The organism is Mycolicibacterium sp. XJ1819 (genome assembly GCF_053483675.1).
The window spans coordinates 171,570-228,647 of the sequence record NZ_JBEFST010000008.1; the positions used below are offsets into that span (position 1 = coordinate 171,570).

Below are 57,078 nucleotides of genomic sequence, written 5' to 3' on the forward strand. Positions count from 1 at the left end.
GCTGGCCCGCGTAGTCGGGCACGGTTTCGTCGAACCGGCCCCTCGGATCGACCGGGGTGACGGCCTCGATGCCCGCCGCCTGCGCAGTGGCCATGTCGTCCTCGCCGTAGGCCGGCGACATGTGCACGATCCCCGTGCCGTCCTCGGTGCTGACGAAGTCGGCGGGCAGCACCCGAAACGAGTTCGGCGCGTCGGCGAAGTATCCAAACGGCGGCAGGTAACGGGTGTCGAGCAGCTCCCGGCCGGTCAGCGTCGCCAGGATCGTCGGCTCATCACCGAGTTCGCGGGCGTAGGCGGCCAGTCGGGCCTGCGCCAGCACGTAGCGATGCTCGTCGGGGCCCTGCACCAGCACATAGTCGACGTCGGGATGGACCGCCACGGCCTGGTTGGACGGCAGTGTCCACGGCGTCGTGGTCCAGATCAGCAGGTAGGCGCCGGCGAGATCCCCCCCGGCTTCCCCGTTGACGCGGAAGCCGACCGTGATCGCCGGGTCCTGGCGGTTCTGGTAGACGTCGTCGTCCATCCGCAACTCGTGGCTGGACAGCGGGGTCTCGTCGTTCCAGCAGTACGGCAGCACCCGGTTGCCCTCGTAGGCCAGACCCTTGTCCCACAGCTGCTTGAACGCCCAGATCACCGACTCCATGAAGGTCGGATCGAGGGTCTTGTAGTCGTTGTCGAAGTCGACCCAGCGCGCCTGGCGGGTGACGTAGGCGCGCCATTCGTCGGTGTACTTGAGTACCGAAGCCCGGCACGCCTCGTTGAACTTCTCGATGCCCATCGCCTCGATCTGGGCCTTGTCGGTGATGCCGAGTTGGCGCTGCACTTCGAGTTCGGCGGGCAGACCGTGGGTGTCCCAGCCGAATCGGCGCTCCACCTTGTAGCCGCGCATCGTGCGGTACCGCGGCACGATGTCCTTGACATACCCGGTGAGCAGATGCCCGTAGTGCGGCAGCCCGTTGGCGAACGGCGGTCCGTCGTAGAACACGTACTCGGGTGCGTCATCGCGGCGGGCCACGCTCGCGCGGAAGGTGTCGTCGTCCTCCCAGTACCGCAGGACCTCGGTCTCCATCGCAGGGAAGTTCGGCGCGCCTGCCGCCGGCTTCGGATAAGCGGTCACGTGTCTCCTGTGCCTGATGTCGGCCTCCGGCCTCCGGAAGCCTGAGGTTCGTTCTAGGCACGGGGACGACGTCGCGCGGTGCGCGAGCGCCGCGGTACCACCCCGCTTGCGCACGCGTGTGCGCCGCTCACTTTCGGGCGATGACGGGCCCACCCGTTCGGGTCTACTGAGCTGTCTACTGAACTGAGGACAGCCGTTCTTCCGAAGGCTCCCCGGTGATGGCCGGATCGACGCCGCAGGCCACCCAGTCTATCGTCGCGCGTTACAGCGGCGGCAGCGCGTCCGATGTCATCTCGAAGAGCGCGAGCGGGAACTGCTCCACGAGCTCTTCGACGGTGTAGGCCTCGAAGCGGCCGGTGTCGTACCACCAGTCCAGGTGCACCATGCCGTCGGTGCGGTACACCCGCACCTCCAGCGCGTGACCCATGCCGGGCGGCGTCTGCTGCACCGAGTTCGCCCCGTCGGCCACCTCGCCGATGTAGTTGAAGTAGACCTCGGCGGGGCCGTCGACGACGGTGTCAGACGCGACCACCAGTGCCCGGTGGACCTCACGCAAGATCTCCGTCGCGCCGGCCTGGCGCCCGGTGGCACACAACAGCGGCACCGCGTCGAGCAAACAGCGGCCCTCGCTGGCGACGTCGACGGGCACCAGACCCTCACCCAGCGTGCGCCCGATTGTGCGGGCGAGCGCGGCCAGCAGGATCTCGTCGGGCGCCACACCCAGCCATTCCGAGGCTCCGTCGAGTTCAGCGGTCAGTTCTGCGGTGTCGCGTGTCGACAACCGGAACATACCCGCCGGATGCGTCGCGTCGGCGGTGTCGTAATCCACCACGCGGACCGTTGCTGTCGCAAATTCACCTAGAGGTCCGAGGACCTCGGCCGCCATGGGGGCCATGTAAGGAGCAACCATGGGGAAACGATAACTCAAGCGTCCCAGAATTGGGAGACCACTCCCAAAAGTGTGACGCTAGGGTAAATTTTGGCAACGATTTCCAGTTTGCGGCCGCGACTGCCCAAAGCCGGGAGATTGGTCTATGGTGGTTGGGTGCCACGGACTGACGAGAACGGCAGGCAACTGAAAGCCCTGCTCGACTACCTGCTCGACGGGGATGTCGAGGCGAAGGACATCTACGACGCGCTCGACATCTCCAGCAGTACCTATTACCGGCGCATCAAGGAGTCCGACTATCCCGACGCCGAGGAACTGCGTCGCGTCGCCGACAGGTTCGGCCTCAGCTACCCCGATCTGCAGGTGCGGTTCGGTCTGATGAGCCGCCAGGAGGTGTGGAGCTACGTCGAGTCCACCCCGTTCACGGTGACCGCTGTGCAGGAAGCCACCAGGACGAAGACCCATCCGCCCAAGCTCTCGGAGCTCAAGCCACGCAGTGACGCTCCACCCCTTTAGCCCTATACTTTGCTGAGGACACGGCAGCAAGAAGGTTAGATCCATGGGGCTCGCAGCACTGATCGTGATCACCCTGTGCTGCATCGCATGGAGTCTATGGATCCGGCGGGTCACCTGGACATCCCGCTGGGAGGTCGCCGCCACCCTCAACATCGCGTTGCAGGGCCTCGCGGTCATGCTGATGTCACCGTGGGCCTCCGAGACGGTCGGGGTGGCCCTGCACGCGCTGACCGGAAAGTGGAACCTCGAGGATTTCATCGGCCACGACGCCTATATCGTCGCCGCGTCGGCCGTCGTCTACAACTCGCTCGGCAGGCTGCAGGAAGACCACGATCTGCAGCGGTCGTTTCGGCAGTGGGTCGAGTTCCCGGCCACTATCTGCATTCCGCTGCTGCTCGTGACGTTCTGGCTCGGCAACGGGTCGAGCATCTACCATCGGGACTTCTTCCAGGTCCCCACCGACTTCTGGCTGAACATGTACTGGCTGCTGCTGTGCGGCCTGCTGATCTACCTGCTGGCCTACGGGGCCCGCGCGCTACTGATCTTGCGTAAGGATCCACGTTCGCGCACGGTCGCCAACGTCTACCTGGTGGCGTCGGCGTCGGGCGTGGCCGCATGTGTGGCCCGGTTGGCCACCGCCTTCATCCCGCCGCTGCAGAGCTGGGACAACGGTTCGGCGCTGGTTTGGGTGTTCGCGTGCGGTTGCGGCGCCGGCTTCGCGCTGATGTCCGCGGAGTCGTGGCGGCGAAAGACGCGGTGGTTCAGCGGCGCCAACCGCTAGATCGCGCTCGAACTAGCCGGCGACCGGACGGGGCACCTGGTAGGGCGCGCCGAAGCCGGGCACTGTGTCGTAGCCGCGCTTGCGCGCCGTGGCGGCGTCCTTTCGGATCAGGGCGCCCAGTCCGGCGAACGTGACCTGGTCGAGCACCATCCGCGTCAACAGCCGGTTGTGGACGAACCCGAACGACAGCCCGCTGCTGGGATCGGCCCATCCCACCGAACCGGCCAGCCCCGCGTGGCCGAAGCCGGGCAGGAAACCGGGCGGGAACGGCACGCTGTGGTAACCGAGGTGAAATGACAGCGGCACGAAGATGTTTCGGTCTGGAACCAGGCTCGGCTTGCCGGTCAGCTCGGCGGTCCGCTCCGGCGAGAGGAACTGCTCGCCGTCGATGCGGCCGCCGTTGGCGATCGCTCCGTACATCTTGGCCAGGCTGCGCGCGGTGGTGACGCCGTTGGCCGCCGGGATCTCCGAGTCCAGAAACGGGGTGTCGCCCTGCACCACCGATTTCATACCGGGGAAGTACATCGAACCGAACGCGCCGGAGAACCTCAGCCCGGCCACCCGCGGCGCCACGAAATTGAACACCGGGTTGGCGAGTGTGCCCTGCGGCGCGAGGATCTGCGCGGCCCGGGTCGGCGCACCGGCCGGGGGCCGGCCCAGGTACAGCCCGTCGGTGTTGAGCGGTTCGGCCAGTTCTTCGCGGATCAGATCGCGCATGCCCTTGCCGGTCACCGCGCGACCCAGTCCCGACATCAGCCACCCGTAGGTCAGCGCGTGATAGGCGGGCCGACCGTAGAGCACCCGGTTGACCGGTGCGGCGGCGATCCGCTTCTCCATCGCCTGGTGGTCGAGCAGCTCGGCCTTGCGCACGCCGTTGAGCTGGGACAGCCCGGCGCGGTGGCGCATCACGTCACGGACGGTGATGTGGGCCTTGCCGTTGGCGCCGAATTCCGGCCAGAACTCGGCGACCGGTGCGTCGTAGGTGATCAGGCCGCGGTCGGCCAGCCGGTGGATGACCGTGGAGGCCAGGCCCTTGGTGACCGAGAAGACCATGGCGCCGGTGTCGGCGGTCCAGTACTCGGTGCCGCGCCGGTCGGCGTACCCGGTCCAGATGTCGACGACGGGTTCGCCGTGCAGGTAGACGGCCAGTGCTCCCCCGCCGAACCGGCGGCCCGGAAACAGCCGCTTGAACGCGCCCACGGTGCACCCGAAGTTCGAGTCCGCAGCGCCCTGGATACCGTGCGGGAGCGCCGCGCTGCGCTCCCGGGTCTTGACACCCGTCACAATGTATTTAATTTACCTGGCCCCCCGGCAAATAAACCGGGTGTTATCCATTCGTTAGATCAGCGCACGTCAGCGGCGTCGAGGATGCGCTGCGCAGCAAGCGTCGGGGTGAGTTCGCCGTCGCGCACCTGCCGTTCCAGCTCGGCGCGCATCTTCTTGACGTCGGGGTGCGACATCACCCGGTCCAGCACCGTGTCGCGGACCAGCGACCAGGTCCAGTTCACCTGCTGCGCCCGGCGCCGGGCCTCGAACTCACCGGCCTCGGTGAGCACCCTGCGGTGTTTGAGCACGGCCTCCCACAGTTCGGCGAGACCGATGCCGTGCAGGGCACTCATCGTGAGAACCGGTGGGCGCCAGAGGGTTTCGCGGGGGTAGATCAGCCGGATCGCGCCGGTGAGTTCACGTGCCGCGGCCTTGGCCTCCACCGCGTGCTCACCGTCGGCCTTGTTGACCACCACGATGTCGGCGAGTTCGAGCACCCCCTTCTTGATGCCCTGCAACTGGTCACCGGTGCGCGCCAGCGTCAGGAACACGAAGGTGTCCACCATGTCGGCCACGGTGACCTCGGACTGTCCGACACCCACCGTCTCGACGAGGATCACGTCGAAGCCGGCGGCCTCGAGCAACACGATGGTTTCGCGGGTGGCCTTCGCGACGCCGCCCAGGGTGCCCGAGGTGGGTGACGGGCGGACGTAGGCGTCGGGATGCACCGCCAGCCTCGCCATCCGGGTCTTGTCGCCCAGGATGGACCCGCCGGTGCGTGTCGAGGAGGGGTCCACGGCCAGCACCGCGACGCGATGGCCCTGTTCGATCAAATACATCCCCAGCGCCTCGATGGTGGTGGACTTGCCCACCCCCGGCACGCCGGTGATGCCGACGTGCATCGCGTTACCGGCCTCCGGCATCAGCTCCAACAGCAGTTGCTGGGCCTGTTCGCGGTGATCGGCCCTGGTCGATTCGACCAGCGTGATGGCCCGCGGGAGCGCCGCACGATCGCCGCTGCGCACGGCCGCCGCAAGTTCAGAGACCGACTTTCCCATCTAACTCAGGTCGTAACCCAGTCGCTCGGCCAGCTTGCGGAGCAGGCCGATGGCGGCTTCGGAGATGACGGTGCCGGGCGGGAAGATCGCGGTGGCGCCCGCGGCGTACAACTCCTCGAAGTCGCCGGGCGGGATGACCCCGCCGACCACGATCATGATGTCGGGCCGGCCCACCTCGGCGAGCGCCTCGCGCAGCGCCGGCACCAGCGTCAGGTGCCCGGCCGCCAGCGACGACACGCCGATCACGTGCACGTCGTTGTCGGCCGCCTGCTGCGCGACCTCGTCCGGGGTGGAGAACAACGAGCCGACGTCGACGTCGAACCCGATGTCGGCGAACGCGGTGGCGATGACCTTCTGGCCGCGGTCGTGGCCGTCCTGGCCCATCTTGGCGATCAGGATGCGCGGTCGCCGACCGTCGGCCTCGGCGAACTTCTCGACCAGCTCGGTAGCTTGAGACAGCGGAGTGATTTTTCCTCCTCCGAACCCGGCTTCGTCGCGGTAGACGCCGGAGATCGTGCGGATCTCGGCGACGTGGCGGCCGAAGACCTTCTCCAGCGCGTCGGAGATCTCCCCGACAGTCGCCTTGGCACGCGCCGCGTCGATCGCCAGCGCCATCAGATTGTTGCCCAAGCCGTCCTCGCCCGCCCGGCCCTGTTCGCCTGCGGCCCGGGTCAACGCGTCCAGCGCGGCGCGGGTGGCGTCCTCGTCGCGGTCCTCGCGCAGCTGTGCCAGCTTGGCCAGCTGCTCGGCACGCACCCGGCTGTTCTCGACCTTGAGCACCTCGATGTCCTGGTCCTCGTCCACCTGGTACTTGTTGACACCGATGACGGGCTGCTGGCCGGAGTCGATGCGGGCCTGCGTGCGGGCGGCCGCCTCCTCGATCCGCAGCTTGGGGATGCCGTCGCTGATGGCCTGCGCCATACCGCCGCGCTCGGCCACCTCGCCGATGTGCATTCGCGCCGCGGTCGCCAACTGGTGGGTCAGCCACTCGACGTAGTACGAACCGCCCCACGGGTCGATGGGCCGGGTGGTGCCCGACTCCTGGGCCAGCAACAGCTGGGTGTTGCGGGCGATGCGGGCGGAGAAGTCGGTGGGCAGCGCCAGCGCCTCGTCGAGCGCGTTGGTGTGCAGCGACTGGGTGTGGCCCTGGGTGGCCGCCATCGCCTCGATACACGTGCGCGCGACGTTGTTGAACGGATCCTGCGCGGTCAGCGACCAGCCCGAGGTCTGCGAGTGGGTGCGCAGTGACAGCGACTTCTCGTTCTTCGGGTTGAATTCGGAGACCAGTTCGCTCCACAGCAGCCGGCCGGCCCGCAGCTTGGCGACCTCCATGAAGAAGTTCATCCCGATGCCCCAGAAGAACGACAACCGCGGTGCGAACTTGTCGATGTCCAGGCCGGCGTCCAATCCGGCCCTGATGTACTCCACACCGTCGGCCAGCGTGTAGGCCAGCTCGAGATCGGCTGTGGCCCCGGCCTCTTGGATGTGATAGCCGGAGATCGAGATGGAGTTGAACTTCGGCATCTTGGCGCTGGTGTAGGCGAAGATGTCGGAGATGATCCGCATCGAGGGCTTGGGCGGGTAGATGTAGGTATTGCGGACCATGAACTCTTTGAGGATGTCGTTCTGGATGGTGCCCGCCAGCTTCTCCGGCGGCACCCCCTGCTCCTCGGCGGTCACCACGTACAGCGCCAGGATCGGCAACACCGCGCCGTTCATCGTCATCGACACCGACACCGACGACAGGTCGATGCCGTCGAACAACTGGCGCATGTCCAGGATCGAATCGATTGCCACCCCGGCCATTCCGACGTCACCCTGCACACGCGGGTGGTCGGAGTCATAGCCGCGGTGAGTCGCCAGGTCGAACGCCACCGAGAGGCCCTTCTGCCCCGCGGCCAGGTTGCGCCGGTAGAACGCGTTCGACTCCGCGGCGGTGGAGAACCCCGCGTACTGGCGGATGGTCCACGGCTGGTTGACGTACATCGTCGGATACGGGCCGCGTACGTACGGCGGCGCACCCGGGAAGCTGTCGAGCGGATATCCGGCCTCGACGACGTCATCGCGGTCCGCGCCGATGTAGACCGGCTTGACGTCGATGCCCTCGGGAGTGCTCCAGTCCAACTGCTCGGGGGTGTAGCCATGGGCGGCCGCGGCCTCGGCGACGTGGGAGGCGACGTCCTCGGGGGTCGGCGGCGTGCCGCCCTCGGCGTCCAGTGGCACGTCGGCGAAGCTACCGATACCGGTGGTGGCCGAAGCCGCCCCGCCTGCGACGTCGTTGACAGTCACGTCAGGCCCCCAATCTGGTCAGCAGGTCCGACAGTGCGCCGACCGCGTCGATCTTCGCGGTCAGATAGCCGTCGGGTTTCGAATCCGCCTCGGCGACGGCCTTTTCCGGGCCGGCGAGAAGTACGTGCGACACCCCGGACGCCCTGGCCGCCTCGACCGCCGAGGAGGCTTCGGTCGCGTAGCGGGCGTCGGTGCCGCAGATCACCGCGACGGCCGACGACTCGGCACCGTCGGTGACCGCCTCGATGCCACCGGAGGCGAGCAGGTTCGTGGCGAACGTGGTGCGGACGTTGTGTTCGGCCAGCGGCCCCAGCGGCAGCAGCCGCACCCGCGGCCGCGATCCCGTCTTCGCCAGGAACGCATCCGAACGGTCCCGCAGCGCCTCGAAGTCGGCGGCGTAGCGCACCACCCCCGGCAACGAATCCCCCTGCGGTAGCGGTTCTTCGGAGAGATTCGGAAACTCGTTGACCCCGGTGATCGCGGTGCGCCGATGCGCGATGTCGCTGCGCCGACGCTCGGCCACCTCGGCGATCTGGCGGGTGACGAAGTCGTGGGCGGCCTGAAAGCCGCCGCGGGACTCGATGTCCTGGAAGTGTTTCCACGCCAACTCGGCGAGCTGATCGGTGAGGCCTTCGACGTGCCAGGAGCCGCCCGCGGGGTCGAGCACCCGCCCGACGTGGGACTCCTCGAGCAGCAGCAGCTGGGTGTTTCGGGCCATCCGACGCGCGAAACTCGGTGACGTGCCCGGAAAACCGCCGGGGATCGCGATGTCGAACGGATGCACCTGCACGGTGTCGGCTCCACCGACACCGGCCCCGAACGCGGCCACCGTGGTGCGCAGCATGTTCACCCATGGGTCGCGCTTGGTCATCATCGGAAGCGACGTCACGGCGTGGAGCTTGGCCGCACCCGACGTCGGCGCCCCCACCACGTCGGCGACCCGGGCCCAAAGTCGACGCGCCGCACGCATCTTGGCCACCGTCATGAACTGGTCGTCATCGGCGGCGAGGCGAAAGCTGATCTGCCGCAGGGCCTCCGCGGGCGCAATGCCGTGCTCGCCAAGCAGCCGCAGATAACCGACCCCGGCCGCGACGCTGCCTGCCAGCTCCCACGCGGCGCTGGCGCCCAGATTGTGAAAGGCCGGGCCGTCGACGGTGACGGCCCGCACGTGGCCGTCGAATTCGCGCAGTTGCGCGGCGACTTCGGTCACCTCCGCGACACCGGGAGTCGCGCGACCGCTGACCGCCGCGGTCAACGGATCGGCGCCCAGATCCAGCGACAGCCGTCGGCGTTGGTCGTCGTCCAGATCGCCCAGCAGCCCGGGCAGCACCTCGGCGACCGCGCGGTATTGCGAACCGTCACCGGCGATCTCGAGTATCACCGGCACCAGATCCAGGAACACCCCGTCGAGCAGTTGACCGAGTTCAGCGGCCCCCACACCGTCGGCTTCGCCGATCCGCAGCACCACCGCGCCCACTCCCTCGGTGAGGGCGAGCAGCAACGCACCATTGGTCTGGTTCGCCGTGCCCGAACCGTCGGCGGGAAACGCCTCGGCCACCTTCCAGCCGGACTTGACGTCGCGGTGCGCGTCGGCGCCGCGCACGAACGGCCATTGACCGGGCAGCGCCGGTTCGGGCAACGCGTCGAGGCTCGTGTAGAGGGGATGTATCGGAAAACCGTCATAGGTCGGCGAGTCCAGCAGAACTTCCGGTTCGGCAGGCAGGTCGGCGGGATCCCGCCGGCTGCTCTTCGCCAGCACCCCGGCGACTGCCGAACGCCAACGCTCGTGATCCGCCTCGATCACACTGGGTTTCTGCACGCCATCAGGCTAATTGATCACCGATTCGGCCTTGCCCGCCGGTCCGGGTGGTTTGGCCGTGATCGTCGCGTGCGCGGCCGCGCCGACAGGTGGTCCCCACCGCGGCACCGTACTCTTGGAAGACGTGAACACCGTCGTCAGCACGTTGCGTGCGCTGCGCGTCACGGTCGTGGCGACGGCGGCCGCGGTGCCACCGCGACGGCTGCTCGCGATCGGGGCCGGGATTGTGATTCTCATCGCAGTTGCCCTGCTGGTTCCGCTGCCCACCGCCATCCAGCTGCGGGACTGGGCGACGTCGGTCGGGCCGTGGTTCCCGCTGGCGTTTCTCGGCGCGCACACCGTGGTGACGGTTTTTCCGTTCCCGCGCACGGCGTTCACGCTCGCCGCCGGGCTGCTGTTCGGGCCGGTGCTCGGCATCGGGCTGGCCGTCACCGCGGCCACGGTCAGCGCCGTCATCGCGCTGCTGCTCGTGCGCGCCGCCGGCTGGCAACTCAACCGCCTGGTGCGGCACCCTCGTCTCGCATCACTGGACTCCCGGCTGCGCGAACGCAGCTGGCTGACGATCCTGTCGATGCGGCTGATCCCCGCCGTGCCGTTCTCGGTGCTCAACTACGCCGCAGGGGCGTCGGCGGTGCGGGTGCTGCCGTACTCGCTGTCGACACTGGTCGGGCTGGTACCCGGCACCGCCGCGGTGGTGATTCTCGGCGACGCGTTGACCGGCAATGTCAGCCCGCTGCTGGTGCTGGTGTCGTTGTGCACTGCGAGCATCGGCGTGACCGGGCTGATCTACGAGATCCGGGTGCACCGCCGGCAGCACCGCAAGACGCCGGCTACCGCGTGCCGGTGAGGTAGCGCTTGCTCTCCGGGCGCAGGAGCAGATATACCAGCGCGCCGTAGATGAGCAGGAAGAGCAACTGACCCGGCAGCTCACCGCCGGCGATGTTGATGACGGCCGCGATCGCGATCGCGATGGAGGCTGCCGCGGCGGTGAACAACAGAAGCCGACTGCCGGTGCCGCCGCGTAGTGCCGCGAGCCCGCCCCAGACCAACAGGGCACCGAACGCGACGTGCAGAATGCCCACCGCGGCATACAGGATCGCCATCCCGGCCGACGTGTCCGAGACGAACGCCGCGCCGACCAACAGCAGCCCCGAAATGATCTCGTAGGCGGCCAGGATGAAGGCCAAAACCGCCGCGGCGGCCACCGGGCCCGGCCGCTGCGCCGCTTCGCTGGCCGTGGTCTCGACGGCCGCCGGTGTCGCGGATTCCGACGTCGGCTCGTCCTGCGGAGCCTCCTGCGCTGCGTCCTGATCCGGATCCGGTTGCGACATCTTGGCCTCCCTCTCACCACCGTGGCCGCAAGTTAACACGGCACCGGCGCCACAGCGGGTGATTTCGGCCACCTACAGCGAGTGCGCGCCGCCTCCGCCGTCACCCTGCGCGGGGGCCTGCCGCGACGTCAGCGGCGGGGGGCTGTAACCGGGCCCCTCCACCGGAGTGCGGGCCTCGGCCTCGGCCTTGGCGACCGCCCTGGCGATCTCCGGATCGGTCTCGGTGGAGAACCAGTCCGCGACCTCGTCGCTGTCGTCCTCGGGTTTGGGCAGCTGTTCCTCGACCGGCGATGGGGTATACCGGAACACGCCGTCCTCGCCCGGTGCGCCGAGCATCTTGGTGAAGCCCTGCAACGCGGCGCCGAAATCGCTTGGCACCAGCCACACCTTGTTGGCCTCACCCTTGGCCATCTCCGGCAGCGTCTGCAGGTACTGGTAGGCCAGCAGTTCCGGGGTCGGCCTGCCCGCCTTGATCGCCGCGAACGTCTTCTCGATCGCCTTGGCCTGGCCCTGCGCCTGTAGGTACTGCGCGGCCCGTTCGCCCTGGGCGCGCAGCATCCGGGACTGCCGGTCGGCCTCGGCGGCCAGGATCGCCGCCTGCTTGGCGCCCTCGGCGGCCAGGATCTGCGCCTGCTTCTGCCCCTCGGCCTGCTTGATGGCCGATTCGCGGCTGCCCTCGGCGGTGAGGATCATCGCGCGCTTCTCGCGGTCGGCGCGCATCTGCTTTTCCATCGAGTCCTGGATCGACGGCGGCGGGTCGATGCTGCGCAGTTCGACGCGGGCCACCCGCAGACCCCAACGATTGGTGGCCTCGTCGAGCACCCCACGCAGCGCCGTGTTGATCTGATCGCGTGAGGTCAGTGTCTGCTCGAGCGTCATCCCGCCCACCAGGTTGCGCAGCGTGGTGGTGGTCAACTGCTCGACGCCCACGATGTAGTTGCTGATCTGGTAGACCGCCGCCTGCGGGTTGGTCACCTGAAAGTAGACGACGGTGTCGATCTGGACGGTCAGGTTGTCCTCGGTGATCACCGGCTGCGGCGGGAAGGACACCACCCGTTCGCGCAGATCCACCCGCGCCCGGATGCGGTCGATGAACGGCAACAGCAGGGTCAGCTGCCCGGACACCGTCTTGCTGTATCGGCCGAGCCGCTCGATCACCGCGGCCTCGGCCTGCGGGATCAAGGCGATCGATTTGGCGACGATGATGGCGGCGAACACCACCAGCACACCGACGAGAATCAAGCCGGCGACGGCACCTTCCATGACGAAAATCCTTCCGTATCCCCCAGCGTGGCTAGGGAAGTTTCTGGACGACGGCGGTCGCGCCGTCGATGTGCACCACGGTCACGTGGTCGCCCGGTTCGTAGACCTCGTTGTCGTTGAGTGGCCGCGCGGTCCATACCTCGCCTTCGAGCTTGACCTGGCCTGCGTGACGCGCCACCCGGTCCAGCACCAGCGCGCTCCTGCCCTCCAGCGCCTGCACCGGGTCCGGGAGGCCGGTGCCCGCGCGGAAGTGCCTGCGCAGGGCGGGCCGGACAAGCACCAGCAGCAGCACCGACACCACGGCGAAGACCGCACCGTGCACCCACAACTCGTCGAAGACGAGACTCGATCCGGCCGCGGCCAGCGCACCGCCGCCGAGCATCAGCAGGAACAGATCCCCGGTCAGCGCCTCCGCACCGGCGAGCGCCAGGGCGGCTACGAGCCAGATCAGCGCAGCGGGCATGGCGCCAGCCTAACGTGTGACGGCTGGCAGCAGGGTCTAACAACTACACTGCGAGCATCATGTGGTGCCCCAGTGTCTCGTTGTCGGTGTGGGCGAATGCCTGGCTCGCAGGCGTCGCGGCGCCCGACGACGTCCTCGACGCCTTATCGCTCTGGGCACCAAAGCATTCGGTCACCGCATACGACTCGGTGGCGGCCGGGCGAACCGGCCTGCCGTGGCCGGATCTGACCGACGGCGGTTCGGTGTCGCTGTTGCAGACGCTGCGCACCGCGGCGGGTGGGCCCGCAGCGGCTCCCCCGGTGGCGCTGTCACTTCCGGTTCCCGGGGACGTGCGAGGCCTGCCGCCGGGCACCCAGTTCCAGCGCGACGCGGTGGCCTCCGGTGAGGCGATCGTCGTCACCGGCGACGACGCCGGGACGATCGGGCTGGTGCCCGATGTCGAATACGGCGACGCAGCCGAGGATCCCGACGATCCCGACGCCCTCGGCGACCCCTGCGGGCTGGCCTGGACGGTGTATTCGATACCCGACGTGACACCCACCTCGGCGGTCGATCTGGGCGAGGCCGAATACGCGCTGCGCTCGGCGGTCCGGTCGGCGGCCGATGCGCTGGGCGCCCTACAGGCCGGGGCGTCGGGCACCGACGTGGAGGATCCGCGCGGGCTCGTCGAACAGGTGTTGCACGCCGAGCGCCGCCACCGCGTGCCCGGACACGCACCGACACGGGCGCTGCGGGTGCTGGAGAACGCCGCACACGTCGACGCGATCATCACCGTCGGTTCCGGGCTGATCCCGATCGGCCTGCACAGTTCGGCCGACGTGCAGACGGCCAGCGACGCGCTGCGTCCCCTTGCCGGCGTGGTCCGCGAGGCGCGGTTGGCCGCGGTGAACGCGATCCTGCACTCGGCGTGGCGCGGATAGCTCAGTCGCAGTTCGGCGTGCACAGCGCGCCATTGACCGAAATCCCCTGTAGCGGTGGGGTATTCGGGCGGCTTACCCGTAGCGGCGGACGGTCGTCACGCAACTCTTCGATGAGGGCGGCGGCCACCGTCGCCAGGTCGGCGTTGGGGGTGCTCGCCCGCGCGAAGGCCATTCCGGCCTGCTCGGCCTGCAGTCGAAGCTCGTGGTCGAGGTCCCACACCACTTCGATGTGGTCGGCGACGAACCCGATCGGGCACACGACTACGGCCTCGGTGCCGCCGCCTGCCAGAGCGGCGAGATGGTCTGCCACATCGGGTTCCAGCCACGGCACCTGCGGCGGCCCAGACCGCGACTGCCACACCTGGTCGTACTCGCGGTATCCGGCGGCCTCCGCGACCAGCGCGGCGGCGTACGCCACCTGCCGGGCGTAAAGATCCGTCCCGCAACGGGACCGGGCCGCGTCAGGGATCGAGTGAGCGGTGAACACCAGCCGCGCACCGGCCGGTACGCGTTTCGCGGCGTCGACAACGGCGTCGCTGAACATCCGCACCAGCAGCGGATGGTCGTAGTACTGGCGGATTTTCACCAGTTCCGGGGCGTCGGGGCCGGCTGCCCGGCGAGCCCGCCCGATGTCCTCGACGTACTGCGTGCAACTGGAGTATCCGCCCCACGCCGAGGTGGTGAACACCGCCGCCCGCCGCACGCCGTCGTCGCGCATGGCGCTGACGGCGTCCTCGATGTAGGGGTCCCAGTTGCGATTGCCGAAGTACACCGGCAGATCCACGAGGGCGCGCAGCTTTTCGATCAACGCGCGGTTGATGCCGTTGATCGGGGATACACCACCGAAGTGCTGGTAGTGCTCGGCGACGTCGATCAGCCGTTCCCGCGGGATGGCACGCCCCCTGGTGACGTTCTCCAGGAACGGCATGACCTGATCCGGCCCCTCCGGCCCGCCGAACGACAGCAGCAGGACGGCGTCTATCCGCATCAGAGCAACTGCGTACTGGCGCCGCCGTCGGCGTAGATGACCGTACCGGTGGTCGCGGGCAGCCAGTCGGAGATCAGCGCACACACGGTGCGCGCCACCGGCGTCGGATCCTTCATGTCCCAGCCCAGTGGCGCACGCTGATCCCAGCCCTCTTCGAGGAGCTTGATCTGATCGCCGGCGTCGTCACCGAGGGCACCACCGACGATCGCGCTCATCGCCAGCGTGCGAATGGGGCCCGCCGCGACCAGATTCGAGCGCACACCGTGCGGTCCCGCCTCCCGGGCCACGAACCGGTTCACCGACTCCAGCGCGCTCTTGGCCACCGTCATCCAGTTGTAGGCGGGCATCGCGCGAGACGGGTCGAAGTCCATACCGACGATGCCGCCGCCGCGATTCATGATCGGCAGCAGCGCCTTGGCCAGCGAGGCGTACGAATACGCCGAGATGTGAATGCCTTTGGCGACATCCTCATACGGCGCGTCGAAGAACGGGTTGATGCCCATCCCGGTCTGCGGCATGTAACCGATCGAGTGCACCACGCCGTCGAGCTTGTTGCCTTCGCCGATCGCCTCGGTGACGCGGTCGGCGAGGGTGCCCAGGTGCTCCTCGTTCTGCACGTCGAGTTCCAACAGCGGCGCCGGATTGGGCAGTCGGTCGACGATGCGCTGGATCAGCCGCAACCGGTCGAAGCCGGTGAGCACCAGTTCGGCACCCTGTTCCTGGGCGACGCGTGCGATGTGGAATGCGATCGACGAGTCGGTGATGATCCCCGTGACGAGGATTCGTTTTCCTTCGAGCAACCCTGCCATGTATGTCCTCAGTTCCTCAGTGGCCCATGCCCATGGCGCCGTCGACCGGAATCACCGCGCCCGACACGTAGCTGGCGTCCTCGGAGGCCAGGAAGCTGACCACCCCGGCCACCTCCTCGGCGGTGCCGACACGCTTGGCCGGGATGAACTCCAGGGCCCCCTTCTGAATCCTCTCGTCCAGCGCGCGGGTCATGTCGGTGTCAATGTAGCCGGGCGCCACCACGTTGGCGGTGACCCCCGCCTTCGACAGTTCGCGGGCGATGGAGCGGGCCATCCCGATCAGGCCGGCCTTGGAGGCCGCGTAATTGGCCTGGTTGCCGATGCCCCATGTGCCCGACACCGAGCCCATGAAGATCATCCGGCCGAACCGCTTTCGCTGCATGCTGCGCGACGCCCGCTGGGCCATCCGGAACGCCCCGGTCAGGTTCGCGTCGATGACCTTCTGGAACTTCTCCTCCGTCATCCGCATCAGGAACGCATCCGCGGACACCCCGGCGTTGGCCACCAGCACCTCGACGGGGCCCTGATGCTCCTCGACGGCGGTGAACGCGGCGTCCACGGCCGCGGTGTCGGTGACGTCGCACTGCACACCGAACAGTCCGTCGGGGGCGCCCGAACCGCGGTGGGTGACGGCGACCTTGTGGCCGTCGGCGGCCAGCCTGCGCGCAATCGCCAGGCCGATGCCGCGGTTTCCGCCGCTCACCAGTACCGAACGGGCGACGAACGGAGGGCGACCGGCCGTCCGGTCCGCAGCTTGCGCAGGTTTGTCGGTCATGATCGCCAACTTAACCCGTGGCCTGCTCTCGTCCGAAATCGCGTCGTCATCGCGGCGTCATCGCGATGCCCTCGTCACCCGAGATCGCCCCCGCGCACAACCCTCACATCGATCTCGACGCCGGGCTTGGCGGCCGGTGGTCAGTTGGGCAGTCGGCGGTTGATCAACAGCGCCGCCAGCGCGGCCAGCGCCAACACGAACGCCCCGAGCCGCAACCAGCCGACGCTCGCATCGCCCTTGATGGTCTCGTAGCCGATCTGCTGCTGCAGGTTGGCGTAGACCTCGCGCAACTGCTCGAGACTGGACGCGGTGAACGCCTCGCCGCCGGACAGATCGGCGATTTTCTTGAGCATCTCGTCGTCGACGGGCACCGGTTGGCGCTGGTCGTTGATCTCGACGTAGCCGTACGGCGTGCCGAACGAAATCGTCGAGATGGGCACACCCTGGTCCTTGGCCGTGCGGGCCGCGGTGTAGGCGCCCTTGGGGTTGTCCGGGTTCGACGGCACCGTCTCCTTGCCGTCGGAGAACAACACGATGCGCGCGGGCGGTGGCTCGTCGCCGCCGCCGATCACCGCGCCGACGGTCGCGATGGCCTGCAGCGCGGTGAAGATGCCCTCACCGGTCGCGGTGCGGTCGGCGAACTGCAGTTTGTCGATGGCGTTCTTGGTGGCCTCGCGGTTGGTGGTCGGCGACACCAGCACTGTCGCGGTACCGGCATACGAGATCAACCCGAGGTTGATGCCCGCGGTGAGTTCGTCGGCGAACTGCTTGGACGCCTCCTGCGCAGCGGCCATCCGGTTCGGCGACACATCGGTGGCCCGCATCGACTGCGACACGTCCATCACCAGCATGACCACCGCGCGGTTGCGCGGGATCCGCACGTCGTGCGTCGGCCCTGCCATCGCCACGGTGAGGAACAGCAGCGAGATCACCAGCAGGATGGCAGGCAGATGCCGCCACCGGGTGGGCCGCTTGGGCGCCACGCTCTCCAGCAGTTCCATGTTGGCGAACCGCAGCATTCTGCGGTGTCTTGCCAACTGCACGATCACGTAGAGCCCGGCCAGCGCGAGCACCACCAACAAGAACAGGAAGAACCACGCGTTTTCGAATCCCGACAGCGTTATCGGTCCGAGCAACGGTAAAGTCATGTGTCCCTTGTCGTTTCGATCATCGCTGCCCGGCCAGGGCGCCCCGTCGTCGGCTCGCCACGAACCGGACCACGTCTGCGATCCAATCCCGGTCGGTACGCAACGACAGCAGCGGCGCATCGCAGCGCCGCAGGGTGCGCGCTACCTCGGCACGGTGTGCGGCGGCGGCCTTGGCGAAGTCGTCGCGAAGTTGCTCGTCGATGGTGAACTCACGGGTGACACCGCTTTCGGTGTCCTGCAGTACGACGTCGCCGACGGGCGGCAGCTCGACATCGCGCGGGTCGAGCACCTCGATTCCGAGCACCTCGTGACGACCGGCGATGGCCCGCAGCGGACGCATCCAGTTGATCGGGCCGAGGAAGTCGCTGATGATCACCGCCATACCGCGCCTGCGCTCCGGCCTGCGCAGCGCGTCGATGGCGGCAGCCAGATCACCGCGCACCCCCAGCGGGGCCTGCGGCGTGGTCGCGATCGCCCGCAACAGTTCCTGCTCGTGCATGCGGCCCGACAGCGCAGGCACCCGGCGCATGGTGTCGCCGTTGGAGATGATGGCGCCCAACCGGTTACCACCCCCGCTGTTGAGAAACGCGATCGCCGCGGCGGCCGCCACGGCCAGGTCGCGCTTCTCGCAACCGACGGTGCCGAAGTCCAGACTGGAGGACACGTCGACCACCAGCCAGGTCTCCAACTCACGGTCGGCGATCATCTGACGCACGTGCGGTGTCATGGTGCGTGCAGTCACCGACCAGTCCATCCGCCGCACGTCGTCGCCGGGCTGGTAGATCCGCGACTCCCCCGGCTCGGACCCGGGCCCCGGCAGCAATCCGAGGTGGTCGCCGTGCAGCACGCCGTCGAGTTTGCGGCGCACCGTCAACTCCAACTTGCGCAGTGCGGCAGTCAACGCCGGGTCACGGATCTCCCCGCGTTGAAGCGACGGCAGATCTACGGTGCGGCCGGAACTAGTCACGAAGCGTTATCACCGGCCGCCGGCCGACGCCGCTGCGGCCGGCATCACCGGCGGCACCGAATGGCCTTGCTGCGGAATCGCGTTCACCTGTGGCAGCGCCACCGTCTGCAGGATGCGGTTGATCACGGTCTCCGAGGAGATCTCGTCGGCCAGCGCATCGTAGGTCAGCACCAACCGGTGACGCAGCACATCAGGGATCACCTCGACCACGTCCTGCGGGATCACGTAGTCGCGGCCACGCACCAGCGCCAGCGCACGTGAGGCGGCGATGATGCCGAGCGAGGCACGCGGCGAGGCGCCGTAGGCAATCCACGCCTTGGCGTCCGGCATGCCGAACTTCTCGGGCTGACGCGTGGCGGTGACGATGCGCACGACGTAGTCGACGAGCGCGTGGTGCACGAACGTGTTGGCCGCGACGTCCTGCAACCGCAGCAGGTCACCGGGGGCCAGGATCTGCTTGGGCTCCGGCGGCTTGACACCCATCCGGTAGACGATCTCGCGCTCTTCCTCGGGCGAGGGATAGTCGATGTTCAGCTTGAACAGGAAGCGGTCGCGCTGGGCTTCCGGAAGTGCGTAGACGCCTTCCTGCTCGATCGGGTTCTGCGTCGCCATCACCAGGAACGGCGCGGGCAGCGCGAAGGTCTTGCCGCCGATGGAGATCTTGCGCTCGGCCATCACCTCCAGCAGCGCCGACTGAACCTTGGCCGGGGCGCGGTTGATCTCGTCGGCGAGCAGGAAGTTGACCACCACCGGGCCGAGTTCGATGTCGAACTCCTCCTTGCCCTGCCGGTAGATCCGGGTGCCGACGATGTCGGTGGGCACCAGGTCGGGAGTGAACTGGATACGGGCGAACGTGCCGCCCACCACCTTGGCGAACGTCTCGACCGCCAGCGTCTTGGCGACGCCGGGCACGCCTTCGAGCAGTACGTGGCCCTTGGCGAGCAGACCGACCAGCATCCGTTCGACGAGCTGGTCCTGGCCGACGATGATGCGCTTGACCTCGAAGATGGCGCGCTCGAGGGTATGCACCTCGGCCTGCAACCCGCCGTTGGCCGGGGGCGCGGCGTGCGAGCCGGTGGGTCCGGGCGGACCGGAACTGAAGCCCTGCGCCGGGCCCTGACCGGAAAAACTTCCGGCGCCCTGCGGCGGCCCACTCGGTGACGTCATCAACGGTCCTCCCACACTGTGTGTTTTCACCACGTTCGTCTTCGCAGCGCCGACCGGTGGGCCGCGCGCTCGTGCTCAACTATTCCAGGCACTTCTTGATCCGTCGACGTCACCCTTGGGCGAGTCGGCCCCGGCCACACCATTGCAAGACATTGCGAACCAGCGCTCAGGATCCGTTCAGCACCCGCTCAGGATTCGGCTCAGGATTCGATGATGCGGGCGACGTAGGGCTGCAGGCCGGACTGCCGCACCGGGCTGACGGTGACCTTGCCCGCGCTGCCCGACGACTCCAGCATCTGCCCGCCGCCCAGATAGATCGCCACGTGTTGGCTGCCGTTGGGGCCCCAGAACAGCAGATCGCCCCGCTTGGCCTGCGACACCGGCACCTTGCGCCCGGTGTTGTACTGATCTCCGGAGTACTTGGGGATCAACACCCCGACCCCGGCGAATGAGAACTGGGTGAAGCCCGAACAGTCGTATCCGACGATATTGGCCCCGGAGTCGATGCCCCGGCTGGGACCGCTGGGCTTACCGCCGCCCCATGAGTACGGCGTGCCCATCTGCGACGCCCCGCGGCGGATCACGTACTCGATGGCCTGCGGGCCGCGCACCCGGCCGGGCGCCACGCTGGCCACCGGGGCGGGGCCGAAGCCGAGGCTGGACAGAAACTTCCGACCCAGGTTCATCGTGACTTCGGTGGCCTGCGCGGTGGCCGCCAGCGAGGCGTTGGCGATGGCCAGCGGGTCGCCGGGCGCGCCGGCGCTGATCAGCTTCGGCAGCGTGGGATCCCACTGGCCGTCCTCGGGTGCGGCTGCGGTGGGTGCGGCGACCCCGACCACGACGGCGGCCGCCGCGACCATCAGGGTGAGGCCGGTGATCAGGTGAAATAGCCTGGAACGCAAGGGAACCCTTCTCGTCACCATTCGATGAGACGTGTCGCGTACGGGGTCATGCCACTGCTTCGCACGGGTGAGACCTTGACGACCGACCCGGTGTAGGGCGCTTCGAGCATCTGACCGTCACCGAGATAGAGCGCCACGTGCTGGCTGCCGTTGGGACCCCAGAACAGCATGTCGCCGCGACGCATCTGCGCCGACGGGATCTTGCGGCCCGCGTTGTACTGCGAACCCGAGTAATGGTCGAGCTTGATGCCCACCCCGGCGAACGCATAGAGCATCAGCCCCGAGCAGTCGAATCCGACCGTGCCGGCGCCGGAGTCAATACCCCGACTCGGACCTGCGGCGTTGCCGCCGCCCCAGGAATACGGAACGCCCATCTGCGACATGGCGCGCTTGATGACGTACTCGGTGGCCTGCCTGCCGTGGACGCGCGGGATGGCGCCGTTGGTGAACCCGGTCTCGGTGGGCAGCAGCCCCAGCTTCTGCAGGAAGCTCCGGCCCAGGTCCTGAGTCACCTGCGCCGACGTCGACGCGATGCCCAGCACCGCGTTGATGATCGCGATGGGATCGCCACTGACGAACGCGCTGGGGATGGCCGGAAGCGTCGGGTCCCAGGGAGTGGCCCAGTTTCCGGTGGCGGGATCCACCCGCTGCGGGGCACGGTCCCAGTCGGCAGCCGGATTGGTCGGCGCCGCCGCGGGTTGTGCCTGTTGGCGGCTGGCCGAGGCCGACCACACCTGGGCCTTCTCGAGCTCGGCCTTCGCAGCCGCCCGTTCGGCGGTCAGCTTGTCGAGTTCGGCCTGTTGGGCGCGGAAGGTCTCCTGTGCCTGCGTCAACGCCGAGACGGCGTCCTGCTGGCTGGTCTCGGCCGCGACGACCGCTGCGTCGGCGTTCTGCTTGGCCAGCCGCGCGGCGGACTCCCTGTTCACCTGCTCGGTGCGGGCTCGCAGCAGATCGTTCATCACCTGTTGCGTGCTGATCGTCAGCGTCTGCCCGGCCGCCGCGGTCCCGAGGATGTCGGCGGGGTCGGACGCGGCGAGATACGAGATCGACGGCCCGTTGACATAGGTGGCCGCGGCGAAGGTGTCGAAGCGCTCCTGGGCGGCCGCGATCGCGGCCTCGGCGTCCTGGACCTGCCGCTGGCTGGCCTCGACCTCCTGCTGGGCCGCGGCCGCGTTGTCGCGGGCGGTCTGCACGTCGAGGATCGCCTTGTTGACGCTTTCCTGCTTGGCCTGGATCGCCGCGCCGAGTTCCTGCAGTTTCTGGTCGACGTTGGCCACGGCGGCGACCAGCGCGGCGAGGTTGTCCGGACTTCCGGGCTGGGCGGCACCCACACCGGGCGTGGCGAGCAGGACGGCAGCGATGACCGGGACCGCGCAGAACCGCGTGAACAACCGCGAAGCCGAGGCGCCGAGAGTGCGTCTCATGGACAAGGTCTCCTATGGCTCAACGCGAACGTGCCGGCACATTCGTCCGGTGGCCAATGCTCAGATGTCACATTAAGCACAACCACAACATCAGCTACCGATTGCACCGTACGTCACATCTGACGCCGAGGAAACTTTAGTAACAAATTACAAGTTTGTAATTGAAAAAAGCGTTATCCAACGGTGATATTCGCCATTCCCCGATCGGGGCGACGACGCGCGAAAGCCTCTGCGTCTCTAGGGTTTAGCGCTTCTCGGAGGCCGTCGCCCGCTTTGCCCGCACTTGCAACATTCGCGTTGCGACGACCGCGGCCAGCACACCCAAAACAACCACAATCGTGAATGCCGTCCATGGAAAATGGGGCGTCGTCAACTCGCTGACGAAATTCTTTGCCCCCTGCACCGGACCGCGTCCCTCGGCGACATCCTGACCGGCCTCCAACGTCACCCGGTCATACGTGGTGCTGAACGTGCCCGACTCCGTCGGGCTGAGCACCAGCACCGTGGCACCCGGATACGCCTCACCGACCTCGGTCGCGATGTCACGCAGCGGGGTGTCGATCGGCGGATTTCGGTCCACCACAACGATCTTCAGATCTATCCCCTGCTGGTTGGCGTCGGCGACCACCTCGGCGAGGCCGTCGTTCTCAGGGACGTCGGCGGCGCTGACCCCGTCGTCGGCGACATCGGCGATCACCAGGTTCATACAGGTGTCGACCGGTGTTGTCGCGGGATCCTCGCCGACAGGTGAACACACCTCCGGCGGAAGATACGACGGCAGAAGCGGGAGTACGTGCGGTCCGGTCACAGCAAGAAAGGTACGTGATCGGACCCCGGGTCAGCTGGATTGGTCCACCGGCGTGGAGTCGGCCGAATCGTGCTTGCGGCCGACGTGTGCCTCGGCGCGCATGCGTTCGATCATCTGCGGGTAGTGCAACTCGAAGGCCGGGCGCTCCGAGCGGATCCGCGGCAACTCGTAGAAGTTGTGCCGCGGCGGCGGGCAACTGGTCGCCCATTCCAGCGAGTTGCCGTACCCCCACGGGTCGTCGACCGTCACCGGCTCGCCGTAGCGCCAGCTGCGGAAGACGTTCCAGGCGAACGGCAGCACCGACAGCCCCAGGATGAACGCCCCGAGGGTGGAGACCACGTTGAGTTCGGTGAAACCGTCGGTGGGCAGGTAGTCGGCATAGCGTCGCGGCATGCCCTCGTTGCCCAGCCAGTGCTGCACCAGGAACGTGGTGTGGAAGCCGATGAACGTCAACCAGAAATGCAGCTTGCCCAACCGCTCGTCGAGCATCCGGCCGGTCATCTTCGGGAACCAGAAGTAGATGCCGGCGTAGGTGGCGAACACGATCGTGCCGAACAGCACGTAGTGGAAGTGCGCGACCACGAAATAGGAATCGTGGACCTGGAAGTCCAGCGGCGGGCTGGCCAGCATCACACCGGTGAGGCCGCCCAGCAGGAACGTCAGCAGGAAGCCCACCGAGAACAGCATCGGTGTCTCGAAGGTCAACTGCCCTTTCCACATCGTGCCGATCCAGTTGAAGAACTTGATGCCGGTGGGCACCGCGATCAGATAGGTGGTGAACGCGAAGAACGGCAGAAGGACCGCACCGGTGGCGTACATGTGGTGCGCCCACACCACCACCGACAGTGCGGCGATACCGATGGTGGCGTACACCAGCGTGGTGTAACCGAACACCGGCTTGCGGCTGAACACCGGGAAGATCTCGGTGACGATGCCGAAGAACGGCAACGCGATGATGTAGACCTCGGGATGCCCGAAGAACCAGAACAGGTGCTGCCACAGCAGCGCGCCGCCGTTGGCCGGGTCGTAGATGTGCGCACCGAGCAGCCGGTCGGCAGCCAGGCCCAACAGCGCCGCGGTCAGGATCGGGAACACCATCAGCACCAGGATCGAGGTCACCATGATGTTCCAGGTGAAGATCGGCATCCGGAACATGGTCATGCCGGGCGCGCGCATGCAGACCACCGTGGTGATCATGTTGACCCCGCCCAGGATGGTGCCCAGACCGGCGACGGCCAGGCCCAAAATCCACAGGTCACCGCCGGCGCCGGGTGAGTGCAGCGCGTTGGACAGCGGCGCGTAACCCGTCCAGCCGAAGTCGGCCGCGCCACCCGGGGTGATGAATCCGGACAGCGCGATCAGCGCGCCGAACAGGAACAGCCAGTAGCTGAACGCGTTGAGTCGCGGGAACGCGACGTCGGGGGCGCCGATCTGCAGGGGCAGCACCAGGTTGGCGAACCCGAACACGATCGGGGTGGCGTAGAACAGCAGCATCACCGTGCCGTGCATGGTGAACAACTGGTTGTACTGCTCGTTGGACAGGAACTGCAGGCCGGTGACGCCGAGTTCGGCGCGCATCAGCAGCGCCATCAACCCGCCGATGAAGAAGAAGACGAAGCAGGTGACCACGTACATGATGCCGATCAGCTTGTGATCGGTGGTGGTGATCAGCTTGTAGACGAGGTTGCCCCTGGGCCCCATCCGCGGCGGAAATGGACGTCGAACCTCGAGATTTCTTACCGCGGGCGCTTCGGCCGTCACGTGTCCTCCCAACGGGGGATGTGCTAGTGGATTCTCTAGACCTAGACGTTAGTCCCGAAACGGCAAAGAATGAACCATTGGCGACGAACAAGTTCCTGTCGCGATCGTCACTTTGCGGTGCCGCCACGGGGTTCCGGCGCGGCCGTCGCGGGAACCCCCGGGGTAGCGGCGCCTGAGCCGAAGGACAAGACTGGTGGGGCCGCCCCGGTATTGCAGTACAACCGTACTGTTAGAATTGCAGGTGTGCCGCCGACACAGCCCGTCGCGGCGATACGTAGCTGGGAGTTGATGTGAGCAGCAAGGATTCGGTCGGTTCGTCGTTGAACAGTTTCAACGCCCGCGACTCGCTCAGGGTCGGGGACAACAGCTATGAGATCTACCGCCTCGACGCGGTGCCGGGTACCGACAAACTCCCGTACAGCCTCAAGGTCCTTGCCGAGAACCTGCTGCGCACCGAGGACGGCGCAAACATCACCAAGGAGCACATCGAGGCGATCGCCAATTGGGATCCGAACGCCGAGCCGAGCGTCGAGATCCAGTTCACCCCGGCCCGCGTGGTGATGCAGGACTTCACCGGCGTGCCGTGCATCGTCGATTTGGCCACCATGCGCGAGGCGATCGCCGACCTGGGCGGCGATCCGGAGAAGGTCAACCCCCTCGCGCCTGCCGACCTGGTGATCGACCACTCGGTGATCGCCGACCTGTTCGGCCGTGCCGACGCCTTCGAGCGCAACGTCGAGATCGAATACGAACGCAACGGTGAGCGGTACCAGTTCCTGCGCTGGGGTCAGGGCGCGTTCAACGACTTCAAGGTGGTGCCGCCGGGCACCGGCATCGTGCACCAGGTCAACATCGAGTACCTGGCTCGGGTGGTCTGGGAACGCGACGGTGTGCTATATCCCGACACCTGCGTGGGTACCGACAGCCACACCACGATGGTCAACGGCCTCGGGGTGCTGGGCTGGGGCGTCGGCGGCATCGAGGCCGAGGCCGCCATGCTCGGCCAACCGGTGTCCATGCTGATCCCCCGGGTGGTCGGCTTCAAACTCACCGGCGAACGTCAGCCTGGCGTCACCGCCACCGACGTGGTCCTCACCGTGACCGAGATGCTGCGCCAGCACGGCGTGGTCGGCAAGTTCGTCGAGTTCTACGGCGACGGCGTGTCCGAGGTGCCGCTGGCCAACCGCGCGACGCTGGGCAATATGAGCCCCGAATTCGGTTCCACCGCAGCGATTTTTCCGATCGACGAGGAGACCATCAGCTATCTGCGCTTCACCGGGCGTCCCGAGGAGCACTTGGCGCTGGTCGAGGCCTACGCCAAGGAACAGGGCATGTGGCACGCCCCCGAGCGGGAGCCGCAGTACTCCGAGTACATCGAACTGAACCTGTCCGACGTGGTGCCGTCGATCGCGGGCCCGAAGCGTCCGCAGGACCGCATTTCGCTCAACGAGGCCAAGGCGGCGTTCCGTCGTGACCTCAACGACTACGTCGTCAACGGAGACGAGCGCAATTACTCGTCGCTCGACGAGGCCATCGACGACACGTTCCCGGCCAGCGATCCGGTGCGCAACATCGAGTTCGTCAGCAACGGCACCCCGCCGCCGCACGTCCAGACCGCCGCGGTCGACCACGAAGGCCGGCCGAGCAAGCGGGTTCGGGTGAAGTCCGAGGAACTCGGCGAGTTCGAACTCGATCACGGCGCGGTGGTGATCGCCGCGATCACGTCGTGCACCAACACCTCCAACCCTGAGGTCATGCTCGGCGCGGCGTTGCTCGCCCGCAACGCCGTCGAGAAGGGCCTGGCCACCAAGCCCTGGGTGAAGACGACGATGGCGCCGGGTTCGCAGGTGGTCAGCGACTACTACGACAAGGCCGGGCTGTGGCCGTATCTGGAGAAGCTGGGCTTCTTCCTGGTGGGCTACGGCTGCACGACCTGCATCGGCAACAGTGGCCCGCTGCCCGAGGAGATCTCCGCGGCGGTCAACGACAACGACCTGTCGGTGGCCGCGGTGCTGTCGGGCAACCGCAACTTCGAGGGCCGGATCAACCCGGACACGAAGATGAACTATCTGGCGTCTCCGCCGCTGGTGATCGCCTACGCCCTGGCCGGCACGATGGACTTCGACTTCGACGCCAGCCCGCTGGGCAAGGATTCCGACGGCAACGACGTCTTCCTGCGCGATATCTGGCCGTCGACCAAGGACATCAACGACACCATCGCGAACGCGATCAGCCAGGAGATGTTCACCAAGAACTACGCGGATGTGTTCAAGGGCGACGAGCGGTGGCGCAACCTGCCCACCCCGAGCGGCAGCACTTTCGAGTGGAATGCCGATTCGACCTATGTGCGCAAACCGCCGTACTTCGACGGTATGTCGGCCGATCCGGAACCGGTGAGCGACATCAAGGGCGCCAGAGTGCTGGCGCTGCTGGGTGATTCGGTGACCACCGACCACATCTCCCCCGCGGGCACCATCCAGCCCGGTACGCCGGCCGCGCAGTACCTCGAGTCCAACGGGGTGCAGCGCCCGGACTTCAACTCCTACGGGTCCCGGCGCGGCAACCACGAGGTGATGATCCGCGGCACGTTCGCCAACATCCGGCTGCGCAACCAACTCCTCGACGACGTCTCGGGTGGGTACACGCGCGACTTCACCAAGGGCGGCGAGCAGGCGTTCATCTATGACGCCGCGCAAAATTATGCGGCACAAGGCATTCCGCTGGTCGTGTTGGGCGGCAAGGAGTACGGTTCCGGCTCGTCGCGCGACTGGGCGGCCAAGGGCACCCTGCTGCTGGGCGTGCGTGCGGTCATCTGCGAGTCCTTCGAACGCATCCATCGATCGAACCTGATCGGCATGGGTGTCATCCCGCTGCAGTTCCCCGAGGGTGAGTCGGCGTCGAGCCTGGGCCTGGACGGCACCGAGACGTTCGACATCACCGGTATCGAGGCGCTCAACGACGGCAAGGTCGACACCGTGCACGTCAAGGCGGCCAAGGAGGACGGCTCGGCGGTCGAGTTCGATGCGGTGGTGCGCATCGACACCCCCGGTGAGGCCGACTACTACCGCAACGGCGGCATACTGCAGTACGTGCTGCGCAACATGTTGCGGTCGTAGCGGGGCGCCGTCAGCGCCTGCGCGAGGAGCGTTTCGATGCCCCGGGTAACCGACGACCATCTGGCGGCCCGGCGTCGCCAGATCCTCGACGGCGCGAGGCGGTGCTTTGCCGAACACGGATACGACAAGGCGACCGTGCGGCGGCTCGAACAGACGATCGGGCTGTCGCGCGGCGCCATTTTCCACCACTTCCGCGACAAGGACACGCTGTTCTTCGAGCTTGCCCGTGAGGATGCCGAGCGGATGGCCGACGTGGCCGCGCGCGAGGGGCTGATCCAGGTGATGCGCGACATGCTGGCCGCCCCCGAGCAGTTCGACTGGCTGACCACCCGGTTGGAAATCGCCCGCAAGCTGCGCAACGACCCCGAATTCCACCGCGGTTGGTCGGCACGCTCGGCCGAACTGGCCGCCGCCACCCATGCCCGGCTGCGACGGCAGAAGCAGGCGGGCCGGCTGCGCGACGACGTGCCCAGTGCGGTGTTACAGACCTACCTGGATCTGGTGTTGGACGGTTTGGTGGCGCGGCTGGCGTCCCGCGACGACCCCGAAAAGCTCAGCGCGGTATTGGATCTGGTAGAGGCCTCGCTGCGCCAGCGGGCCAGTTAACGGCGGCTGCGGTGGTTGGGCCCACCGCGACTGCGCATCGTCGTACCCGATTCGCGCAACATGCTGTGGATCGAACCGTACGACCGACCGGTGGACGCCACCAGCGACCGAATGCTGGCACCCCCCTCGTACGCGCTCTTCAACTCGGTCAGCAGTTGATCACGTGATTTTTCCATTTTTTTCATCGGCACCTCCCCACGCATCTGATGCCCCGACTCATACCCAGCCTAGGAAGGCTCTACACCGAAATGGGCGGAATTCGTGAAATGTCAGGCGAGTTCGATGAGGTCACGGTAGTCGTCGGACCAGAAATCCTCGGTGCCGTCGGGCAACAGCACGACACGCTGCGGGTCCAGCGCTTCGGCCGCGCCCGGATCGTGCGTCACCAGAACCACCGCGCCCAGATAGCTACGCAGCGCATCGAGAACTTGCTCACGCGATGCCGGATCGAGGTTGTTGGTCGGCTCGTCGAGCAGCAGCACGTTGGCCGTCGAGGCCACCAGGCCCGCCAGCGCCAACCGCGTCTTCTCCCCGCCCGACAACGTGCCCGCGGGCTGCTCGAGTTGCGCACCGCTGAACATGAACGCCCCCAACAGCCCGCGAAGTTCCTGCTCACCGGTGTCGGGAGCGGCGTGGCGGATGTTCTCCCACACGGTGGCCAGGTTGTCGAGCGTGTCGTGTTCCTGCGCGAAGTACCCGATCTTCAGTCCGTGCCCGGGTTCCAGACCACCGGCGTCTGGCTTCTCGGCGCCGGCCAGCAGGCGCAGCAGCGTGGTCTTTCCCGCGCCGTTGAGGCCCAGCACCACCACCCGTGATCCCCGGTCGATGGCCAGGTCGACACCGGTGAACACCTCCAGCGACCCGTAGTACTTGGTGAGCCCTTTGGCCACCAGCGGGGTGCGCCCACACGGCGCCGGGGTCGGGAACTTGATCCGGGCGACCTTGTCGGCCACCCGTTCCTCGTCGAGGGCGGCCAACATCCGGTCGGCACGCCGCAACATGTTCTGGGCGGCAACGGCTTTGGTGGCTTTGGCGCCCATCTTGGCAGCCTGGGCGCGAAGCGCCGCGGCCTTGCGCTCGGCGTTTGCGCGCTCTCGTCGGCGGCGTTGCTCGTCGGTGGCTCTGGCGTCGAGATACCGTTGCCAGCTCATGTTGTAGACGTCGACCTCACCGCGAACCGCGTCGAGGAACCAGACCCGGTTGACGACCTCGGCGAGCAGTTCGACGTTGTGGCTGATCACCACGAGTCCGCCGGTGTGATTCTGCAGGAAGTCGCGCAGCCAGCCGATCGAGTCGGCGTCGAGATGGTTGGTGGGCTCGTCGAGCAGCAGGGTGGTGCTCGACCCGGCACCGCTCTCCGATGCCGCGAACAGGATCCGTGACAGCTCCACCCGGCGTCGCTGCCCGCCCGAAAGGGTGCGCAGGGGCTGGGTCAGCACCCGCTCCGGCAGTCCGAGCGACGCGCAGATCCGGCCCGCCTCGCTCTCGGCCGCATAACCGCCGAGTGCGGAGAACCGCTCCTCGAGTTGCCCGTAGCGGCGCACTGCCTTGTCGCGGGCGGCGTCGTCGACGACCTCGGCCATCAGGGCCTGCTGTTTCTCCAGGTCGGCCAGCAGCGCGTCGAGGCCGCGGGCGGACAGCACCCGGTCGCGCGCCAACGTGTCGAGGTTGCCCTCTCTGGGATCCTGTGGCAGATAACCGATTTCGCCGGTACGCATGATCTTGCCCGCGTAGGGCTCGCCCTCACCGGCCAGAATGCGCATGGTGGTGGTCTTGCCCGCGCCGTTACGGCCGACAAGCCCGATGCGGTCGCCGGGCTGCACCCGCAGCGCCGTGCCGTCGGTGGACAGCAGCGTGCGCGCGCCGGCGCGGACCTCGAGGTCCGTTGCGGTGATCACGCTGCGCTCTCCTGTCGGGTGCTACTTGTCGTCGGTGAAGACCGGGGCGCGCTTCTCGGCGCGCGCCGCCACCGCTTCTTCGAAGTTGGTGGTGAGCAGGCGGACGAACAGCTGTCCCAGGCCTTCGGCCTGCATATGCGCCTCCAGGCTACCGGCGTCCAGTCCACTCCACAGGGTGCGCTTGGTCAACTCGACTCCTGGCCGGGAGAACGACGCGATCCGCTCGCCGTACCCGTAGCAGACCTCGAGCAACTCGTCGTCGGGCACCGCCTGGCTGACCAGGCCGATCCGCTGGGCCTCGTCGGCGTCGACGTCGCGGCCGGTCAGCATCAGCTCGAACGCCCGCGAGGTGCCGATGGCGCGCGGCAGCAGGTAAGACAGGCCCAGCTCGCTGGCGGTCAGCCCGTTGTTGATGCCCGCGGCCCGGAAGTAGGCGCCAGACGCTGCGACGCGGATGTCGCAGGCCAACGCCAGGCACAGCCCGCCGCCGATCGCGGCACCGTTGACCGCGGCGATCACCGGTTGGTGCATCTTGCGCAGGGCCAGGATGACCTCGTCGAGCACCTCCATCGACCGCAACGCGTACGTCGGGCGGGTCAGCCCGTCGATGTGCGGCACCGAGCCCGCAGACTTGTGGTCGGCTCCTGACGAGAATCCGCGTCCCGCGCCGGTGAGCACCACCGCGCGTACGGAGTTGTCGTAGGTCAGCTCGTCGAGGACCTTTTTGAGCGGAACCATGACGTCGAACGCCATGGAGTTCATCCGCTCGGGCCGGTTCAGCGTGACCAGCGCCACATTCGGGCGGGGCCGGTCGATTAGGACAAACTCTGAGTCTTGATCGCTCACGGAATGCACGCTATCGCGGGCGTCCCGTCACTCCACTTCGCCGTCGTCAGACGCCGCGATCGCGGCGTCGATGTCGAATTCCTTGACCTGTTGCACGAGCTGCTCGAGGGCGGCCGGAGGCAGCGCACCTGCCTGGTTGAACACCAGTTTGCCCTTCTTGAACGCCATCAGCGTCGGGATCGAGCGGATCTCGGCGGCCGCGGCGAGTTCTTGTTCGGCCTCGGTATCGACCTTGGCGAATACGACGTCGGGGTGCTTCTCGGCCGACGCCGCGAATGTGGGTGCGAAGGCCTTGCACGGGCCGCACCACTCCGCCCAGAAATCCACCAGCACGATCTCGTTGTCGTTGATGGTGTCGTTGAATTGATCGGCGGTGATGTCTTGGGTAGCCACGAGAGTCCTAACGCTGGGTTCCGGCTGGATGTTCCCACCCTATGCCGCCGCAAACTCATCGGACCAGTGCGCAAGCGCGATCGGCGTTGCCCGGCAGCCGCCGCTGTCGCCTCGGCCACCAGAACAGCTCCAACACCAGCAGCGCCAGGTAGACGCCCGACGCGACGAGATTGCCCCACGAGCCGAAGACGGCATCCCACAGCGCCGTCGCCACACCGACGACAAGCACCACGGCTCACCCGGCCAGAACCGCCCCATCCGTCGTGCCACCCCGCCACACGAACGCCGGCACCGTGACCACCCACGAATTGTCGCCCTGCCGGATCTGTTTGTCAGACCCGGTGCGGTCAGACCGTGAAGCCCAGCGCCCGCAACTGTTCGCGGCCGTCCTCAGTGATCTTGTCCGGCCCCCACGGCGGATTCCACACCCAGTTGATCTTCATCTCGGTGACCAGGCCGCTGCCCACCAGCGCGGTGCGCGACTGGTCCTCGATCACGTCGGTCAGCGGGCACGCGGCCGACGTCAACGTCATGTCGATCAACGCGACGTTGCCCTGCTCCCCCTTCTCGACGCCGACGCCGTAGACGAGGCCGAGATCGACCACGTTGATTCCGAGTTCGGGGTCGACGACGTCATGCATCGCCTCCTCGATGTCGGCGAGTAGTGCGTCCGACGCTGTGTCACTCATCCTGCCTCCTGAAACTCTTCCGATGCTTGTGCCAACGCATCCTTGAACGCCATCCAACCCAGCAGCGCGCACTTCACCCGCGCCGGGTATTTCGCCACACCGGCGAACGCGATGCCGTCACCGATGACGTCCTCGTCACCTTCGACGGTGCCGCGCGATGAGACCATCTCGGTGAACGCGGCGACGGTCTTGAGCGCATCGCCCACCGATTGCCCGATCACCTGGTCGGTGAGCACCGACGTCGCGGCCTGGCTGATCGAGCAACCCTGCCCGTCGTAGGAGATGTCGACCACCTGCTGGCCGTCGGCGGACAGCGCGACGCGCAGCGTGACCTCGTCGCCACATGTCGGGTTCACCTGGTGTGACTGCGCGTGATACGGCTCGCGCAGACCGCGGTTGTGCGGATGCTTGTAGTGATCGAGGATCACGTCCTGGTACATCTGCTCGAGTCGCACGCTACCGCCCGCCGAAGAACTCCACGGCACGCCGCACGCCGGCCACCAGGCGGTCGACCTCGTCGTGAGTGTTGTACAGCGCGAACGAGGCCCGTGCGGTGGCGGCGATGCCGAACCTGCGGTGCAACGGATACGCGCAGTGATGCCCGACCCGCACCGCCACGCCGTCGTCGTCGAGCACCTGGCCGACGTCGTGCGCGTGCACGCCGTCGACCACGAACGACACCGGCGAGCCGCGGTTTTCCATCGTCGTCGGGCCGATGATCCGGACGCCCTCGATGCCGGACAGTCCCTCCAACGCCGCGGCGACCAGCTCGGTCTCGTGGGCGTCGACCGCCGCCATCCCGATGTCCTGCAGATACCGCGCGGCCGCGGCCAGACCGACCACCTGTGATGTCATCGGGGTGCCGGCCTCGAACCGCTGAGGCGCAGGGGCATACGTGGCCTGCTCCATCGTCACGGTTTCGATCATCGAACCGCCCGTGATGAACGGCGGCATCCGGTCGAGCAGCTCCTGGCGGGCGTACAGCACGCCGATTCCGTTCGGACCCAACATCTTGTGGCCGGAGAACGCGGCGAAGTCGACGCCGAGGGCATGGAAGTCCACCGGCTGATTGGGCACCGACTGGCAGGAGTCGAGCACCGTGAGGGCGCCAACGGCCTTGGCGCGCGACACCAATTCGTCGACCGGCGCGAGCGCCCCGGTCACGTTGGAGTGGTGGCTGAACGCAACGATCTTCACCCGCTCGTCGAGTCGCAGCGAGTCCAGGTCGATGCGTCCGGCGTCGGGACCCTCGGACGTCACCGAGTACCAGCGCAGCGTCGCGCCGGTGCGGCGCGCCAACTCCTGCCACGGGATGAGGTTCGCGTGATGCTCCAGCTCGGTGGTCACGATGACGTCGCCCGGGCCGACGGCACCGTCGAACCGGTTGTCGCCCAGCACATACGACACCAGGTTGAGGGCCTCGGTCGCGTTCTTGGTGAAGACCAGCTCGGCGGGATCTGCGCCGACGAAGGCCGCGATGTCGGCCCGACCCTGCTCGTAGGCGTCGGTCGACTCCTCCATCAGCTGATGCGCACCACGGTGCACCGCGCCGTTCGACGTGATCAGGAAATCCCGTTCGGCGTCGAGAACCTGCACCGGACGCTGCGATGTCGCGCCGGAATCCAGGTATGCCAACACGCTGCCGCCGCGCATCACCTTCTTGAGGATGGGAAAGTCAGCCCTGACTTTGTCGATATCCCGTGTGAGGTCGAGAGTTTGCGCGGCTGTCACCTCACGCCCCCACGGCTTGGGCGAAGCGCTCGTAGCCACTTTCCTCGAGTTCGTCGGCCAACTCCGGGCCGCCGGACTCGACGATGCGCCCGCCGACGAACACGTGCACGAACTGCGGCTTGATGTAGCGCAGGATGCGGGTGTAGTGGGTGATCAGCAGCACGCCGCCGTTCTGCTCCTCGGCGTAGCGGTTCACGCCGTCGCTGACGACCCGCAGCGCGTCGACGTCCAGACCCGAGTCGGTCTCGTCGAGGATCGCGATCTTGGGTTTGAGCAGGCTCAACTGCAGGATCTCGTGGCGCTTCTTCTCGCCGCCGGAGAAGCCTTCGTTGACACTGCGCTCGGAGAACGACGGATCGATGTCGAGGCCCTCCATGGCCGCCTTGACCTCTTTGACCCAGTGGCGCAGCTTGGGCGCCTCACCGCGCACAGCCGTCGCGGCGGTGCGCAGGAAGTTAGACATCGACACCCCGGGGACCTCGACCGGATACTGCATGGCCAAGAACAGTCCCGCGCGGGCACGTTCGTCCACGCTCATCTCCAGTACGTCCTGGCCGTCGAGGGTGATCGAACCGGACGTCACCGTGTACTTGGGATGGCCGGCCACCGCGTAGGACAGCGTCGACTTACCGGACCCGTTCGGCCCCATCAACGCGTGCCGCTCCCCCGACTTCACGGTCAGGTCGACGCCCTTGAGGATCGGGATGGCCTCGGAGGCGTCGGTCGCCGCGACACTGACGTGCAGGTCTTTGATTTCCAGTGTGGTCATTGCGCTGTGATTCCTTCGGTTAGCTCAAGTTCGTGTTCGATGGCCGCGGTGAGGCGTTCCCGCACCGCAGGCACGGTGATCTGCTGGATGATCTCGCCGAAGAAGCCGCGCACGATCAGCCTGCGCGCCTGGTCCTCGGGGATGCCGCGGGACCGCAGATAGAAAACCTGCTCGTCGTCGAATCGTCCGGTGGCGCTGGCATGTCCGGCGCCGGCGATCTCTCCGGTCTCGATTTCGAGATTCGGCACCGAGTCGGCCCGCGCGCCGTCGGTCAGCACCAGGTTGCGGTTGGTTTCGAACGTGTCGGTGCCGCTGGCCTCGGCCCGGATCAACACGTCGCCGATCCACACCGTGCGGGTGTCGGGTTTGTCGGACTTCGGATCGCCCTGCAGCGCACCCTTGTACGTCACATGCGAGCGACAGTTCGACTGGGCGTGGTCGACGAGCAGCCTGGATTCCAGGTGCTGACCGTCGTCGGCGAAGTACAGCCCGAGCAGGGTCGCGTCGCCACCGGGTGCGTTGTACCGCACCCGCCCGGTCAACCGAACCAGGTCGCCGCCGAGCATCACCGCGGCATGCCGGAAGACCGAGTCCTTGCCGAGGGTCGCGTGGTGCATCGAGACGTTGACGGCGTCGTCGTCCCAATCGGCGATCGAGACCACCTTCAGCGTCGCCGCGTCGCCGACGACGAATTCGATGTTGTCGGCGTAGGTTCCGCTGCCGCGGTGGTCGATGACGACGACGGCCTCGGCGAGTTCGCCGACGCGCACCTGCAGATGGCCGTAGGCCGTGCCACCCGCACCCGGACCGGTGATCAGGATGTCGATGGGCTCGGCGACCTGGGTGTCGCGGCCGACACTGACGATCGTTGCACTGTTGAACGCCGAAAATGCTTGGGCGGCAACTCGGTCGGCGGGCACCCCGCCCTGGCCCAGCCGCTCGTCGCCGCGGCGCACGGTTTCCACCGTGACGCCGGGGCGGTCGGTCACCTCGATGCGTGCGGCACCGGTGGACGGCGCCGTGCCGTCGTGCAGGCCACGCAGGCGCTTGAGCGGAGTGAACCGCCAGATCTCGTCGCGGCCGGCCGGCACCTCGAACGCGTCCACGTCGAACGAGGTGAAGATCTCGCCCTTGTTGAGCGCCGAGCCCGCCGGAGTCCCTTCCGCAGCCGCCGTCAGATTCTCCGCAGTCACTAACCCACCGAGCCTTCCATCTGGAGTTCGATCAGCCGGTTGAGCTCCAACGCGTACTCCATCGGAAGTTCCTTGGCGATCGGCTCGACGAAGCCGCGCACCACCATGGCCATCGCCTCGTCCTCGGTCAGGCCACGGCTCATCAGGTAGAACAGTTGGTTCTCGCTGACCTTGGACACGGTGGCCTCGTGGCCCATCGTCACGTCGTCCTCACGGATGTCGACGTACGGGTAGGTGTCGCTGCGGCTGATCGTGTCCACAAGCAGCGCATCGCATTTCACGCTGGACCGCGACCCGTGCGCACCCTTGTTGATCTGGACCAGACCGCGGTAGGACGACCGTCCGCCGCCGCGGGCCACCGACTTGGACACGATGTTGCTCGACGTGTTCGGTGCCAGGTGCAGCATCTTCGCGCCGGTGTCCTGGTGCTGGTCCTCGCCGGCGAACGCGACCGAGAGCACCTCACCCTTGGCGTGCTCACCGGTCATCCACACGGCCGGATACTTCATCGTGACCTTGGATCCGATGTTGCCGTCGATCCACTCCATGGTGGCGCCCGCCTCCGCCCGGGCACGCTTGGTGACCAGGTTGTAGACGTTGTTCGACCAGTTCTGGATCGTGGTGTAGCGGCACCGGCCACCGGGCTTGACGATGATCTCGACCACTGCGGAGTGCAGCGAGTCCGACTTGTAGATCGGCGCGGTACAGCCCTCGACGTAGTGCACGTAGGCGCCCTCGTCAACGATGATCAGCGTCCGCTCGAACTGGCCCATGTTCTCGGTGTTGATCCGGAAGTAGGCCTGCAGCGGAATGTCGACGTGCACACCCGGCGGCACGTAGATGAACGAACCGCCCGACCACACCGCGGTGTTGAGCGCGGAGAACTTGTTGTCGCCCGCGGGGATCACGGTGCCGAAGTACTGCTTGAAGATGTCCTCGTGCTCCCTGAGCCCCGTGTCGGTGTCGAGGAAGATAACGCCTTGTGCCTCAAGATCTTCGCGGATCTGGTGGTAGACCACCTCGGACTCGTACTGCGCGGCGACACCGGCGACCAGGCGCTGCTTCTCGGCCTCGGGGATACCCAGCCTGTCGTAGGTGTTGCGGATGTCCTCGGGCAGTTCCTCCCAGGACGTCGCCTGCTTCTCGGTGGAGCGCACGAAGTACTTGATGTTGTCGAAATCGATGCCGTCGAGGTTCGAGCCCCAGTTCGGCATCGGCTTCTTGTCGAAGGTGCGCAGCGCGCGGAGCCGGGCCTCCAGCATCCACTCGGGTTCGTCCTTCTTGGCCGAGATGTCACGCACCACGGCCTCGGACAGCCCACGCTGGGCAACGGCGCCGGCGTCGTCGGAGTCCGCCCAGCCGTAGCCGTACCGGCCCAGCGAGGCGATGGTCTCGTCCTGGCTGAGCGGTTCGTGGATCTCGGGGGTGGTCGTCATCTCGACGCTCCTTGCTTGCTTGTGGTGGCTTCGGCGCGGGCTGTGCGCCGAAGGGATGCGGGCTTTCTCGTGCTCGTGCCCTGCTCGGCGAGCGGCACATGGGTGGTACACGCGCAGTCGCCGTTGACGATCGTCGCGAGCCGTTGCACGTGAGTGCCCAGGATCTCGGCGAACGCCTCGCTCTCGGTTTCGCACAACTCCGGGAACTCCTCGGCGACGTGCGACACCGGGCAGTGGTGCTGGCACAACTGGATGCCGGGCAGCGGCCCGCTCACCGGGGTGGTGGTGGTCGCGTAGCCGGCCTTGGTCAGCGCTTCGGCCACCTTGTCGGCGGTCGTTTCCACATCTGTGACGTCTGGTGTGCCGGCGTCCTCTGTGTCAACGTCACCGGCATCCCGAGTTACTCCCGCCAGGATGCCGTCGATCCGACGCCGTGCGAAGGTCCGCACCGCATCGTCACCGCCGATCTCGCGCAGTTGACGCATCGCCGCGGCGGCGAGGTCGTCGTAGGCGTGATCGAGCTTGGCCCGCCCGGCCGGGGTCAACCGGTAACGCCTGGCCGGCCTGCCGCGGCCGGAATGCTGCCAGGGCGCCGCCGCGACGGACTGCGCGTCACCCGCGTCGATCAGCGCGTCGAGGTGCCTGCGCACCCCGGCGGCCGAGATCCCCAGCCGCTTGGCGATGTCGCCGGCGGTGATGGACCCGGATTCCAGCAGAAGCCGGACGATCGCGCCACGAGTGTGGCGGTCGCTGCCGTCCGGACGGAATTTCACAACACCATTGTGACGGAATTCAGATGCAGGGTAAAGCCAGGGCACCCTTAGCGTGACACTCACCATAACCGCCGCCGGTTACGCTGCACTGATGGCCGCCCGCCCCCGGTCCCTCAGTTCGTCGATTGCCCGCTGGCACGCCGACGAACGCGCGGTCGGCTCACCCCTCAACGACGCCGAGGTCATCGCGGTGCGGCGGACCCGGGTCTTCGGCGCCACCGGAACGGTGCTGATGGCCATCGGCGCGCTCGGCGTCGGTGCCCGCCCCGTCGTACAGGACCCCACCTTCGGCGTGCGGCTGCTCAACCTGCCGTCGCGGATCCAGACGGTATCGCTGACCATGACCACCACCGGTGCGGTGATGATGGCACTGGCCTGGCTGATGCTCGGCCGGTTCGCGCTCGGCGACCGGCGGATGTCGCGCAGCCAACTGGACCGCACGCTGCTGTTGTGGGTGTTGCCCCTGCTCATCGCGCCGCCGATGTACAGCCGCGACGTGTACTCCTACCTGGCGCAGAGCGAGATCGCGATGAAGGGCCTGGACCCCTACCGCGTCGGGCCCGCGCCCGGATTGGGCCTCGACCACGTATTCACGCTGTCGGTGCCCAACATGTGGCGAGAGACCCCGGCGCCGTACGGCCCGCTGTTCCTGTGGATCGGCGAGGGCATCTCGGCGGTGACCGGCGAGAACATCGTGGCCGCCGTGCTGTGCCACCGGTTGGTGGTCCTGCTCGGCGTGGGCCTGATCGTCTGGGCCACGCCGCGGTTGGCGCGCCGCTGCGGCGTCGCCGAGGTCAGCGCGCTGTGGCTGGGCGCGGCCAATCCGCTGTTGATCATGCATCTGGTCGCGGGCATCCACAACGAGGCGCTGATGCTCGGGCTGATGCTCGCGGGCACCGAGTTCGCGCTGCGGGGCGTCGACGGCGCGGGCGCACTGGTTCCGCGTCCGCTGTGGCCGCCCCGGTGGCACCGGTGGGCCGGGTGGGGCCCACTGGCGATGTTGGTGCTGGGTGTGGTGCTGATCACGATGTCCTCGCAGGTCAAACTGCCCTCGCTGCTGGCGCTGGGGTTCGTGGCGATGGCGCTGGCCGCCCGTTGGGGCGGCACGGTCAAGGCGTTCGTGCTGGCCAGCGGGTCGTTGGGGGCGGTGTCGCTGGCGGTGATGGCGCTCATCGGGTGGGCCAGCGGCCTGGGCTTCGGCTGGGTGTTCACCCTGGGCACCGCCAACGTCGTGCGCAGTTGGATGTCGCTGCCGACCCTGCTCGCGCTGGGCACCGGGCAGGTCGGCATCCTGCTCGGTCTGGGTGATCACACCACCGCAGTGCTCGGATTGACCCGTGCGATCGGCGTGATCATCATCGCGATCCTGGTGACCTGGCTGCTGCTGGCCGTGCTGCGCGGCCGGCTGCATCCGGTCGGCGGGTTGGGTGTCGCGCTGGGCGTGACGGTGCTGCTGTTCCCGGTGGTCCAGCCCTGGTACGTGCTGTGGGCGGTGATCCCGCTGGCCGCATGGGCGACCCGGCCCGCGTTCCGCAGCACCACCATCGTGGTCACCCTGGTCGTCGGGATCTTCGGTCCGACCGCCAATGGCGACCGGTTCACGGTGTTCCAGATCCTGCTCGCCACCGCGGCCAGCACTGTGATCGCGCTGCTGCTGATGGCGATGACCTACAACCACCTGCCCTGGCGCAAAGTGCCCAACACCGACGAACACCCCCGGCCGGACGAAATCGACCCCCCGCCCCCGGCGCCGGGAGCACCGCCGTCACCACCGGCGAAGACCGACGCCTACGCTGAATCTCCGTGACCGACCGCTCCCCCGCCCCCGTGTGCCTGCGTGGGGTCAGCAAGCGGTACGGGTCGACGGTGGCGGTGTCGAACCTGGACCTCGACGTGCAGCGCGCCGAAGTGCTCGCTCTGCTCGGCCCCAACGGGGCGGGCAAGACCACCACCGTCGAGATGTGCGAGGGCTTTCTCAAGCCCGACTCCGGCACGATCGAGATCCTGGGTCTGGACCCAGTCGAGGACAACGCTGCGGTGCGCGCCCGCATCGGGGTGATGCTGCAGGGTGGTGGCGCGTATCCGGCCGCCCGCGCGGGCGAGATGCTCAACCTGGTGGCGTCCTACGCCGCCAACCCCCTGGACCCGCAGTGGCTGCTGGACACCCTGGGCCTGACCGAGGCCGCCCGCACGACCTATCGGCGGCTCTCGGGCGGTCAGCAACAGCGCCTGGCGCTGGCGTGCGCGGTGGTGGGCAGGCCCGAACTGGTGTTTCTCGACGAGCCGACCGCCGGAATGGACGCGCACGCGCGAATCGTGGTGTGGGAGTTGATCGAAGGTCTTCGGCGCGACGGCGTCACTGTGGTGTTGACCACCCACCAGTTGACCGAGGCCGAAGAGTTGGCCGACCGCATCGTCATCATCGACCACGGCGTGGCGGTGGCCGCAGGCACACCCGAGGACCTGACCCGCAGCGGCGCGGAGAACCAACTGCGGTTCCGCGCGCCACGCAAGCTGGACCTGTCGCTGTTGGTGTCCGCGCTGCCGGAGACCTACCGGGCGACCGAGACCGCGCCGGGCGAGTACCTGGTGGAGGGCCACATTGACCCGCAGGTACTGGCGACGGTGACGGCCTGGTGCGCGCGACTGGACGTGCTGGCCACCGACATGCGCGTCGAGCAGCGCAGCCTCGAAGACGTGTTCCTGGACCTGACCGGACGAGAGTTGCGGTCGTGACGACGAATCGCTTTGCGCCAGGCACGTTCTCGCCGGATCCGCGGCCTGCACAGGTGTCCAAGATGCTGACCGCGCAGTTCGGCCTCGAACTCAAGCTGTTGTTGCGCAACGGCGAACAACTGTTGCTGACGATGTTCATCCCGATCACGCTGCTGGTCGGCATGATCCTGCTGCCGCTGGGAGCGTTCGGTGAGGATCGGGCGGCGACGTTCGTCCCGGCGATCATGGCGCTGGCGGTGATCTCGACGGCCTTCACCGGACAGGCCATCGCCGTCGCGTTCGACCGCCGCTACGGCGCGCTGAAACGACTCGGGGCGACCGCGCTGCCGGTGTGGGGCATCATCGCGGGTAAGTCGCTGGCGGTGGTCGCCGTGGTTTTCCTGCAGTCGATCCTGCTGGGCGCCATCGGCGTTGCCCTCGGCTGGCGCCCACACATCGCCGGGCTGGGCTTGGGTGCCGCGGTCATCGCGCTGGGCACAGCGGGTTTCGCGGCCATGGGCCTGCTGCTGGGCGGCACGCTGCGTGCCGAGATCGTGCTGGCGGTCGCCAACCTGCTGTGGTTCGTCTTCGCCGGTCTGGGCGCACTGACGATCGAGGGCGGTGACGAGGGCGGCATGGTGCCGACCGCCTTGCAGTGGGTCGCCCGGCTCACGCCGTCCGGCGCGCTGACCGAAGCGCTGTCGCAGGCGATGATGCTGTCAGTCGACTGGTTCGGGCTGGCGGTGCTGGCCGCTTGGGGCGCCGTGGCCGCCCTGTGTGCGCGGCGCTGGTTCCGCTTTACCTGACGACCGCAGTGTGGCACCGGTTGTTGATCACCGGCGACCCGATCAGCGACGACCCGGTGGTCCAACTCGTCGACGAGGTACTGGTGCCGTTCGTCGCACCCCGGACCGGCTACTACGGCTCGTAGTTGGCCTGCTCTACCATCGAAGCGTGCGACGACTCTTCCTGCGACTGGTAGACCTGCTGCCGATGCCCAGCCGGCGGGTCCAGCTCGTCGTCGCCGCGGCGGTCATCCTCACCCAGGGCGGGATCTCGGTCACCGGCGCCATCGTGCGGGTCACCGCCTCCGGCCTGGGCTGCCCGACCTGGCCGCAGTGCTTCCCCGGCAGCTTCACCCCCATCCCGCACCCCGAGGTCGCCGGCATCCATCAGGCCGTCGAGTTCGGCAACCGGCTGGTCACCTTCCTGGTCGTGCTGACCGCGGCGCTGGCGGTGCTGGTGGTCACCCGCGCTCGCCGCCGCCGCGAGGTGCTGATCTACGCGTGGCTGATGCCCGCCTCGACGGTGGTGCAGGCGATCATCGGCGGCATCACGGTGCTCACCGGACTGCTGTGGTGGACCGTCGCCGTGCACCTGCTGGCGTCGATGACGATGGTGTGGCTCTCGGTACTGCTCTACGTCAAGATCGCTGAGCCCGACGACGGCGTGAGCGTGCCGGTGGTGGTGAAACCCTTGCGCCAGTTGACGTTTCTCACCGGGGCCGTGCTGGCCGCGATACTGGTCAGCGGCACGCTGGTGACGGCCGCGGGCCCGCACGCGGGAGACAAGAGCATCACGCAACCGGTGCCCCGGCTGCGGGTCGAGATCACCACCCTCGTGCACCTTCACTCGTCGCTGCTGGTGGCCTATCTGTCGCTGCTGGTCGCGCTCGCCTTCGCACTGCTGGCGGTCCGGGCGCCCAGGCCGGTGATGGTGCGGTTGGGGGTGCTGCTCGTCGTGACGCTGGCGCAGGGGCTGATCGGAACGGTGCAGTTCTACGCCGGGGTGCCAGCCGCACTGGTCGCCGTCCATGTGGCGGGCGCGGCCATCTGCACGGCCGCCACCGCCGCGCTATGGGCCTCGATGCGACAGCGGGCCGAGCCCCAGCCGATCGAGGGCGTCCTCGACACCACGGACGAAGTCGCGTTGCCTGCGAACCCGGGTGGCGGGGTCTAGCGATCGCCAGCCCAGCGAGGGCTCGACCAAATCGAGTTCGCGCAGTCGCGGATCAGGCCGGCCACCGGTGACGTCGACGCGCGCGTAGAGCAGTTCGGCGACCTCGACATCGAGTCGCGCGGCGGCCGCGGCGAGCGCGGCGTGGCCAACGTCCCACAGTTCGAAGTCGGGCTCAGCCGGGGCCGACGTTCTGGTGAACGCGTGCGACGGGCGCCCGCCGAAAAAGACCAGCGCGGTCTCGCCGTCCTCCACCCGCGCGTCGTCGGGCCGTACGGTCGGCACACCGGCGCCGGCCAGATCCGCCAGGTAGCGCTTGTCGACGTTCCACGCCACCACCTCGGACGCGTTGAGCAGGTTAGGCACCCGCGTCGTCCACGCCAGGAACTCCTCGAGCCGGTCGACGTAGTCCCGTGTCGCGCGCAGGATCACCAGATCCGCGCCCAGCGTCGCCGGGTTGTCCCACGACATCCAGCGCGCGTGCAGACCACGGCTGCGCAGCGCCTCGACCAGGTCGGCGTCGTCACCGTCGCCGTCGGGCAGCGCGGGGCATCCGGCCAGCACGATGCGCGGATGGAAGACATCCGGCCGGGCGAGCCTCATCCCGGCAGGATAGACGGCAGGATAGAGACATGCGTGCCATCGAAATCACCGAGACCGGCGGACCGGAAGTCCTGACCTACCTCGACAGGCCACAGCCGACCCCCGGGCCCGGTGAGGTGCTGATCAAGGCCGAGGCGATCGGGGTGAACTTCCTCGACACCTACTTCCGCTCCGGGCTGTACCCCCGCGAGTTGCCATTCGTCATCGGCAACGAGGTCTGCGGGGTGGTCGAAGCGGTCGGTGCCGACGTGGCGGCGCTGTCGGTGGGCGATCGGGTGGTCACGGCGCAGGCCGACGGCGCCTACGCCGAGTACAGCGTGGCACCCGCGGACTTCTGCGCCTACGTGCCCGACGGGGTGAAACCCGACGCCGCGGCGGCCGCCCTGCTCAAGGGCATGACCGCGCACTATCTGATCAACTCGGTCTACCCGGTTCAGCAGGGCGACGCCGTGTTGGTGCACGCCGGCGCGGGCGGCGTCGGGCTCATCCTCACCCAATGGGCCACCAGCCGGGCCGCACGCGTCATCACCACGGTGTCCACCCCGGAGAAGGCCGAACTGTCCCGGCAGGCCGGAGCCGTCGAGGTGCTCGACTATCCCGACGATCCGCAGGAGTTCGGCGCCAAGATCAAGGACCTCACCGGCGGCGGTGTCGCCGCGGTCTACGACGGCGTCGGCAAATCCACCTTCGACGCCAGCCTGGCCAGCGTCGCCATTCGCGGCACCGTGGCGCTGTTCGGCGCGTCCAGTGGCCCCGTCCCACCATTCGACCCGCAGCGGCTCAACGCGGCGGGCTCGGTGTTCTTGACCCGTCCGACGCTCGTGCACTACACCCGAACACCAGACGAGTTCGCCTGGCGCGCAGGTGAACTCCTCAGCGCGATCAGCAAGGGCACCATCGCGATCACGGTCAGCGAACGCTACCGCCTCGAGCACGCCGAGCAGGCCCATCGGGACCTGCAGGGCCGCAAGACCGTCGGGTCGGTGGTGCTGGTGCCTTAACCGCCGGGCGCGGGAGCGGGCTCGGCGGGCGCAGGCGGCGGCGGAGCGGCATTGCGGTCGTAGACCAGGTCGAACAACTGCTCCGACGGGCAGGGCTCCATGAATTGGACGCGCCGCGTGCCGGTCAGATGCGGTATCGGTTCCGCGGTCGCCTCCGGTGGCAGCATCACCTCATCGAACAGCACCGACTGCACGGGCTCTCCGCTGTCACACTGTCTTTCGGGCCGATTGAACTGGAACGTCCACTTGTCGCCCGCGAACGTCAACGGGGTGATCTGCGTCTGGTTGTCGGTGTTCGTCGTCTTCTGAGTGCTCGCGCATTCCTCGGTGTTGCGCACGCAGTAGGTGGCGACGTCGACGGTGAGCACGCCGGGTTCGCCCTGCGGCGGCCGGAAGGTCACGGTCTGCTGATATGCGCCCTGGAAGCCCTCGGGCCTGGTCGGTTTGCGCGCGTCCAGCGTCGACGGATCGGTCACGTCGACGCCGTCGGGCAGGTCACCTTCACGCGCCACCGTCAGCGGCATCTGCAATACCCAGGGACAGTCGGCGCCCGTGGTGATCTCGGTCCAGGTGCCGGCCAGCGTGTCATCCGGCCCCGGTTCGAGCACCCAGCTGCCCAGCACCCGGGCCGGTTGTCCGCCGACGTTGCACTTGCTGTCCTCCCCCAGCACCATCACCCATTTGCCGTTGATGAAGTCGAGCGTGGTGCGGGTGTCGGTGGCGGATCCGTCATTGTTGAGCCTGGTGGCCGTGGCGACACAGCCGTCGTCGTCGCAGTGCGAGCGGAACGCCCAGCGCCGGCTGAAGGGTTCGTTCTCCGGCGAGGGCTGGCCGAGGGCTGTGCGCTTGGGAGCGTCGAAATCCAGCCGGTAGAGACCGGTGAGCCAGGGTCCGTCCGGGCGGGCGGTGGGTTCGGGCTCACCGCTGTCGCCGTCGCCGCCCGACGAGCACCCTGCCACCACCGCGACGGCCATCACCGCCACCGCAACGCCTCGATACACCGACACGGTCATCCTCTCGTCAAAGTAAGGGAGCTTTGCCGAACCAAGCCGTGGAAAACCCTAGCGGTCTCAGGCCGGTGATGTGCGGATTCCGGGGCGTCAGACCGGGTGTCAGATAAGGGTGGGCAGGGCCAGCGCCGAGTCAATCGCCAACGCGCAGAACAGCACTGCCAGGTAGTTGTTCGACTGCAGGAACAGTCGCAGCGGTTTGACCGGTTCGCCGCGGCGCACACCGTTTTGAAGTTGGTGTGCCATCGCCAGGAACCAGGCGCCCGCCAGGATCGCCACCGACAGGTAGAGCCAGCCGGTGGCCGGTGTCAGCGCCAGCGTGGCCGCGACCGTGAGCCACGTGTAGATCACGATCTGCTTGGTCACCTGCCGTTCGGTGGCCACCGCGGGCAGCATCGGCACACCGGCCGCGCGGTAGTCCTCCTTGTAGCGCATGGCCAGCGCCCAGGTGTGCGGCGGTGTCCAGAAGAAGATGATCGCGAACATCACCAGTGCGGGCCACTGAATGGTCCCGGTGACCGCCGACCAGCCGATCATCACCGGCATGCACCCGGCCGCGCCGCCCCAGACCACGTTCTGAGAGGTGCGGCGCTTGAGCACCAGCGTGTAGATCAGCACGTAGAACGCGATCGTCGCGCCGGCCAGGTGCGCCGAGAGCATGTTCGTCGTCCACCACAGCCAGAAGAACGAGGCCACCGACAGGGCCAGCCCGAACACCAGCGCATGGCTGCGGGGCACAGACTCGCGCGCCAGCGGCCGGCGCTCGGTGCGCTTCATCTTCTTGTCGATGTCGGCGTCGGCCACGCAGTTCAGCGTGTTCGCGCCCGCCGCCGCAAGCAGCCCGCCGATCAGGGTGTTCATGATCAGCAGCGGGTCCACCGTGCCGCGGTTGGCCAGCAGCATCGCCGGGATCGTGGTGACCAGCAGCAGCTCGATGACGCGCGGTTTCGTCAGTGCGACGTATCCGAGAACAGTGGTGCGCAGGCTCCGTGCCTCTGTGTTGAGGTGGCCTTCGCGAGTGCTCACGCAGTTACTCCTGGAAAAATGCCGACCGCGCTTCGTCCACTCGGCGCGACGTCTACTACAGACGATGGTAGACCCCGGGTAGATGGCGACCTAATCCTCCCCCGACGCGCCTGCCAAGCCGCGGCATCCAGCATTAGGGTGGACCGTGCGGTTTTCATGCGGACTACCCGGATACCGAAGTCAGCCCATCTAAGGAGTCGCCAGTGACCACACTCGACGAGATCTTTGCCCTGACCCGCCCGAACCACCCCGACGACTGGACGGACCTGGACACCGCCGCGGTGGACACCGTGCGGGTGCTGGCGGCGGATGCGGTGCAGAAGGTCGGCAACGGTCACCCGGGCACGGCGATGAGCCTGGCGCCGCTGGCGTACACGCTGTTTCAGCGTCAGATGCGGCACGATCCCAACGACGTCAACTGGCTGGGCCGGGACCGATTCGTGCTGTCCTGCGGGCATTCCAGCCTGACGCTGTACCTGCAACTGTTTCTCGGCGGTTTCGGTCTGGAGTTGTCCGACATCGAGGCGCTGCGGACCTGGAAGTCCAAGACGCCGGGGCACCCCGAGTTTCGCCACACCCGGGGTGTGGAGATCACCACCGGACCGCTGGGGCAGGGGCTGGCCTCCGCAGTCGGGATGGCGATGGCGGCGCGTTACGAACGCGGGCTGTTCGACCCCGACGCCGCCCCGGGCACCAGCCCGTTCGACCACTACATCTACGTGATCGCCTCCGACGGCGACATCGAGGAGGGCGTCACCAGCGAGGCGTCGTCGCTGGCGGGCACCCAGCAGCTGGGCAACCTGATCGTGTTCTACGACAGCAACCAGATCTCGATCGAGGACGACACCAACATCGCCCTGTCCGAGGACACCCCGGCCCGCTACCGCGCCTACGGCTGGCATGTGCAGGAGATCGAGGGCGGCGAGAACGTCACCGGCATCGAGGAGGCCATCGCCGAGGCGAAGCGGGTCACCGACAAGCCGTCGTTCATCGCGATCCGCACCATCATCGGCTATCCGGCGCCCAACCTGATGAACACCGGCAAGGCCCACGGCGCCGCGCTCGGCGAGGAAGAGGTCGCCGCGGTCAAGAAGATCCTGGGCTTCGACCCGGACAAGACCTTCGAGGTACGTCCCGAGGTGCTCGAGCACACCCGCAAGCTGACCGCGCGCGGCAAGGACGCCCACGACAAGTGGCAGACCGAATTCGACGCCTGGGCGCAACGCGAGCCCGACCGCAAGGCCCTGCTCGACCGGCTGACCGCCCAGGAGCTGCCCGAGGGCTGGGATGCCGATCTGACCCATTGGGAGCCGGGGTCCAAACCGCTGGCCACCCGCGCCGCATTCGGCCAGGTGCTCAACGACGTCGCACCCAAACTGCCCGAGTTATGGGGCGGCTCAGCCGATCTCGCGGGCAGCAACAACACCACGATCAAGGGGGTGCCCTCGTTCGGGCCGCCGTCGATCTCGACCAAGGAGTACACCGCCGACTGGTATGGCCGGGTACTGCACTTCGGGGTGCGCGAGCACGCCATGGGCTCGATCCTGTCCGGCATCGTGCTGCACGGTCCGACCCGCGCGTTCGGCGGCACCTTCCTGCAGTTCTCCGACTACATGCGGGCCGCGGTGCGGTTGGCGTCGCTGATGGTCATCGACACCATCTACATCTGGACACACGACTCGATCGGCCTCGGCGAGGACGGCCCCACCCACCAGCCCATCGAACACCTCGCCGCGCTGCGTGCGATCCCCAACCTCGCGGTGGTGCGTCCGGCCGACGCCAACGAGACCGCCTACGCGTGGCGCACCATCATCGAGCGCGGCGCGGAGAGCGGCCCCGTCGGACTCATCCTGACCAGACAGGGCGTTCCGGTGCTCGAGGGCACCGACGCCGAGGGCGTCGCCAGGGGCGGCTATGTCGTCGGCGGCAGGCCCGACGAGAACCCCGACGTGCTGCTCATCGGCACAGGCTCGGAGCTCCAGCTCTGTGTGGAGGCGCGGAAAATTCTGGCGGACAAGGGCGTTACCGCCAGTGTGGTGTCGATGCCGTGCGTCGAGTGGTTCGAAGCCCAGCCGAAGGAGTACCGGGACAGCGTGCTGCCGCCCGCGGTGTCGGCGCGGGTGGCGGTCGAGGCGGCGGTCGCGCAGAGTTGGTACAAGCTGGTCGGCGACACCGGCGAGATCGTGTCGATCGAGCACTACGGGGAATCCGCCGACTACAAGACCCTGTTCCGGGAGTACGGATTCACCCCTGAGGCAGTGGCGGCAGCGGCGCAACGGTCGCTGGACAACTGAAATCGAAAGGTAAGCACAATGGGTCAGAATCCCAATCTCGCGGCATTGTCCGCGGCGGGTGTGTCCGTATGGCTGGATGACCTGTCCCGAGACCGGTTGCAGACCGGCAACCTGCAAGAGCTCATCGACACCAAGTGTGTCGTCGGCGTCACCACCAACCCGTCGATCTTCCAGGCGGCGCTGTCGAAGGGCACCTCATACGACGCTCAGGTGCGGGAGTTGGCCGAGCGCGGCGCGGACGTGGACGCCACGATCCGCACCGTGACCACCGACGACGTCCGCAACGCCTGTGACGTCCTGGCCAAACAGTACGAGTTGTCCGACGGGGTGGACGGCCGGGTGTCGATCGAGGTGGACCCGCGGTTGGCCCACGACACCGACAAGACCATCCTGCAGGCCATCGAGCTGTGGAAGATCGTCGACCGGCCCAACCTGTTGATCAAGATCCCCGCCACGATGGCCGGACTGCCCGCCATCACCGCGGTGATCGCCGAAGGCATCTCGGTCAACGTGACGCTGATCTTCTCGGTCGAGCGCCACCGTCTCGTGATGGACGCCTACCTGGCGGGTCTGGAGAAGGCCAAGGAGGCCGGCCACGATCTGTCCAAGATCCATTCGGTGGCATCGTTTTTCGTTTCCCGCGTGGACACCGAGATCGACAACCGGCTGGAGAAGATCGGTTCCGACGATGCCCTCGCGCTGCGCGGTAAGGCGGGGGTGGCCAACGCCCGACTGGCCTACGCCGCCTACGAGGAGGTGTTCGTCGGAGGTTCGCGCTACGAGGCGCTCAAGGCCGACGGGGCCCGCGTACAGCGTCCGCTGTGGGCATCGACCGGCGTCAAGAATCCGGACTACTCCGACACCCTCTACGTCACCGAACTGGTGGCGCCCAACACCGTGAACACCATGCCGGAGAAGACGATCGACGCGGTCGCCGACCACGGTGTGATCACCGGCGACACGGTCACCGGCACGGCGCAGGAGTCCCAGGCGCTGTTCGACAGCCTGTCCGGAGTCGGGGTCGACCTGCCCGACGTGTTCCGCCTGCTCGAGGACGAGGGCGTGGAGAAGTTCGAGAAATCGTGGCTGGAGCTGCTCGAGGCCACCCAGGGTCAGCTCGACGCCGCCAAGAAATGACCGCGGCCGGCGAGCACGCGGCTTCGGCCGCTGCCGCGTGGCGTAATCCGCTGCGGGACAAGCGCGACAAGCGGATGCCACGCATCGCCGGTCCGTGCGGAGTCGTGATCTTCGGCGTCACCGGCGACCTGTCCCGCAAGAAGCTGATGCCGGCGATCTACGACCTCGCCAACCGCGGTCTGCTACCGCCCAGCTTCAGCCTGGTGGGCTTTGCCCGAAGAGACTGGGCCGACGAGGATTTCGGCAAGGTCGTCTACGACGCGGTCAAACAGCACGCCCGCACGCCGTTCCGCCAGGAGGTGTGGGACCGGCTGGCCGAAGGGTTCCGGTTCGTGCAGGGCACCTTCGACGACGAGGCCGCGTTCGGCCATCTCGCCGAGACGCTGGAGAAGCTCGACGCCGAACGCGGCACCGGGGGTAACCACGCCTTCTACTTGTCCATCCCGCCCAAGGCGTTTCAGGTCGTCTGCGAACAATTGCAGAAGTCGGGGTTGGCCCGGCCTCAGGCCGGCCGCTGGAGCCGGGTGGTGATCGAGAAACCGTTCGGTCACGACCTGGACAGCGCCCGCGAACTCAACGGCGTCGTCAACAGCGTGTTTCCCGAGGAGGCGGTGTTCCGCATCGACCACTACCTGGGCAAGGAGACCGTTCAGAACATCCTGGCGCTGCGGTTCGCCAACGAGTTGTACGAACCGATCTGGAACAACAACTACGTCGACAGTGTGCAGATCACCATGGCCGAGGACATCGGCCTCGGCGGCCGCGCCGGCTACTACGACGGGGTCGGTGCGGCGCGCGACGTGATCCAGAACCACCTGCTGCAACTGCTCGCGCTGACCGCGATGGAAGAGCCCGTGAACTTCGGCCCGCGGGAACTGCAGGCCGAGAAGATCAAGGTGCTCTCGGCCACCGAATTGCTGCAACCCCTGGATATCACGACCGCGCGCGGTCAGTACGCGGCGGGTTGGCAGGGCAGCCAGAAGGTGGTCGGCTTGCTCGAAGAAGAGGGGTTCTCCAAAGATTCCCGCACCGAGACCTATGCGGCGATCACCCTGCAGATCAACAACCGGCGCTGGGCGGGGGTGCCGTTCTTCCTTCGTTCCGGGAAACGGCTGGGGCGCAGGGTGACCGAGATCGCGCTCATCTTCAAGCGGGCCCCGCATCTGCCGTTCGACAAGACCATGACCGAGGAGTTGGGTCAGAACGCACTGGTGATCCGGGTACAGCCCGACGAGGGCATCACCACGCGCATCGGCTCCAAGGTGCCCGGCAGCGCAATGGAAGTGCGCAATGTCAACATGGACTTCTCCTACGGGTCGGCGTTCGCCGAGGACTCTCCCGAGGCCTACGAGCGGCTGATCCTCGACGTGCTGCTCGGCGAGCCGTCGCTGTTCCCGGTCAACCAGGAAGTCGAACTGTCCTGGGGGATCCTCGATCCGGTGCTGGACCACTGGGCATCGCACGGCAAGCCTGACCCCTATGAGTCCGGCACCTGGGGACCGGCGTCGGCCGACGACATGATGCACCGGATGGGCCGGGAATGGAGGCGCCCGTGATCGTCGACCTGCCGAACACCACCACCAACAACATCAACAAGAGGATCACCGCCCTTCGCGAGGAGGGTGGGGCGCTGACATTGGGACGGGTTCTCACGCTGGTGATCTCGCTGGACTCCGACGACTTCCTCGAGGGGTCCATCGAGGCCGCCAACTTCGCCAGCCGCGAGCACCCGTGCCGGGTGATCGTGGTGGCCCCTGGCGAACCCGGCGAGGGCGAACCGCGACTGGACGCCCAGTTGCGGGTCGGCGGCGACGCCGCCGCCGGGGAGATCGTGGCATTGCGGCTACACGGCGAACTCGCCGAGCACGCAAGCAGCGTCGTGCTGCCCTTCCTGCTTCCCGACACCCCGGTGGTGGTCTGGTGGCCGACCACCGCGCCCGCCGTTCCGACCCAGGACCCGTTGGGGAAGTTGGCGATTCGGCGGATCACCGACGCCACCAGTTGCCCCGAGCCGTTGGCCACCATCAAGAGCCGACTGCAGGGCTACGCCGACGGTGACACCGACCTCGCGTGGAGCCGTATCACCTACTGGCGCGCACTGCTGGCCGCCGCCGTCGACGAGTTGCCGCATGAACCGATCACCTCCGCGTTGGTGTCCGGACTGCCGACCGAGCCGGCGCTCGACATCCTGGCGGGGTGGCTGGCCGCGCGCATCGACGGACCCGTGCAGCGCGCCGAGGGCGAACTGAAGGTGGAACTGGTCCGCACCAGCGAAACCATCACGCTGCGGCGGCCACAGGACGGCGTCACCGCCACGCTGACCCGGGCCGGGCGGCCCGAGGCGCGAATTCCACTGGCGCGCAGAGAGACCAAGGAATGCCTCGCCGAAGACCTGCGCAGGCTTGACGCCGACGAGATCTACCACGAAGCGCTGAAGGGCATCGATAAGGTGCAGTACATATGAACACCGTCATCGAGAAGTTCCCCGACCCCCCCACCCTGATTCAGGCCGCCGCCGACCGCCTGGTCGGCGCGATCACCGACGCCCTCGGCGAGCGCGACCGCGCGCTGATCGTGCTGACCGGTGGCGGCACCGGCATCGGCCTTTTGGAGCGCGTCCGCGCGCAGGCCGACCGGATCGACTGGTCGAAGGTGCACCTGTTCTTCGGCGACGAGCGATTCGTCCCCGCGGCCGACGACGAGCGCAACGAGAAGCAGGCCCGCGAGGCGCTGATCGACCACATCGACATCCCCGCGGCCAACGTGCACGCGATGCCGGCCAGCGACGGTGAGTTCGGCGACGATCTCGATGCCGCCGCCGCGGCCCATCAGCGCGCGCTGGCCGCCGCCGCGGACGCGGGCCAATCGGTCCCGGATTTCGACGTGCACCTGCTGGGTATGGGCGGCGAGGGCCACGTGAACTCGCTGTTTCCGGACACTCCCGCGGTGCGCGAGACCGACCGCATGGTGGTGGGCGTGCCCGACTCCCCCAAACCGCCCCCGCGGCGGATCACGTTGACACTGCCCGCCGTTGGCCGCTCCAGGGAGGTCTGGCTGGTGGTCGCCGGCGCGGCCAAGGCCGATGCGGTGGCCGCTGCGGTCGGCGGCGCCAAGCCCGAAGAGGTGCCCGCTGCCGGCGCGGTGGGGCGCGAGCGCACGGTCTGGCTGCTCGACGAGGAGGCCGCGGCCAAGTTGTAGGCACGGCTCAGTCGCGGCCGGCGGTCAGCCGGTCGGCGCGTGCGTCGTGAACGCCTGCGGCGTAATCGGGTGTCTGGGTGCGGTCGTGCGCGGCGGGTCTGGCGCTGCGCGGGTCGGCCGGGCACTGGCGCGGCGGCACGCCCGTTGCATCGTTGTTCACAGTTGGTCAGACGCCGGCTTTGCCCCGGCGGTTCCCGGTCTGCGGTAATAATTACCGACATGGCAGACAAGGGTGGCAAGCCGGCACGCACCGGTCCGGAACGGATCAGAAAGCTCGCGCAGGCCGCGCTGAACGCCGATGTCACCGTCGAGCAGGTCGACACCATCCTGGAGGGCCTCAGCGAGACGCTGATCGACCTGAACAGTTCGACGGAGAACCTCGATGCGACGCTCGAGCGGTTCAACGACACGATCAATCAGATCAACGAACTCGCGCCGCGACTCAACGCCGTCGTGGACCGGATGGAGGGCATCGTCGAGCGTGTCGAACGCATCGTCGGCATCGGCGAATCGGTGATGTCACCGCTGGCGGCCACCGAACAGGCCGTTCGCGGCGCGCTGAACAAGGTCCGCCGCAGCGCCGGACTATAGGCACGCCTGCCGGTCAGCCGCTGTTGCGCAAGGCGGTGGCCAGCCCACTCATGGTGAGCAGGATGCCGCGCTGCACAAGCTCGTCGGTGTCACCGGATCGGTAGCGACGCAGCAGCTCCACCTGCAGGTGGTTCAGCGGCTCGAGGTAGGGGAACCTGTTGAACACCGAACGTGCCAGCGCAGGGTTGTCGGCCAGCAGATTGTGCTGGCCGGTGATCAGCTTGTGCATCCGGATGGTGCGGTCGTGCTCGGCGACGATCTTCTCGAACACCCGCCTGCGCAGCGCCTCGTCCTCGACCAGCTCGGAGTATCGTGCGGCCAGTCCCATGTCGGATTTGGCGAGCACCTGAGCCATGTTCGACAGGACGGTGCGAAAGAACGGCCACCGCCGAAACAAATCCTGCAGCACCTGCAGCTGCGCGTCGTCGCCGGCGATGTACTCCTCGAACGCCGTACCCGTCCCATACCAGCCGGGAAGCATCACCCGCGACTGGCTCCAGGCCAGCACCCACGGGATCGCCCGCAGATCGGCGATCGACGTGGTGGGTTTGCGCGACGTCGGCCTGCTTCCGATGTTGAGTGCGCCGATCTCGCTAACCGGTGTGGACAAGGTGAAGTAGTCGACGAAACCCGGTGTGTCGTGCACCAGTTCGGAGTAGGCGCGACGAGCGCGGGCGGCCAGATCGTCGAGCACCCGGTAGGCGGGCTCCGCATCATCGCCGAGGCCTTCCACGTCGAGCAGTGTGGCCTCCAGAGTCGCGGCCAGCAGTGTCTCGAGGTTGCGGTGCGCGCTCTGCGGTTCGGCGTACTTGGCGGCGATCACCTCACCCTGCTCGGTGAGCCGCAGAGATCCGTTCACCGCCCCCGGTGGCTGCGCGAGGATGGCCTCGTAGCTCGGGCCGCCGCCACGCCCGACGGTACCGCCGCGACCGTGGAAGAGCCGCAACCGGATTCCCGTCTTGCGCGCCGAGGCGACCAGATCGAGCTCGGCACGGTACAGCGCCCAGTTCGCCGCCAGGTATCCGCCGTCCTTGTTGGAGTCGGAGTAGCCCAGCATCACTTCCTGGTTGTCGCGGCGCGCCGAGACCACCGCCCGGTACGTCGGCACCTGCAAAGCGGCTTCCAGCACCGAGGCGCCGCGCTGGAGGTCTTCGATCGTCTCGAACAGCGGCACGATGCCCACCGGCGCATAGCCGGGCCTCACCGAGACATCCAGCAGGCCAACCTCTTTCAACAGCACCGCCGCCTCGAGGAAGTCCGAGACCGACTCGCACATCGAGATGATGTAGTTGGGCACCGCCTGCGGTCCGAACACTCGCACCGCGCGCGCGGCAGCGGCCATGATGTCGAGTTCTTTGCGAGCGAGTTCGGAAAGATCGGCGTCGCGTGTCACCAGCGGTCGCCTGGTGGCCAACTCGGCGGCCAGCAATTCGACGCGGTCCTGTTCGGCCAGCGACCGGTAGTCCGGGTGCACACCGGCCCACGCCAGCAGCTCGGCGGTCACCTCCTCGTGCACATCGGAGTTCTGCCGCATGTCCAGCCCGCACAGATGAAAGCCGAACACCCGCACTGACTCTCGCAGCACAGCCAACCGGTCGTCGGCCAGCACGGCGCTGCCGTTGGCGCGCAGCGAAGCATCGACGACGTCCAGTTCGGCGAGGAGCTCGCGCGATGTCTGGTAGCGCGGCAGCCCGAGATCGAGCTCGTGCTCGGACCGGCGGTCGAGGATCTCGATCGCGGTGCTGGTGAGCCGGCCCCGAATGGCGCGCAGCGCCCGGCGGTACGGTTCGTCGGCGCGCGCCGGCTCGGCGCAGTTCTCGGCAAGCGCCCTCAGCTCGTCACTGGTGGTCACCAGCCGCCCCGACATCGACAGCTCCTCCTCCAACGCAGCCAGTTCGCCGAAGTAGTGATCCAGTGCGGTGAATGCGGCCTCGCCGGTGGCCAGGCGCACCACATCGCCGGTGACGTTCGGGTTGCCGTCGCGGTCACCGCCGATCCAGGAGCCCGGCCGCAGGATGGGCTCTTCGAGCAGCCGGGCATCGGGCCAACGCTTCGAAAGTGCCGTGCGCACCTCGGCGTTGACCCGCGGGACGACCTCGAAGAACGACGCCGGGTAATACCGCAGCCCGGTCTCGATCTCGTCTTGGATCTGCAGCCGCGACAGCCTGACCAGGGCGGTCTGCCACATCGTCAGGATGTGTCTGCGCAGTTCGTCTTCGATGTCGTCGTGGCCGTGTAAGCGCTGACGCATCAACTCGGTGATCCGGTGCTGGGTGTGGAAGATGGTGCGCCGCCGCGTTTCGGTGGGATGTGCGGTGATCACCGGCGACACCACTGCGTCGGCCAACGATTCGGCCACTCTGTCCGAATCGAGTTGGGCCGAATCGAGTTTCAGATAGGTGGCGGCGAGGCTGCTGGGCTGCGGGGGTTCACCGGCGGCGACGTGCACCGCGCGTCGCCGCTCGCGGTGGATGTCCTCGGCGACGTTGGCCAACAGCGCGAAATGGGTGAACGCGCGGATGACCGGGATCGCCTTGCGGATGGCGATGCCGTCGAACATGTTCGCCAACTCGGCGCGGTCGATTTCGGAGCGCCGGACCCGGAACGACTCGACGCGGGCGCGCTCGACGAGATCGAAGACCTCCTCACCGTTCTGCTCGCGGATGGTGTCGCCGAGTATGTCCCCCAGCAACCGGATGTCCTCGCGCATCGGCTCGGTGGCCTCACGGCCGACTTCGGTGCGCAGTACCGAGCCGATCGGCTCGAGATCGTCGACCATGGGTTCCAGTATCGGCCCAGGAACGACGGGTCGCACAGCCAGGTTCTTGCGTATTCAATAAATCCCGGGGTTAATTTGATCATTCGCAGAAAAGCGCCGCGCCGGTGCGCGCACGATATCGACATGGTCTGTCACTGAATTTCGACAACTTCGCAGGAGGCCATCATGGCCACGACCATAATCAACCCGCGTTGCTCCCACCGGCGGCCCGGCCGGCACCGCCTCGTTCCGTCCGCGGTGTTCGCCGCGGCAGTCGTACTCTCGGCGAATGCGATCGCCGCCGCCGCACCCGACGACGGCTCGTGGGACATCGAGGCATACGACAACTGCATGAAGCAGACGGTGCGCAACGCCGACTTGTGCTGTGTCGACTCGGGCGGGGTGCCCACCTCGGATCCGGACGACACGCAGGCCGACGGGTCGCCGAACTGCTATGCGCCAGCCGCCCAGGCCCAGACCGCTGAGCAGCCGGGCGCGCCGCCGCAGTTACCGCCGGGAATGGTCATCGGCCAGTTGCCGCCTGCCGTGGTTGCGCCGGTGGCGCCGGGCGTTGCACCGAACCCCGGGACGGCGCCGATCGCGACGCCGTCGGTAGTCGCGCCCGGTTAGCCGTATTTGATCATCAGGCCGACGCCGACGATCGACACCAGCCAGATTCCGGTGACGAACAGGGTCAGCCGGTCGAGGTTCTTCTCGACCACCGTCGACCCCGACAGGCTCGACTGAACGCCGCCGCCGAACAGGCTGGACAGACCGCCACCCTTGGCGCGGTGCAGCAGCACCAGGAGCACGACCAGCACGCTGGTGACAATCAGCGTGATCTGCAGGGCCAGTTCCATGGCCGCTACCCTACCGGA

At 67.6% G+C, this 57,078-nt stretch carries 55 protein-coding genes (1 of these 55 cut by a window edge); 18 read left to right on the forward strand and 37 right to left on the reverse strand.

Going from position 1 to position 57,078, the window contains the following annotated elements:
- Together ileS and ABQE89_RS10820 are read right to left on the reverse strand one after the other, a co-directional pair.
- Window positions 1-1,117, reverse strand: the 5' end (the start) of a protein-coding gene (ileS, locus tag ABQE89_RS10815; RefSeq protein ID WP_448416320.1) for an isoleucine--tRNA ligase. It extends 2,021 nt beyond the left edge of the window; the window shows 1,117 of its 3,138 coding nt (coding positions 1-1,117); the start codon lies at window positions 1,115-1,117; its stop codon lies off the left edge, out of view.
- A gap of 262 nt (window positions 1,118-1,379) precedes the next feature.
- Window positions 1,380-1,946 (reverse strand): condensation domain-containing protein, encoded by a 567-nt coding sequence (locus ABQE89_RS10820; protein ID WP_448416321.1) that lies wholly within the window; start codon window positions 1,944-1,946, stop codon window positions 1,380-1,382.
- A 216-nt stretch (window positions 1,947-2,162) separates the two neighbouring features.
- On the opposite strand from ABQE89_RS10820, the gene ABQE89_RS10825 reads away from it, so the two are divergent.
- Both ABQE89_RS10825 and ABQE89_RS10830 read left to right on the forward strand, forming a co-directional pair.
- Entirely contained in the window at window positions 2,163-2,522 is a 360-nt protein-coding gene (locus ABQE89_RS10825) for an XRE family transcriptional regulator (RefSeq protein WP_448416322.1), read from the forward strand.
- Window positions 2,523-2,565: 43 nt separating this feature from the next.
- Window positions 2,566-3,303, forward strand: coding sequence for a hypothetical protein (locus tag ABQE89_RS10830; protein ID WP_448416323.1), 738 nt, complete (start codon window positions 2,566-2,568; stop codon window positions 3,301-3,303).
- Window positions 3,304-3,315: 12 nt separating this feature from the next.
- Here ABQE89_RS10830 and lipL read toward each other — a convergent pair whose 3' ends face one another.
- From lipL to mutA, 4 genes are read right to left on the reverse strand one after another with little or no spacing between them, the layout of a single operon-like run.
- Entirely contained in the window at window positions 3,316-4,587 is a 1,272-nt protein-coding gene (lipL, locus tag ABQE89_RS10835; RefSeq protein ID WP_448416324.1) for an esterase/beta-lactamase LipL, read from the reverse strand.
- A gap of 59 nt (window positions 4,588-4,646) precedes the next feature.
- Window positions 4,647-5,627, reverse strand: coding sequence for a methylmalonyl Co-A mutase-associated GTPase MeaB (meaB, locus tag ABQE89_RS10840; RefSeq protein WP_448416325.1), 981 nt, complete (start codon window positions 5,625-5,627; stop codon window positions 4,647-4,649).
- A complete protein-coding gene (gene scpA, locus ABQE89_RS10845; RefSeq protein ID WP_448416326.1) occupies window positions 5,628-7,916 on the reverse strand; it encodes a methylmalonyl-CoA mutase in 2,289 nt (762 codons plus the stop codon).
- A gap of 1 nt (window position 7,917) precedes the next feature.
- Window positions 7,918-9,735, reverse strand: coding sequence for a methylmalonyl-CoA mutase small subunit (gene mutA / locus ABQE89_RS10850; protein WP_448416327.1), 1,818 nt, complete (start codon window positions 9,733-9,735; stop codon window positions 7,918-7,920).
- Window positions 9,736-9,859: 124 nt separating this feature from the next.
- Here mutA and ABQE89_RS10855 point away from each other — a divergent pair, with 124 nt between their 5' ends.
- Window positions 9,860-10,582 (forward strand): TVP38/TMEM64 family protein, encoded by a 723-nt coding sequence (locus tag ABQE89_RS10855; RefSeq protein ID WP_448416328.1) that lies wholly within the window; start codon window positions 9,860-9,862, stop codon window positions 10,580-10,582.
- Here ABQE89_RS10855 and ABQE89_RS10860 read toward each other — a convergent pair.
- From ABQE89_RS10860 to ABQE89_RS10870, 3 genes are all read right to left on the reverse strand, one after another.
- Window positions 10,566-11,066, reverse strand: coding sequence for a hypothetical protein (locus ABQE89_RS10860; protein ID WP_448416329.1), 501 nt, complete (start codon window positions 11,064-11,066; stop codon window positions 10,566-10,568). The two genes, ABQE89_RS10855 and ABQE89_RS10860, sit on opposite strands and share 17 nt — an antisense overlap.
- Before the next feature lie 72 nt (window positions 11,067-11,138).
- A complete protein-coding gene (locus tag ABQE89_RS10865; protein ID WP_448416330.1) occupies window positions 11,139-12,329 on the reverse strand; it encodes an SPFH domain-containing protein in 1,191 nt (396 codons plus the stop codon).
- Window positions 12,330-12,360: 31 nt separating this feature from the next.
- A complete protein-coding gene (locus ABQE89_RS10870) occupies window positions 12,361-12,792 on the reverse strand; it encodes an NfeD family protein (RefSeq protein WP_448416331.1) in 432 nt (143 codons plus the stop codon).
- A gap of 59 nt (window positions 12,793-12,851) precedes the next feature.
- Between ABQE89_RS10870 and ABQE89_RS10875 the strand changes: the two genes are divergently transcribed.
- Window positions 12,852-13,712, forward strand: coding sequence for an Rv1486c family protein (locus ABQE89_RS10875; RefSeq protein ID WP_448416332.1), 861 nt, complete (start codon window positions 12,852-12,854; stop codon window positions 13,710-13,712).
- A 1-nt stretch (window position 13,713) separates the two neighbouring features.
- Here the strand turns inward: ABQE89_RS10875 and ABQE89_RS10880 are convergent, their stop codons facing one another.
- From ABQE89_RS10880 to ctaD, 10 genes are all read right to left on the reverse strand, one after another.
- Window positions 13,714-14,700: a ferrochelatase gene (locus tag ABQE89_RS10880; protein ID WP_448416333.1), complete on the reverse strand. Its 987-nt coding sequence runs from the start codon at window positions 14,698-14,700 to the stop codon at window positions 13,714-13,716.
- On the reverse strand, window positions 14,700-15,509 hold the full coding sequence (inhA, locus tag ABQE89_RS10885; protein WP_448416334.1) for an NADH-dependent enoyl-ACP reductase InhA: 810 nt from the start codon (window positions 15,507-15,509) through the stop codon (window positions 14,700-14,702). Before inhA ends, ABQE89_RS10880 begins: the two co-directional genes overlap by 1 nt.
- A gap of 16 nt (window positions 15,510-15,525) precedes the next feature.
- Entirely contained in the window at window positions 15,526-16,284 is a 759-nt protein-coding gene (gene fabG1, locus ABQE89_RS10890) for a 3-oxoacyl-ACP reductase FabG1 (RefSeq protein WP_448416335.1), read from the reverse strand.
- 140 nt (window positions 16,285-16,424) lie between these two features.
- The gene (locus tag ABQE89_RS10895; protein WP_448416336.1) at window positions 16,425-17,432 is read right to left on the reverse strand and encodes a VWA domain-containing protein; all 1,008 of its coding nucleotides are present in this window, start codon (window positions 17,430-17,432) and stop codon (window positions 16,425-16,427) included.
- A gap of 19 nt (window positions 17,433-17,451) precedes the next feature.
- Window positions 17,452-18,399, reverse strand: coding sequence for a DUF58 domain-containing protein (locus tag ABQE89_RS10900; protein ID WP_448416337.1), 948 nt, complete (start codon window positions 18,397-18,399; stop codon window positions 17,452-17,454).
- A gap of 9 nt (window positions 18,400-18,408) precedes the next feature.
- Complete coding sequence (gene moxR1, locus ABQE89_RS10905; protein ID WP_448416338.1) at window positions 18,409-19,566, reverse strand: chaperone MoxR1; 1,158 nt, start codon at window positions 19,564-19,566, stop codon at window positions 18,409-18,411.
- Between the two features lie 200 nt (window positions 19,567-19,766).
- Window positions 19,767-20,426, reverse strand: coding sequence for an NlpC/P60 family peptidoglycan endopeptidase RipB (gene ripB / locus ABQE89_RS10910; RefSeq protein ID WP_448416388.1), 660 nt, complete (start codon window positions 20,424-20,426; stop codon window positions 19,767-19,769).
- Window positions 20,427-20,482: 56 nt separating this feature from the next.
- Window positions 20,483-21,892 carry an NlpC/P60 family peptidoglycan endopeptidase RipA gene (ripA, locus tag ABQE89_RS10915; RefSeq protein ID WP_448416339.1) on the reverse strand — a complete coding sequence of 470 codons (1,410 nt, stop codon included), beginning with the start codon at window positions 21,890-21,892 and terminating at the stop codon, window positions 20,483-20,485.
- A gap of 244 nt (window positions 21,893-22,136) precedes the next feature.
- Window positions 22,137-22,700, reverse strand: a complete 564-nt coding sequence (locus tag ABQE89_RS10920; protein WP_448416340.1) for an Rv1476 family membrane protein — start codon at window positions 22,698-22,700, stop codon at window positions 22,137-22,139.
- A gap of 30 nt (window positions 22,701-22,730) precedes the next feature.
- Window positions 22,731-24,461, reverse strand: coding sequence for an aa3-type cytochrome oxidase subunit I (gene ctaD / locus ABQE89_RS10925; RefSeq protein WP_448416341.1), 1,731 nt, complete (start codon window positions 24,459-24,461; stop codon window positions 22,731-22,733).
- A gap of 290 nt (window positions 24,462-24,751) precedes the next feature.
- On the opposite strand from ctaD, the gene ABQE89_RS10930 reads away from it, so the two are divergent.
- Window positions 24,752-27,577 (forward strand): aconitate hydratase, encoded by a 2,826-nt coding sequence (locus tag ABQE89_RS10930; RefSeq protein ID WP_448416342.1) that lies wholly within the window; start codon window positions 24,752-24,754, stop codon window positions 27,575-27,577.
- Between the two features lie 36 nt (window positions 27,578-27,613).
- Complete coding sequence (locus ABQE89_RS10935; protein WP_448416343.1) at window positions 27,614-28,183, forward strand: TetR/AcrR family transcriptional regulator; 570 nt, start codon at window positions 27,614-27,616, stop codon at window positions 28,181-28,183.
- Here ABQE89_RS10935 and ABQE89_RS10940 read toward each other — a convergent pair.
- The 12 genes from ABQE89_RS10940 to ABQE89_RS10995 all read right to left on the reverse strand — a co-directional run bounded on the left by ABQE89_RS10940 (window position 28,180) and on the right by ABQE89_RS10995 (window position 37,977).
- Complete coding sequence (locus ABQE89_RS10940; RefSeq protein WP_448416344.1) at window positions 28,180-28,368, reverse strand: helix-turn-helix domain-containing protein; 189 nt, start codon at window positions 28,366-28,368, stop codon at window positions 28,180-28,182. The two genes, ABQE89_RS10935 and ABQE89_RS10940, sit on opposite strands and share 4 nt — an antisense overlap.
- An 84-nt stretch (window positions 28,369-28,452) precedes the next feature.
- Window positions 28,453-30,081, reverse strand: a complete 1,629-nt coding sequence (locus ABQE89_RS10945) for an ABC-F family ATP-binding cassette domain-containing protein (protein ID WP_448416345.1) — start codon at window positions 30,079-30,081, stop codon at window positions 28,453-28,455.
- Between the two features lie 21 nt (window positions 30,082-30,102).
- On the reverse strand, window positions 30,103-30,936 hold the full coding sequence (locus tag ABQE89_RS10950) for an enoyl-CoA hydratase (RefSeq protein ID WP_448416346.1): 834 nt from the start codon (window positions 30,934-30,936) through the stop codon (window positions 30,103-30,105).
- Window positions 30,937-30,954: 18 nt separating this feature from the next.
- Window positions 30,955-31,320 carry a thioredoxin gene (gene trxA / locus ABQE89_RS10955; protein WP_448416347.1) on the reverse strand — a complete coding sequence of 122 codons (366 nt, stop codon included), beginning with the start codon at window positions 31,318-31,320 and terminating at the stop codon, window positions 30,955-30,957.
- A 55-nt stretch (window positions 31,321-31,375) separates the two neighbouring features.
- Window positions 31,376-31,549 (reverse strand): hypothetical protein, encoded by a 174-nt coding sequence (locus tag ABQE89_RS10960; RefSeq protein WP_448416348.1) that lies wholly within the window; start codon window positions 31,547-31,549, stop codon window positions 31,376-31,378.
- Window positions 31,550-31,667: 118 nt separating this feature from the next.
- Window positions 31,668-32,009, reverse strand: coding sequence for a metal-sulfur cluster assembly factor (locus tag ABQE89_RS10965; protein ID WP_448416349.1), 342 nt, complete (start codon window positions 32,007-32,009; stop codon window positions 31,668-31,670).
- On the reverse strand, window positions 32,006-32,464 hold the full coding sequence (gene sufU / locus ABQE89_RS10970) for a Fe-S cluster assembly sulfur transfer protein SufU (RefSeq protein ID WP_448416350.1): 459 nt from the start codon (window positions 32,462-32,464) through the stop codon (window positions 32,006-32,008). The genes ABQE89_RS10965 and sufU overlap by 4 nt, the downstream gene beginning before the upstream one ends.
- 1 nt (window position 32,465) lies before the next feature.
- Complete coding sequence (locus tag ABQE89_RS10975; RefSeq protein WP_448416351.1) at window positions 32,466-33,740, reverse strand: cysteine desulfurase; 1,275 nt, start codon at window positions 33,738-33,740, stop codon at window positions 32,466-32,468.
- A 1-nt stretch (window position 33,741) separates the two neighbouring features.
- Window positions 33,742-34,509 (reverse strand): Fe-S cluster assembly ATPase SufC, encoded by a 768-nt coding sequence (sufC, locus tag ABQE89_RS10980; protein ID WP_448416352.1) that lies wholly within the window; start codon window positions 34,507-34,509, stop codon window positions 33,742-33,744.
- A complete protein-coding gene (sufD, locus tag ABQE89_RS10985) occupies window positions 34,506-35,702 on the reverse strand; it encodes a Fe-S cluster assembly protein SufD (protein WP_448416353.1) in 1,197 nt (398 codons plus the stop codon). Before sufD ends, sufC begins: the two co-directional genes overlap by 4 nt.
- Window positions 35,702-37,138, reverse strand: a complete 1,437-nt coding sequence (sufB, locus tag ABQE89_RS10990; RefSeq protein WP_448416354.1) for a Fe-S cluster assembly protein SufB — start codon at window positions 37,136-37,138, stop codon at window positions 35,702-35,704. Before sufB ends, sufD begins: the two co-directional genes overlap by 1 nt.
- Window positions 37,135-37,977: a helix-turn-helix transcriptional regulator gene (locus ABQE89_RS10995; protein ID WP_448416355.1), complete on the reverse strand. Its 843-nt coding sequence runs from the start codon at window positions 37,975-37,977 to the stop codon at window positions 37,135-37,137. Before ABQE89_RS10995 ends, sufB begins: the two co-directional genes overlap by 4 nt.
- A gap of 25 nt (window positions 37,978-38,002) precedes the next feature.
- On the opposite strand from ABQE89_RS10995, the gene mptB reads away from it, so the two are divergent.
- The 4 genes from mptB to ABQE89_RS11015 all read left to right on the forward strand — a co-directional run bounded on the left by mptB (window position 38,003) and on the right by ABQE89_RS11015 (window position 42,585).
- Entirely contained in the window at window positions 38,003-39,718 is a 1,716-nt protein-coding gene (gene mptB, locus ABQE89_RS11000; protein ID WP_448416356.1) for a polyprenol phosphomannose-dependent alpha 1,6 mannosyltransferase MptB, read from the forward strand.
- On the forward strand, window positions 39,715-40,647 hold the full coding sequence (locus ABQE89_RS11005; RefSeq protein WP_448416357.1) for an ABC transporter ATP-binding protein: 933 nt from the start codon (window positions 39,715-39,717) through the stop codon (window positions 40,645-40,647). The genes mptB and ABQE89_RS11005 overlap by 4 nt, the downstream gene beginning before the upstream one ends.
- Complete coding sequence (locus ABQE89_RS11010; protein ID WP_448416358.1) at window positions 40,644-41,432, forward strand: ABC transporter permease; 789 nt, start codon at window positions 40,644-40,646, stop codon at window positions 41,430-41,432. The genes ABQE89_RS11005 and ABQE89_RS11010 overlap by 4 nt, the downstream gene beginning before the upstream one ends.
- Before the next feature lie 187 nt (window positions 41,433-41,619).
- The gene (locus tag ABQE89_RS11015; protein ID WP_448416389.1) at window positions 41,620-42,585 is read left to right on the forward strand and encodes a COX15/CtaA family protein; all 966 of its coding nucleotides are present in this window, start codon (window positions 41,620-41,622) and stop codon (window positions 42,583-42,585) included.
- Here ABQE89_RS11015 and ABQE89_RS11020 read toward each other — a convergent pair.
- Window positions 42,481-43,185 (reverse strand): DcsG N-terminal domain-containing protein, encoded by a 705-nt coding sequence (locus tag ABQE89_RS11020; protein ID WP_448416359.1) that lies wholly within the window; start codon window positions 43,183-43,185, stop codon window positions 42,481-42,483. The genes ABQE89_RS11015 and ABQE89_RS11020 overlap by 105 nt on opposite strands.
- A 29-nt stretch (window positions 43,186-43,214) precedes the next feature.
- On the opposite strand from ABQE89_RS11020, the gene ABQE89_RS11025 reads away from it, so the two are divergent.
- On the forward strand, window positions 43,215-44,186 hold the full coding sequence (locus ABQE89_RS11025) for a quinone oxidoreductase family protein (RefSeq protein ID WP_448416360.1): 972 nt from the start codon (window positions 43,215-43,217) through the stop codon (window positions 44,184-44,186).
- On the opposite strand, the gene ABQE89_RS11030 is transcribed toward ABQE89_RS11025, so the two are convergent.
- Window positions 44,183-45,199, reverse strand: coding sequence for an Rv2253/PknI dimerization domain-containing protein (locus ABQE89_RS11030; RefSeq protein WP_448416361.1), 1,017 nt, complete (start codon window positions 45,197-45,199; stop codon window positions 44,183-44,185). The two genes, ABQE89_RS11025 and ABQE89_RS11030, sit on opposite strands and share 4 nt — an antisense overlap.
- A gap of 99 nt (window positions 45,200-45,298) precedes the next feature.
- A complete protein-coding gene (locus ABQE89_RS11035) occupies window positions 45,299-46,222 on the reverse strand; it encodes a heme o synthase (RefSeq protein ID WP_448416362.1) in 924 nt (307 codons plus the stop codon).
- Between the two features lie 203 nt (window positions 46,223-46,425).
- Here ABQE89_RS11035 and tkt point away from each other — a divergent pair, with 203 nt between their 5' ends.
- From tkt to pgl, 5 genes are read left to right on the forward strand one after another with little or no spacing between them, the layout of a single operon-like run.
- Entirely contained in the window at window positions 46,426-48,516 is a 2,091-nt protein-coding gene (gene tkt, locus ABQE89_RS11040) for a transketolase (RefSeq protein WP_448416363.1), read from the forward strand.
- 18 nt (window positions 48,517-48,534) lie between these two features.
- Window positions 48,535-49,653, forward strand: coding sequence for a transaldolase (gene tal / locus ABQE89_RS11045; protein ID WP_448416364.1), 1,119 nt, complete (start codon window positions 48,535-48,537; stop codon window positions 49,651-49,653).
- Window positions 49,650-51,209: a glucose-6-phosphate dehydrogenase gene (gene zwf / locus ABQE89_RS11050; RefSeq protein ID WP_448416365.1), complete on the forward strand. Its 1,560-nt coding sequence runs from the start codon at window positions 49,650-49,652 to the stop codon at window positions 51,207-51,209. The genes tal and zwf overlap by 4 nt, the downstream gene beginning before the upstream one ends.
- Window positions 51,206-52,117, forward strand: a complete 912-nt coding sequence (opcA, locus tag ABQE89_RS11055; protein ID WP_448416366.1) for a glucose-6-phosphate dehydrogenase assembly protein OpcA — start codon at window positions 51,206-51,208, stop codon at window positions 52,115-52,117. Before zwf ends, opcA begins: the two co-directional genes overlap by 4 nt.
- The gene (gene pgl / locus ABQE89_RS11060) at window positions 52,114-52,851 is read left to right on the forward strand and encodes a 6-phosphogluconolactonase (RefSeq protein ID WP_448416367.1); all 738 of its coding nucleotides are present in this window, start codon (window positions 52,114-52,116) and stop codon (window positions 52,849-52,851) included. Before opcA ends, pgl begins: the two co-directional genes overlap by 4 nt.
- 7 nt (window positions 52,852-52,858) lie before the next feature.
- On the opposite strand, the gene ABQE89_RS11065 is transcribed toward pgl, so the two are convergent.
- Complete coding sequence (locus ABQE89_RS11065; protein ID WP_448416368.1) at window positions 52,859-53,011, reverse strand: hypothetical protein; 153 nt, start codon at window positions 53,009-53,011, stop codon at window positions 52,859-52,861.
- Between the two features lie 59 nt (window positions 53,012-53,070).
- Here ABQE89_RS11065 and ABQE89_RS11070 point away from each other — a divergent pair, with 59 nt between their 5' ends.
- The gene (locus ABQE89_RS11070; protein ID WP_448416369.1) at window positions 53,071-53,442 is read left to right on the forward strand and encodes an ATPase; all 372 of its coding nucleotides are present in this window, start codon (window positions 53,071-53,073) and stop codon (window positions 53,440-53,442) included.
- A 13-nt stretch (window positions 53,443-53,455) separates the two neighbouring features.
- Here ABQE89_RS11070 and ppc read toward each other — a convergent pair whose 3' ends face one another.
- Window positions 53,456-56,221, reverse strand: coding sequence for a phosphoenolpyruvate carboxylase (gene ppc / locus ABQE89_RS11075; RefSeq protein WP_448416370.1), 2,766 nt, complete (start codon window positions 56,219-56,221; stop codon window positions 53,456-53,458).
- 165 nt (window positions 56,222-56,386) lie between these two features.
- On the opposite strand from ppc, the gene ABQE89_RS11080 reads away from it, so the two are divergent.
- Window positions 56,387-56,830, forward strand: coding sequence for a hypothetical protein (locus tag ABQE89_RS11080; protein WP_448416371.1), 444 nt, complete (start codon window positions 56,387-56,389; stop codon window positions 56,828-56,830).
- Here the strand turns inward: ABQE89_RS11080 and secG are convergent.
- Window positions 56,827-57,060, reverse strand: coding sequence for a preprotein translocase subunit SecG (secG, locus tag ABQE89_RS11085; RefSeq protein ID WP_448416372.1), 234 nt, complete (start codon window positions 57,058-57,060; stop codon window positions 56,827-56,829). The genes ABQE89_RS11080 and secG overlap by 4 nt on opposite strands.
- Window positions 57,061-57,078 lie beyond the last annotated feature (18 nt).

What these genes read in the sequence shown, in the direction of transcription:
- zwf (WP_448416365.1), top strand. Translation starts at nt 49,650, where the DNA reads ATGACCGCGGCCGGCGAGCACGCGGCTTCGGCCGCTGCCGCGTGGCGT.
- ABQE89_RS10830 (WP_448416323.1), top strand. Translation starts at nt 2,566, where the DNA reads ATGGGGCTCGCAGCACTGATCGTGATCACCCTGTGCTGCATCGCATGG.
- secG (WP_448416372.1), bottom strand. Translation starts at nt 57,060, where the DNA reads ATGGAACTGGCCCTGCAGATCACGCTGATTGTCACCAGCGTGCTGGTC.
- ABQE89_RS11070 (WP_448416369.1), top strand. Translation starts at nt 53,071, where the DNA reads ATGGCAGACAAGGGTGGCAAGCCGGCACGCACCGGTCCGGAACGGATC.
- ABQE89_RS10860 (WP_448416329.1), bottom strand. Translation starts at nt 11,066, where the DNA reads ATGTCGCAACCGGATCCGGATCAGGACGCAGCGCAGGAGGCTCCGCAG.
- ABQE89_RS11080 (WP_448416371.1), top strand. Translation starts at nt 56,387, where the DNA reads ATGGCCACGACCATAATCAACCCGCGTTGCTCCCACCGGCGGCCCGGC.
- ABQE89_RS11030 (WP_448416361.1), bottom strand. Translation starts at nt 45,199, where the DNA reads ATGACCGTGTCGGTGTATCGAGGCGTTGCGGTGGCGGTGATGGCCGTC.
- ABQE89_RS10965 (WP_448416349.1), bottom strand. Translation starts at nt 32,009, where the DNA reads ATGAGTGACACAGCGTCGGACGCACTACTCGCCGACATCGAGGAGGCG.
- pgl (WP_448416367.1), top strand. Translation starts at nt 52,114, where the DNA reads ATGAACACCGTCATCGAGAAGTTCCCCGACCCCCCCACCCTGATTCAG.
- mptB (WP_448416356.1), top strand. Translation starts at nt 38,003, where the DNA reads ATGGCCGCCCGCCCCCGGTCCCTCAGTTCGTCGATTGCCCGCTGGCAC.
- ABQE89_RS10995 (WP_448416355.1), bottom strand. Translation starts at nt 37,977, where the DNA reads ATGGTGAGTGTCACGCTAAGGGTGCCCTGGCTTTACCCTGCATCTGAA.
- ABQE89_RS10940 (WP_448416344.1), bottom strand. Translation starts at nt 28,368, where the DNA reads ATGAAAAAAATGGAAAAATCACGTGATCAACTGCTGACCGAGTTGAAG.
- ABQE89_RS11015 (WP_448416389.1), top strand. Translation starts at nt 41,620, where the DNA reads ATGCCCAGCCGGCGGGTCCAGCTCGTCGTCGCCGCGGCGGTCATCCTC.
- inhA (WP_448416334.1), bottom strand. Translation starts at nt 15,509, where the DNA reads ATGGCAGGGTTGCTCGAAGGAAAACGAATCCTCGTCACGGGGATCATC.
- meaB (WP_448416325.1), bottom strand. Translation starts at nt 5,627, where the DNA reads ATGGGAAAGTCGGTCTCTGAACTTGCGGCGGCCGTGCGCAGCGGCGAT.
- ABQE89_RS11020 (WP_448416359.1), bottom strand. Translation starts at nt 43,185, where the DNA reads ATGAGGCTCGCCCGGCCGGATGTCTTCCATCCGCGCATCGTGCTGGCC.
- fabG1 (WP_448416335.1), bottom strand. Translation starts at nt 16,284, where the DNA reads ATGACCGACAAACCTGCGCAAGCTGCGGACCGGACGGCCGGTCGCCCT.
- ppc (WP_448416370.1), bottom strand. Translation starts at nt 56,221, where the DNA reads ATGGTCGACGATCTCGAGCCGATCGGCTCGGTACTGCGCACCGAAGTC.
- sufB (WP_448416354.1), bottom strand. Translation starts at nt 37,138, where the DNA reads ATGACGACCACCCCCGAGATCCACGAACCGCTCAGCCAGGACGAGACC.
- ABQE89_RS10865 (WP_448416330.1), bottom strand. Translation starts at nt 12,329, where the DNA reads ATGGAAGGTGCCGTCGCCGGCTTGATTCTCGTCGGTGTGCTGGTGGTG.
- ABQE89_RS10895 (WP_448416336.1), bottom strand. Translation starts at nt 17,432, where the DNA reads ATGACTTTACCGTTGCTCGGACCGATAACGCTGTCGGGATTCGAAAAC.
- ABQE89_RS10875 (WP_448416332.1), top strand. Translation starts at nt 12,852, where the DNA reads ATGTGGTGCCCCAGTGTCTCGTTGTCGGTGTGGGCGAATGCCTGGCTC.
- ABQE89_RS10870 (WP_448416331.1), bottom strand. Translation starts at nt 12,792, where the DNA reads ATGCCCGCTGCGCTGATCTGGCTCGTAGCCGCCCTGGCGCTCGCCGGT.
- ripA (WP_448416339.1), bottom strand. Translation starts at nt 21,892, where the DNA reads ATGAGACGCACTCTCGGCGCCTCGGCTTCGCGGTTGTTCACGCGGTTC.
- tal (WP_448416364.1), top strand. Translation starts at nt 48,535, where the DNA reads ATGGGTCAGAATCCCAATCTCGCGGCATTGTCCGCGGCGGGTGTGTCC.
- ABQE89_RS11025 (WP_448416360.1), top strand. Translation starts at nt 43,215, where the DNA reads ATGCGTGCCATCGAAATCACCGAGACCGGCGGACCGGAAGTCCTGACC.
- sufC (WP_448416352.1), bottom strand. Translation starts at nt 34,509, where the DNA reads ATGACCACACTGGAAATCAAAGACCTGCACGTCAGTGTCGCGGCGACC.
- ABQE89_RS10935 (WP_448416343.1), top strand. Translation starts at nt 27,614, where the DNA reads ATGCCCCGGGTAACCGACGACCATCTGGCGGCCCGGCGTCGCCAGATC.
- ABQE89_RS10880 (WP_448416333.1), bottom strand. Translation starts at nt 14,700, where the DNA reads ATGCGGATAGACGCCGTCCTGCTGCTGTCGTTCGGCGGGCCGGAGGGG.
- ripB (WP_448416388.1), bottom strand. Translation starts at nt 20,426, where the DNA reads ATGGTCGCGGCGGCCGCCGTCGTGGTCGGGGTCGCCGCACCCACCGCA.
- moxR1 (WP_448416338.1), bottom strand. Translation starts at nt 19,566, where the DNA reads ATGACGTCACCGAGTGGGCCGCCGCAGGGCGCCGGAAGTTTTTCCGGT.